Annotated in this window: 55 protein-coding genes (2 of these 55 cut by a window edge); 41 read left to right on the plus strand and 14 right to left on the minus strand. The window is 64.3% G+C overall.

Features of this window, described 5'->3' with window-relative positions; translation table 11 throughout:
• Positions 1–1,015, plus strand: partial view of a YdiU family protein gene (locus D3260_RS08515; RefSeq protein WP_120098165.1) — the 3' portion only. 521 nt of this gene lie to the left of the window's left edge; the window shows 1,015 of its 1,536 coding nt (coding positions 522–1,536); the start codon falls outside the window, past its left edge; the stop codon is at positions 1,013–1,015.
• 17 nt (positions 1,016–1,032) lie between these two features.
• On the opposite strand, the gene D3260_RS08520 is transcribed toward D3260_RS08515, so the two are convergent.
• Positions 1,033–2,169: an enoyl-CoA hydratase/isomerase family protein gene (locus tag D3260_RS08520; protein WP_120098166.1), complete on the minus strand. Its 1,137-nt coding sequence runs from the start codon at positions 2,167–2,169 to the stop codon at positions 1,033–1,035.
• A 137-nt stretch (positions 2,170–2,306) separates the two neighbouring features.
• On the opposite strand from D3260_RS08520, the gene D3260_RS08525 reads away from it, so the two are divergent.
• Positions 2,307–2,561 (plus strand): Lpp/OprI family alanine-zipper lipoprotein, encoded by a 255-nt coding sequence (locus D3260_RS08525; RefSeq protein WP_120098167.1) that lies wholly within the window; start codon positions 2,307–2,309, stop codon positions 2,559–2,561.
• A 118-nt stretch (positions 2,562–2,679) separates the two neighbouring features.
• On the opposite strand, the gene D3260_RS08530 is transcribed toward D3260_RS08525, so the two are convergent.
• The 3 genes from D3260_RS08530 to D3260_RS08540 are packed head-to-tail and all read right to left on the minus strand — an operon-like array spanning position 2,680 to position 4,660.
• Positions 2,680–3,741 (minus strand): L,D-transpeptidase family protein, encoded by a 1,062-nt coding sequence (locus D3260_RS08530; protein ID WP_120098168.1) that lies wholly within the window; start codon positions 3,739–3,741, stop codon positions 2,680–2,682.
• A 49-nt stretch (positions 3,742–3,790) separates the two neighbouring features.
• Positions 3,791–4,438, minus strand: a complete 648-nt coding sequence (pdxH, locus tag D3260_RS08535; RefSeq protein WP_120098169.1) for a pyridoxamine 5'-phosphate oxidase — start codon at positions 4,436–4,438, stop codon at positions 3,791–3,793.
• Between the two features lie 12 nt (positions 4,439–4,450).
• The gene (locus D3260_RS08540) at positions 4,451–4,660 is read right to left on the minus strand and encodes a dodecin (RefSeq protein WP_120098170.1); all 210 of its coding nucleotides are present in this window, start codon (positions 4,658–4,660) and stop codon (positions 4,451–4,453) included.
• 121 nt (positions 4,661–4,781) lie between these two features.
• Between D3260_RS08540 and D3260_RS08545 the strand changes: the two genes are divergently transcribed.
• The 23 genes from D3260_RS08545 to glmS all read left to right on the plus strand — a co-directional run bounded on the left by D3260_RS08545 (position 4,782) and on the right by glmS (position 31,308).
• Positions 4,782–5,768, plus strand: coding sequence for an acryloyl-CoA reductase (locus D3260_RS08545; RefSeq protein ID WP_120098171.1), 987 nt, complete (start codon positions 4,782–4,784; stop codon positions 5,766–5,768).
• Positions 5,769–5,815: 47 nt separating this feature from the next.
• Positions 5,816–6,958 (plus strand): 2-methylcitrate synthase, encoded by a 1,143-nt coding sequence (gene prpC, locus D3260_RS08550; RefSeq protein ID WP_120098172.1) that lies wholly within the window; start codon positions 5,816–5,818, stop codon positions 6,956–6,958.
• A 63-nt stretch (positions 6,959–7,021) separates the two neighbouring features.
• Positions 7,022–7,414, plus strand: coding sequence for an MAPEG family protein (locus tag D3260_RS08555; protein ID WP_120098173.1), 393 nt, complete (start codon positions 7,022–7,024; stop codon positions 7,412–7,414).
• 83 nt (positions 7,415–7,497) lie between these two features.
• On the plus strand, positions 7,498–9,036 hold the full coding sequence (locus D3260_RS08560; RefSeq protein ID WP_120098174.1) for a wax ester/triacylglycerol synthase family O-acyltransferase: 1,539 nt from the start codon (positions 7,498–7,500) through the stop codon (positions 9,034–9,036).
• 67 nt (positions 9,037–9,103) lie between these two features.
• On the plus strand, positions 9,104–10,549 hold the full coding sequence (locus D3260_RS08565) for a bifunctional 2-methylcitrate dehydratase/aconitate hydratase (RefSeq protein WP_120098175.1): 1,446 nt from the start codon (positions 9,104–9,106) through the stop codon (positions 10,547–10,549).
• A 189-nt stretch (positions 10,550–10,738) separates the two neighbouring features.
• Positions 10,739–12,442 (plus strand): glutamine--tRNA ligase/YqeY domain fusion protein, encoded by a 1,704-nt coding sequence (locus D3260_RS08570; protein WP_120098176.1) that lies wholly within the window; start codon positions 10,739–10,741, stop codon positions 12,440–12,442.
• Positions 12,439–13,113, plus strand: a complete 675-nt coding sequence (gene rsmG / locus D3260_RS08575; RefSeq protein WP_120098177.1) for a 16S rRNA (guanine(527)-N(7))-methyltransferase RsmG — start codon at positions 12,439–12,441, stop codon at positions 13,111–13,113. The genes D3260_RS08570 and rsmG overlap by 4 nt, the downstream gene beginning before the upstream one ends.
• 92 nt (positions 13,114–13,205) lie before the next feature.
• A complete protein-coding gene (locus D3260_RS08580) occupies positions 13,206–14,048 on the plus strand; it encodes a ParA family protein (RefSeq protein ID WP_120098178.1) in 843 nt (280 codons plus the stop codon).
• Between the two features lie 16 nt (positions 14,049–14,064).
• Positions 14,065–14,928: a ParB/RepB/Spo0J family partition protein gene (locus tag D3260_RS08585; RefSeq protein WP_120098179.1), complete on the plus strand. Its 864-nt coding sequence runs from the start codon at positions 14,065–14,067 to the stop codon at positions 14,926–14,928.
• 216 nt (positions 14,929–15,144) lie between these two features.
• Positions 15,145–15,531 carry an ATP synthase subunit I gene (locus D3260_RS08590; protein ID WP_120098180.1) on the plus strand — a complete coding sequence of 129 codons (387 nt, stop codon included), beginning with the start codon at positions 15,145–15,147 and terminating at the stop codon, positions 15,529–15,531.
• Complete coding sequence (atpB, locus tag D3260_RS08595; protein WP_120098181.1) at positions 15,521–16,384, plus strand: F0F1 ATP synthase subunit A; 864 nt, start codon at positions 15,521–15,523, stop codon at positions 16,382–16,384. The genes D3260_RS08590 and atpB overlap by 11 nt, the downstream gene beginning before the upstream one ends.
• A gap of 243 nt (positions 16,385–16,627) precedes the next feature.
• Positions 16,628–16,921, plus strand: a complete 294-nt coding sequence (atpE, locus tag D3260_RS08600) for a F0F1 ATP synthase subunit C (protein WP_037336558.1) — start codon at positions 16,628–16,630, stop codon at positions 16,919–16,921.
• A gap of 14 nt (positions 16,922–16,935) precedes the next feature.
• Positions 16,936–17,412 (plus strand): F0F1 ATP synthase subunit B, encoded by a 477-nt coding sequence (locus D3260_RS08605; protein ID WP_120098182.1) that lies wholly within the window; start codon positions 16,936–16,938, stop codon positions 17,410–17,412.
• Positions 17,413–17,414: 2 nt separating this feature from the next.
• Entirely contained in the window at positions 17,415–17,957 is a 543-nt protein-coding gene (locus D3260_RS08610) for a F0F1 ATP synthase subunit delta (RefSeq protein ID WP_120098183.1), read from the plus strand.
• A 62-nt stretch (positions 17,958–18,019) separates the two neighbouring features.
• A complete protein-coding gene (gene atpA, locus D3260_RS08615; RefSeq protein ID WP_120098184.1) occupies positions 18,020–19,561 on the plus strand; it encodes a F0F1 ATP synthase subunit alpha in 1,542 nt (513 codons plus the stop codon).
• A gap of 38 nt (positions 19,562–19,599) precedes the next feature.
• Complete coding sequence (gene atpG / locus D3260_RS08620) at positions 19,600–20,460, plus strand: F0F1 ATP synthase subunit gamma (protein WP_120098185.1); 861 nt, start codon at positions 19,600–19,602, stop codon at positions 20,458–20,460.
• A 66-nt stretch (positions 20,461–20,526) separates the two neighbouring features.
• Positions 20,527–21,945, plus strand: coding sequence for a F0F1 ATP synthase subunit beta (atpD, locus tag D3260_RS08625; RefSeq protein WP_120098186.1), 1,419 nt, complete (start codon positions 20,527–20,529; stop codon positions 21,943–21,945).
• Between the two features lie 74 nt (positions 21,946–22,019).
• Positions 22,020–22,433, plus strand: coding sequence for a F0F1 ATP synthase subunit epsilon (locus tag D3260_RS08630; protein ID WP_120098187.1), 414 nt, complete (start codon positions 22,020–22,022; stop codon positions 22,431–22,433).
• Between the two features lie 131 nt (positions 22,434–22,564).
• Positions 22,565–23,776 carry a hypothetical protein gene (locus D3260_RS08635; protein WP_120098188.1) on the plus strand — a complete coding sequence of 404 codons (1,212 nt, stop codon included), beginning with the start codon at positions 22,565–22,567 and terminating at the stop codon, positions 23,774–23,776.
• Positions 23,777–23,908: 132 nt separating this feature from the next.
• Positions 23,909–25,576: a glucan biosynthesis protein gene (locus D3260_RS08640; RefSeq protein ID WP_158583468.1), complete on the plus strand. Its 1,668-nt coding sequence runs from the start codon at positions 23,909–23,911 to the stop codon at positions 25,574–25,576.
• A gap of 2 nt (positions 25,577–25,578) precedes the next feature.
• Positions 25,579–28,017 carry a glucans biosynthesis glucosyltransferase MdoH gene (gene mdoH, locus D3260_RS08645; protein WP_120098190.1) on the plus strand — a complete coding sequence of 813 codons (2,439 nt, stop codon included), beginning with the start codon at positions 25,579–25,581 and terminating at the stop codon, positions 28,015–28,017.
• Between the two features lie 53 nt (positions 28,018–28,070).
• A complete protein-coding gene (gene glmU / locus D3260_RS08650; RefSeq protein ID WP_199671427.1) occupies positions 28,071–29,444 on the plus strand; it encodes a bifunctional UDP-N-acetylglucosamine diphosphorylase/glucosamine-1-phosphate N-acetyltransferase GlmU in 1,374 nt (457 codons plus the stop codon).
• Between the two features lie 37 nt (positions 29,445–29,481).
• On the plus strand, positions 29,482–31,308 hold the full coding sequence (gene glmS / locus D3260_RS08655; RefSeq protein ID WP_120098191.1) for a glutamine--fructose-6-phosphate transaminase (isomerizing): 1,827 nt from the start codon (positions 29,482–29,484) through the stop codon (positions 31,306–31,308).
• Positions 31,309–31,388: 80 nt separating this feature from the next.
• Here the strand turns inward: glmS and D3260_RS17825 are convergent, their stop codons facing one another.
• Both D3260_RS17825 and D3260_RS08665 read right to left on the minus strand, forming a co-directional pair.
• Positions 31,389–31,565 (minus strand): hypothetical protein, encoded by a 177-nt coding sequence (locus D3260_RS17825; protein WP_233544012.1) that lies wholly within the window; start codon positions 31,563–31,565, stop codon positions 31,389–31,391.
• Between the two features lie 145 nt (positions 31,566–31,710).
• Positions 31,711–32,883, minus strand: coding sequence for a YncE family protein (locus tag D3260_RS08665; RefSeq protein ID WP_147418146.1), 1,173 nt, complete (start codon positions 32,881–32,883; stop codon positions 31,711–31,713).
• 678 nt (positions 32,884–33,561) lie between these two features.
• Between D3260_RS08665 and D3260_RS08670 the strand changes: the two genes are divergently transcribed.
• A complete protein-coding gene (locus D3260_RS08670; protein WP_120098193.1) occupies positions 33,562–34,515 on the plus strand; it encodes a Gfo/Idh/MocA family protein in 954 nt (317 codons plus the stop codon).
• Positions 34,516–34,603: 88 nt separating this feature from the next.
• Here the strand turns inward: D3260_RS08670 and D3260_RS08675 are convergent, their stop codons facing one another.
• Positions 34,604–35,383 (minus strand): exodeoxyribonuclease III, encoded by a 780-nt coding sequence (locus tag D3260_RS08675; RefSeq protein ID WP_120098194.1) that lies wholly within the window; start codon positions 35,381–35,383, stop codon positions 34,604–34,606.
• Positions 35,384–35,535: 152 nt separating this feature from the next.
• Between D3260_RS08675 and D3260_RS08680 the strand changes: the two genes are divergently transcribed.
• Positions 35,536–35,910 (plus strand): DUF1499 domain-containing protein, encoded by a 375-nt coding sequence (locus D3260_RS08680; protein WP_158583469.1) that lies wholly within the window; start codon positions 35,536–35,538, stop codon positions 35,908–35,910.
• Positions 35,911–35,976: 66 nt separating this feature from the next.
• Here D3260_RS08680 and D3260_RS08685 read toward each other — a convergent pair whose 3' ends face one another.
• Positions 35,977–38,052 carry a M3 family metallopeptidase gene (locus tag D3260_RS08685; RefSeq protein WP_199671428.1) on the minus strand — a complete coding sequence of 692 codons (2,076 nt, stop codon included), beginning with the start codon at positions 38,050–38,052 and terminating at the stop codon, positions 35,977–35,979.
• A gap of 292 nt (positions 38,053–38,344) precedes the next feature.
• Between D3260_RS08685 and gorA the strand changes: the two genes are divergently transcribed.
• From gorA to gpmA, 4 genes are all read left to right on the plus strand, one after another.
• Positions 38,345–39,697 (plus strand): glutathione-disulfide reductase, encoded by a 1,353-nt coding sequence (gorA, locus tag D3260_RS08690; RefSeq protein WP_120098196.1) that lies wholly within the window; start codon positions 38,345–38,347, stop codon positions 39,695–39,697.
• Positions 39,694–40,587, plus strand: coding sequence for an alpha/beta hydrolase (locus D3260_RS08695; protein WP_233544013.1), 894 nt, complete (start codon positions 39,694–39,696; stop codon positions 40,585–40,587). Before gorA ends, D3260_RS08695 begins: the two co-directional genes overlap by 4 nt.
• A gap of 40 nt (positions 40,588–40,627) precedes the next feature.
• Positions 40,628–41,035, plus strand: a complete 408-nt coding sequence (locus D3260_RS08700; protein ID WP_120098198.1) for a 3D domain-containing protein — start codon at positions 40,628–40,630, stop codon at positions 41,033–41,035.
• Between the two features lie 116 nt (positions 41,036–41,151).
• Positions 41,152–41,901, plus strand: a complete 750-nt coding sequence (gene gpmA / locus D3260_RS08705; RefSeq protein WP_120098199.1) for a 2,3-diphosphoglycerate-dependent phosphoglycerate mutase — start codon at positions 41,152–41,154, stop codon at positions 41,899–41,901.
• Between the two features lie 87 nt (positions 41,902–41,988).
• Here the strand turns inward: gpmA and D3260_RS08710 are convergent, their stop codons facing one another.
• On the minus strand, positions 41,989–42,528 hold the full coding sequence (locus D3260_RS08710; protein WP_199671429.1) for a hypothetical protein: 540 nt from the start codon (positions 42,526–42,528) through the stop codon (positions 41,989–41,991).
• Between the two features lie 256 nt (positions 42,529–42,784).
• Between D3260_RS08710 and D3260_RS08715 the strand changes: the two genes are divergently transcribed.
• Together D3260_RS08715 and D3260_RS08720 are read left to right on the plus strand one after the other, a co-directional pair.
• On the plus strand, positions 42,785–43,198 hold the full coding sequence (locus D3260_RS08715; protein ID WP_233544014.1) for a CoA-binding protein: 414 nt from the start codon (positions 42,785–42,787) through the stop codon (positions 43,196–43,198).
• Between the two features lie 148 nt (positions 43,199–43,346).
• Positions 43,347–43,904, plus strand: coding sequence for a ZapG family protein (locus D3260_RS08720; RefSeq protein WP_120098200.1), 558 nt, complete (start codon positions 43,347–43,349; stop codon positions 43,902–43,904).
• Positions 43,905–44,030: 126 nt separating this feature from the next.
• On the opposite strand, the gene D3260_RS08725 is transcribed toward D3260_RS08720, so the two are convergent.
• Positions 44,031–44,447, minus strand: coding sequence for a SufE family protein (locus tag D3260_RS08725; protein WP_120098201.1), 417 nt, complete (start codon positions 44,445–44,447; stop codon positions 44,031–44,033).
• A 101-nt stretch (positions 44,448–44,548) separates the two neighbouring features.
• Between D3260_RS08725 and yidD the strand changes: the two genes are divergently transcribed.
• The 3 genes from yidD (at position 44,549) to D3260_RS08740 (ending at position 48,503) form a co-directional block, all read left to right on the plus strand.
• Positions 44,549–44,860, plus strand: coding sequence for a membrane protein insertion efficiency factor YidD (gene yidD, locus D3260_RS08730; protein WP_120098244.1), 312 nt, complete (start codon positions 44,549–44,551; stop codon positions 44,858–44,860).
• Positions 44,861–45,001: 141 nt separating this feature from the next.
• Complete coding sequence (gene ileS / locus D3260_RS08735) at positions 45,002–48,190, plus strand: isoleucine--tRNA ligase (protein WP_120098245.1); 3,189 nt, start codon at positions 45,002–45,004, stop codon at positions 48,188–48,190.
• Between the two features lie 58 nt (positions 48,191–48,248).
• Positions 48,249–48,503 carry a type B 50S ribosomal protein L31 gene (locus tag D3260_RS08740; protein ID WP_120098202.1) on the plus strand — a complete coding sequence of 85 codons (255 nt, stop codon included), beginning with the start codon at positions 48,249–48,251 and terminating at the stop codon, positions 48,501–48,503.
• A gap of 298 nt (positions 48,504–48,801) precedes the next feature.
• Here the strand turns inward: D3260_RS08740 and D3260_RS08745 are convergent, their stop codons facing one another.
• Positions 48,802–49,548 (minus strand): siderophore-interacting protein, encoded by a 747-nt coding sequence (locus D3260_RS08745; protein ID WP_120098203.1) that lies wholly within the window; start codon positions 49,546–49,548, stop codon positions 48,802–48,804.
• Positions 49,538–49,984, minus strand: a complete 447-nt coding sequence (locus tag D3260_RS08750; protein ID WP_158583470.1) for a MarR family winged helix-turn-helix transcriptional regulator — start codon at positions 49,982–49,984, stop codon at positions 49,538–49,540. Before D3260_RS08750 ends, D3260_RS08745 begins: the two co-directional genes overlap by 11 nt.
• Positions 49,985–50,207: 223 nt before the next feature.
• Here D3260_RS08750 and gltX point away from each other — a divergent pair, with 223 nt between their 5' ends.
• The 5 genes from gltX (at position 50,208) to D3260_RS08770 (ending at position 55,772) form a co-directional block, all read left to right on the plus strand.
• Positions 50,208–51,629, plus strand: coding sequence for a glutamate--tRNA ligase (gltX, locus tag D3260_RS08755; protein ID WP_120098205.1), 1,422 nt, complete (start codon positions 50,208–50,210; stop codon positions 51,627–51,629).
• Between the two features lie 134 nt (positions 51,630–51,763).
• Positions 51,764–52,075 (plus strand): helix-turn-helix transcriptional regulator, encoded by a 312-nt coding sequence (locus D3260_RS08760; protein WP_120098206.1) that lies wholly within the window; start codon positions 51,764–51,766, stop codon positions 52,073–52,075.
• A gap of 3 nt (positions 52,076–52,078) precedes the next feature.
• Positions 52,079–53,056: a cation diffusion facilitator family transporter gene (locus tag D3260_RS08765; protein ID WP_120098207.1), complete on the plus strand. Its 978-nt coding sequence runs from the start codon at positions 52,079–52,081 to the stop codon at positions 53,054–53,056.
• Positions 53,057–53,290: 234 nt separating this feature from the next.
• The gene (locus D3260_RS17255) at positions 53,291–53,692 is read left to right on the plus strand and encodes a hypothetical protein (protein WP_147418147.1); all 402 of its coding nucleotides are present in this window, start codon (positions 53,291–53,293) and stop codon (positions 53,690–53,692) included.
• Between the two features lie 31 nt (positions 53,693–53,723).
• The gene (locus D3260_RS08770) at positions 53,724–55,772 is read left to right on the plus strand and encodes a TonB-dependent receptor (RefSeq protein WP_158583471.1); all 2,049 of its coding nucleotides are present in this window, start codon (positions 53,724–53,726) and stop codon (positions 55,770–55,772) included.
• 479 nt (positions 55,773–56,251) lie between these two features.
• Here D3260_RS08770 and D3260_RS08780 read toward each other — a convergent pair whose 3' ends face one another.
• Both D3260_RS08780 and sat read right to left on the minus strand, forming a co-directional pair.
• A complete protein-coding gene (locus D3260_RS08780) occupies positions 56,252–57,016 on the minus strand; it encodes a sulfotransferase family 2 domain-containing protein (RefSeq protein ID WP_147418148.1) in 765 nt (254 codons plus the stop codon).
• Between the two features lie 74 nt (positions 57,017–57,090).
• Positions 57,091–57,152 carry the final stretch of a sulfate adenylyltransferase gene (gene sat / locus D3260_RS08785; RefSeq protein ID WP_120098211.1) on the minus strand. It continues 1,123 nt past the right edge of the window, so 62 of the gene's 1,185 nt are visible here — the last part of the coding sequence; its start codon lies beyond the right edge, outside the window; its stop codon occupies positions 57,091–57,093.

A 57,152-nucleotide genomic window follows, 5' to 3' on the forward strand; every position in this document is an offset into this window, starting at 1 on the left:
TATGCCGATCTATCGGGAAACCGCCGAGACGGCGGCCATCCTGACGCGCGTGGCCCCGAGCCATGTGCGATTCGGCAGTTTCGAGATGCTGTTCTACGACCGTCGTTTCGATGCGCTCGCTCCGCTGGCCGATGCGGTGATCAGCACGCATCATCCGGAAATCGCCGCGATCACCGATCCGGCGACCCGTTATCGCCACTGGGTCGCCCATGTCGTTGAATGCACGGCCACGCTGGTCGCCGACTGGCAGGCCGTGGGGTTCTGTCATGGCGTGCTCAACACCGACAATATGTCGATCCTGGGCCAGACGCTGGACTATGGGCCGTTCGGTTTCTTGGACCGCTTCAATCCCGAATGGATCTGCAACCATACCGATGCCGGCGGTCGCTATACCTATCGCCAGCAACCCCAGGTGGGGCTCTGGAATCTGGGGCGGTTCGTCCAGGCCGTGCTGCCGCTTCTGGACGACGATCCGGAAGAGGCCGTGGCCATCGGGCAATCGCTGCTCGATGCCTATCGAGAAACCTTCGATGCGGCCTGGCTTGCCCGCATGCGCGCCAAGCTCGGGCTCACCGATGCAAAGGACACGGATCGCGCGCTGATCGAGTCATTGCTGCAGTGCATGGCCACGGACGGAGCCGATTTCACACGCGTCTTCCGCGGATTGTGTGCGGTCTCCGGCGCATCGGGCGGCCACGAGGCCGCGTTCGTCGACGAGTTCGTCGACCGCGAGGCGGCACGCGGCTGGCTGGCCGAATGGCGCACTCGACTGGGCGATACGAACGCCGATGACGCGGCCCGAGCGGCGCGCATGAAAGGCGTGAATCCGAAGTATATCCTGCGCAACTATCTTGCCCAGCAGGCGATCGAGCAGGCACAGGCCGGCGATTACAGCGCGCTCGAGCGGCTGCACGACGTATTGCGTCGGCCCTTCGACGAGCAGCCGGAAAACGCCGACTACGCCCGCCTGCCGCCGGATTGGGCCCGGGGCCTGGTGCTGTCCTGCTCGGCCTGAAGCGTCATCGGCGCGGCTCAATTCGGCCGCACCGTCGGTGTGTCGGCCAGATTCGCCAGGGGATGGGCGCCGGTCCACGCCGCCTGGAAATGGGCATCGACATAGGCGGCCGGCACATCCGCGACGCTCGGGAAGCGCCATTGCGGCGTTTTGTCCTTGTCGACGAGCAGAGCCCGAACGCCTTCCGGGAAATCCACGTGGGCACAGCAGGCCAGCGCCATCGCAAGTTCGCGCTGGACCGCTTCGCGCAGGGACAGATAGCGCCCGTCGCGTAGCTGTCGATCGATCAGATGGGCGGTGACGGGGCAGCCCTGGACCAGGTTGTTCCCGCATTCGGCCAGCCACGCGTCGTCGACCCCGGCCAGAGCCGTCAGCCGTTCGACGATGGCCGCGATATCGCCGCCCGCGGTGGCGGCCCGAATGACCGCGGCGTGTTGCAACAGACGCGAGTCTCCCAGAACCGCGCCCGGGGCCCGCTTGTCGGCGGCGACCAGTGCTTCTGTAACCGTGGCATGAGCCTCGCCCTGCCAGTCGGCGGTGACGAGCGCTTCCAGCACGGCGGCCTTTTCGGCGTGTGCAATGGCGTGCTCGGCCAGCCCGGCGAACAGGCAGTCGGCAGCGTTCAGGCTCGCCCCGGTCAGGGCCACGAAGTAACCCAGATAAGACGGCAGCCGGTTGAAGAACCACGTGGCGGCACAGTCCGGGAACAACCCGATCTTGATTTCGGGCATGGCCAGCCGGGTGGTCTCGGTGACCACGCGATGCGAGGCGCCGGAGAACAGCCCGCAGCCGCCGCCCATGACGATGCCGTGGCCCCAGGCGATGCAGGGGGTGCGCATGCGATGCAGGTCATGACAGAGCCGGTATTCCTCGGTGAAGAAACGAGCCGGATAATCGGCCGCGATCTCGCCGGTGATCGCGCGGTGGAGATTGACGATATCCCCGCCGGCACAGAAGGCCTTGTCGCCGACTGCATCGATCAGCACGGCTTGTACGTCCGGGTCCCGTTCCCAGCGTGTCAGGGCATCGCGCAGAGCCTCGATCATGTCCAGTGAGGTGGCGTTGAGTGCGGCGGGATGATCTAGTGTCAGATGGCCCAGGCGACCGCCATTGTTCAGCGCAACTTCATTTTCATGGATTTCCGCAGCTGCCATCGCCTACCTCATTGTTTTGAAAGTGACTTGCCGTTCGTCGTCGACGCTATCAACAAAAATTCGAAGCTGTGCTAAATTCAGTGCCTGCGATCGGGGGTTACCGATCGACGCAAAGCAATAACTCAGGAGTTGCGATCATGATCAAGACGGTTTTCAAGACGGCGTTCGCTGCCGGTATCGTGGTGGCCGCCGCCGGCTGTGCCAGCCAAAATGGCCCGATGCAGTCGCAGATCGACCAGGCCATGCGCAAGGCCGAGTCGGCTCAGTCGACGGCCAACGAAGCACAGCAGACCGCCAACCAGGCGCTGCAGACCGCCAACGAAGCGAAGTCGATGGCGCAGGCCAACTCGCAGCGTATCGAGCGCATGTTCCAGACTTCGCAGCAGAAGTAAGAACATCGCTTGCGGCGGGCACGCGCTCGCCGACGATTGAAGAGCCCTGTCCCGACGGACAGGGCTTTTTTATGGGCGCGCCATCGGCATCCGCCGAGTCGCGGCACCTTGGTCGGTCTCACCCCTGGGCGTAGGGATCCGCGTTGCCGGTCTGGGCATCGCTGCCCTCGTCGGACTCGCTGTTCGACGTATCCGCTGCCGGATCATCGGCGGCGGGGTGCGCGTCTCGCACCGCCGCATCCGGTCCGCCGATCGGCTCCGGAATACCGTCGGCCTGTCGTGCGACGGACTCGGCCACGTGCCAGTCGACCGGTGTCTTCGGCCGGTCTTCGGTGGCCGCGATCAGCTCCTGAACCCAGGGCGTGTAGGACTTGACCGGTGCATCGCCGTCGGCATCCGGCGGATGGGCCTCCATGACCAGATGGTCGCTGTCCCAGCCGATCTTGTAGGGTTGGCTGACGATATCCACGGGCATACCGACGCTGGCCATCGAGAACAGCTTCTTGATGTCGTCGGGAAACAGCCGGATACAGCCGTGGGAGACCTTCATGCCGATCCCGGCGGGCTTGTTGGTGCCGTGGATCAGATAAGAAGGCAGGGCCAGGCGCAGCGCGTACTGGCCGAGCGGATTGTCGGGCCCGGCGGCCACGACATCCGGCAACGGATCGCCGTTCTTGGCGTGTTCGGCCTTGATGGAGGCCGGCGGTGTCCAGGTCGGGTTGGGGATCTTCTGCGAGATCTTGGTCTCGCCTAGCGGCGTCGACCAGCCTTCGCGACCGATGCCGATCGGGAACGTGAATACCTTGCCGGCGTACTCGCTGTTTGCCGGCGGGTAGAAATACAGCCGCATCTCCGGAAGATTGATCACCACGCCCTTGCGCGGCGCATCGGGCAGCACGTATCGCGTTGGCACGACCAGCGGTGTGCCGTCGCCGGGCAGCCACGGATCGACGTTGGGGTTGGCCAGCCGCAGTTCGCGATAGCCGACGTCGTATCGGCGCGCCAGCGCCACGAACGTATCCGACGCCTTGGTATGGATATGCTGGAGCTTGCCCACGACATCGGAGCCCTCGGGCGGCATGTCGTACATCTCGGCATACGCGCTCTGGGCGATGCCGAGTGCGAGGCACAGGGCGGTCAATACGCCGACTCGTCGCAGGGCCGCAGGCAGAACAGTCATGGTGTCTCCGGTGACGGGTGCGCTTTACAGGGCAGCGTACCCTGCCTCATCAAGGGGAAAGACGTTCGAGGGTCCAGCCGTTGTCGGCCGTGTCCCGTCGATAACGCAGTCGATCATGCAGGCGCGAGCGCCGTGCCTGCCAGAACTCGATCGCCTCGGGGCGCAGGACATAGCCGCCCCAGTGGGCTGGCCGGGATATCTCGGTGTCGGCATGGCGGGCCTGGGCATCGGCCAGCCGATGCTCGAGCGCGGCACGGCCGTCGATGACCTCGCTCTGTCGCGATGCGTGGGCGCCGAGCCGACTGCCGTGCGAGCGTCGTGCAAAGTAGGCATCGGAGGCTTCGGGCGACAGTTTCTCGACCGATCCGTTGACGCGGACCTGGCGTTCGAGCGGTTCCCACCAGAACACCAGAGCGGCCTGTGGATGAACAGCCAGGGCGCGACCCTTGCGGCTTTCGTAGTTCGTATAGAAACGAAAACCCTCGGCATCGTAGCCCTTGAGCAACACGATACGCGCAGACGGCGCGCCATCGGGATCGACCGTGGCCAGCGTCATGGCCGTGGGCTCGCGCAGGCCGCACTGCTGGGCGGCGTCGTACCAGCTCGCGAACAGGGCAAGCGGATCGGCGGGCACCGCTGTCTCGACCAGATCCGCGCGATCGAGCTCGCCCTGCCAAGTACTCGGTTGGTCGCTCATGAGCGGGTCGGCCTAGTCTTCCAGCGTGAAGCCGATCTTGACCGTGACCTGCCAGTGCGCGATCTCGTTGTCCTCGATGTGGCCACGCACGCCGGTCACCTGGAACCAGCGCATGTGATGGATACTCTTGGAGGCTTCCTTGATGGCCTTGCGAACGGCGTCTTCCTGGCTGGTTTCCGACGAGCCGGTCAATTCCACGGATTTGTAGACGTTATCGCTCATTGCGTTTTTCCTGGTCACGAGTTGATGCTTGAAAGACTACGCCCGGGCCGATAAGCGCTCAAGCATTGTATCGGCGCCTCTTTATGATAAAAATTCATGTTTTCGGAAACCGGGAGCCAGGGTGCGAGCACTGAGAATCGAAGACACCGATGCCGGCCCGCGTGCACGCCTGACGGAGGTCGCGCTGTCGGCACTCACCGCGGGCGATGTGGTGATCGCCGCACATTACTCGTCGCTCAATTACAAGGACGCGATGGCTGTCACCGGCGCCGGCAAGATCGCGCGCCAGCGGCCGCTCAATGCCGGTATCGACGTCGCGGGTGTGGTCGAGCACAGCGAGGATGCGCGGTTTTCCGCGGGTGATCCGGTGTCGGTGACCGGCTGGCTTCTGTCCGAGACGCGCGACGGCGGGCTGGCTGAATACGTACGCGTGCCGGGCGATTGTGTCACGCCATTGCCAGACGGGCTGAGTCTGTGGGAAGCCATGGCGCTCGGGACTGCCGGCTTCACTGCGGCCATGGCGATCAAGCGTCTGCGCGACAATTTCCAGTCGCCCGAGCACGGCCCGATGCTGGTGACCGGTGCCGGCGGCGGGGTGGGCATGTTCGCGATCGAGATGCTGGCCCAGGCCGGTTTCGAGCCGGTGGCGGTCACACGCCGCGTCGAAGCGCTCACGCCGCAGCTGCGCACGCTCGGCGCCGTCGATGTCATCGCGCCGGACAACCTGGACACCGGCGGCAAGCCGCTGGCCGGCGAGCGGTTCGGCGGGGCGATCGATGCGCTGGGCGGCGAAACGCTCGCAGCGGTGCTGGCGCATATCCGTCAGTTCGGCAACGTCGCCGCCATCGGCCTGGCTGCGAGCCCGAAACTGGAGGCCACCGTGCTGCCGTTCATCCTGCGCGGTGTCTCGTTGCTCGGCATCAATTCCGTGGAATGTCCGGTTGCCTGGCGCGAGGCGATCTGGCGCGATCTGGCTGGCCCGCTCAAGCCCGCCCATCTGGCCGATATCGCCCATGAGACCGTCGGGCTCGATGAGGTTGCCGATGTCTGCGACGCCATCATCGCGGGCGAGCACACCGGGCGCACGGTCGTCGCTATCCGGCGCTGAGCGGGCCCGCATTCAACAAAAACGGTTTGGACAGGAGGAGTGTTTCAATGAGCGGGAAGACCAATCAGCCCCCCAACACGGCCGGCCTGGCCGGTGTGACGGCCGGCCAGACCGCGATCTGTACAGTCGGCAAGCAGGGTGTCGGCCTGACCTATCGCGGCTATCTCATCCAGGATCTCGCCGGACAGGCCTCCTTCGAGGAGGTGGCGCATCTGCTGCTTTACGGCCATCTGCCCACGGCCGACGAGCTGGCCGCCTTTCAGGCCCGGTTGATCGCGCGCCGCGGGCTGCCGCAGGCGCTTCGCACCGCCCTGGAGGTCCTGCCGGCCGATACGCATCCGATGGATGTGATGCGCACCGGTGTCTCGGTGCTCGGCACGCTCGAGCAGGAAAACCATCCACAAACCGAGCAGCACGATGTCGCCGATCGCCTGCTCGCGGTTTTCCCGTCGATACTGCTGTACTGGTATCACTATGCCCATAGCGGCGAGCGCATCGACGTCGAGACCGACGATGCCACTGTGGGCGGGCATTTCCTGCACCTGCTGCATCGGCAGAAACCCGGTGATGATGCCGTGGCCTGCATGGCCACGTCGCTGACTCTCTATGCCGAGCACGAGTTCAATGCCTCGACGTTCACCGCGCGCGTGGTCACCGCCACATTGTCGGATTTCTACTCTGCCGTGGCCGGGGCCATCGGCGCGCTGCGTGGCCCGTTGCACGGCGGCGCGAACGAGAAGGCGATGGCACTGATCGATTCGTTCGCCGATCCGGATGCGGCCGAGGCCGGCCTGAAAGACATGCTCGCGAACAAGGAAAAGGTCATGGGCTTTGGCCATCGTGTCTACAAGAAGGCCGACCCGCGGAACGCGATCATCAAGGCCTGGTCGGATCGTCTGGCCGGCGGCGATGCCGCGCGGCGCAATCTCTATGCGATCTCCGAGCGGCTCGAGCAGGTCATGCTCGACGAGAAGGGCATGTTCCCCAACGCCGACTTCTATCACGCCACGGCCTATCGTTTTCTGGGCATTCCGACCGAGCTCTTCACGCCGATCTTCGTGATGTCGCGGCTGACGGGCTGGGGCGCGCATATCTTCGAGCAGCGCGCTGATAACCGGCTCATCCGACCGAGTGCCGACTATGTCGGCCCCGCGCCACGGGCGTTCGTGCCGATGGCCGACCGCGCGTGATCGCGCATGGCGTTGCGTGTCCCGCGACGTCGGTTTTATGACAGACCACAGGAGTATTCGCTCATGATCGCTGCTTACTGGTGCGTGCTCATCGCTGCCTTCATGCCGGTCGCCTTCGTCGGCGTGGCCAAGTTCTTCGGGCCCAACAAGATGGGCCTGCAGTCCAATCACAACCCGCGTGAGTGGCTGGAATCACAGACCGGGGCACAGAAGCGGGCCTACTGGGCCCAGCTCAATTCATTCGAGGCGTTCCCGCCGTTCGCCGCTGGCGTGATCATTGCCGCCATCGCCGGCGGTGCCACGGCAGCGATCAACACGCTGGCCATCGCCTTTGTCGTCCTGCGTATCGTCTACGGCGTGTGTTACATCACTGATCGGGCGAGCTTGCGTAGCCTGTTCTGGTTTGCCGCGACGCTGTGTACGGTCGCGCTTTTCTTCGTCGCGGCGCTGGGCTGAAGCGGCGCCCGGGAACGGCCTGGCGTATGCTCGAAAAAGATGCCCGGCAGGAATCGGGTGTCGCACCGGCAAGGAGATCGACGATGCAGACCAAACGACTGAATCTGGTGGATACGGCGTGGCTCAACGTCGATACGCCCAATGCGCCGATGCAGGTCGGCGGTCTGTTGACCTTTCAGATTCCCGAGGACGCCCCGGCCGATTTCTGCCAGCGTCTCGTGGATGCCTGGCGGGGCCATTCGGTGGCCGAACGGCCCTGGAACCAGCGGCTGCGCGGCGGTCGCTGGCGCAATGTCGCCCCCGAGTGGGAACTGCTCGATGCAATCGATATCGAGTATCACTTCCGCCATTCCGCGTTGCCGGCCCCCGGCGGCGAGCTGGAGCTGGGGGCGCTGACTTCGCGTCTGCACAGCCATCCACTCGATCTGACCCGACCGCCGTGGGAATGTCATATCATCGAGGGGTTGGCCGGCAATCGGTTCGCGCTCTATCTGAAAGTGCACCATTCGCTGATCGACGGGGTGGCCGGCATGCGGCTACTGGCACGGGCGTTGTCGACCAGCGTCGATGAGCACGATCGGCCGCCGTTCTGGGCGATTCCGCCGAAGAAGTCGTCGCGTCGGTCGTCGCCGGAAGCCCAGCGGCCCGGGCTCTATCGGGCCGTTTCACAGCTGGTCGGTGAGGCGACCGAGCAGGTCACTTCGCTATCGGGCTTCGCCCGCATCCTGCGCGACATGCTGCGTACCGCGCGCTCCGGCACCAACGGCATGGGCCTGCCGTTCGCGGCCCCGAGCTCGGTGCTCAACGGCCGGATCAATGCGCCGCGCCGCTATGCCACCCAGCTCTATTCGCTGTCGGAGTTCAAGGCACTGGCCGCGAGCGCCGGGGTGACGATCAACGATCTGCTGCTCACGGTCTGCGGCACTGCGCTGCGGCGCTATCTCGACGAGATCGGGGCGTTGCCGGACCGCGATCTGACGGCCGGCATTCCGGTCTCGGTGCGGCCGGCCGACGGCGAGGAAGAGGATGCGGCCGGTAACGCCATCACTTTCATCATCGCCAACCTGGCGACCACCGAGGGGGATACCGCGGTGCGCCTGAAGCGCATCGCCGAATCGACGCGGGCGGCAAAGCACAGTCTGGAAAAACTCTCGGGAGCGGCGATCACCCAGTACACCGTCGCGCTCATGGCGCCCTATATTCTGTCGCTGGTCTCGGGCATGGCCGGGCGGACCCGCCCGGTGTTCAACGTCACCGTGTCGAATCTGCCGGGCCCGCGAGAGGATCTGTATGTGGAGGGCGCCCGCATGGAAGCCTTCTTCCCGACCTCGCTGGTCACGCACGGCCAGGCGTTGAACATCACGATCCATGGCTATGCCGATACGCTCGGCTTCGGCTTCATCGGCTGTCGCGACAGCCTGCCGTCGTTGCAGCACATCGCGGTCTACGCCGGCGAGGCGGTCGAGGAGCTGCGCGCGCTGTACGGCAAAGGCGACACCGGCGGGCCTCGCCGGCGCAAGGCGCACGCCACGCCGGCGGGCAAGGACAACGGCCGAAAGACGGCAGCCAAACGACGTACGACGCCGGCTCGCTCCCGTGGCCAGAGTCGCACCGATACCTGATTCATGCACGAGGGCGAGCCTGTCGTGTCTCGTGCGCTTGCGTTTTCTTCGATCACCAGGGGTTTGAATGTCCGCCGATAACCGTTCCGCCGCGCGCGTCGATTTCGACGAAGTCATCCGGCGCATCGCCGACTATGTCTGTGATGGCGACATCGAGTCCGCCGAGGCACTGGAGACCGCGCGCTATTGCTTGATCGATACCATCGGCTGCGGCTTGCAGGCCCTGTCCTATCCGGCCTGCACCAAGCTCATGGGCCCGGTCGTGCCGGGTGCCGAGATAGCCGACGGGGCGCGTGTACCGGGGACGTCCTACCGCCTCGATCCGGTCACCGCGGCATTCAACATCGGCTGCATGATTCGCTGGCTGGATTTCAACGACACCTGGCTGGCCGCGGAATGGGGCCATCCCTCGGATAATCTGGGCGGGATTCTGGCAGTGGCCGACTATGTCTCGCGCACGCGGATTGCCCGCGGCGAGGCGCCGCTGACGCTGGCCGATGTGCTCGTGGCCATGGTCAAGGCCCACGAGATCCAGGGCGTGCTCGCACTGGAGAACAGTTTCAACCGGGTCGGGCTCGACCACGTACTGCTGGTGCGCATCGCGACCTGTGCGGTGGTCACGCACATGCTGGGTGGTACGCGGGCCGAGGTCACCAACGCCGTCTCTCACGCCTTCATCGACGGCGGCGCGCTCCGGACTTATCGTCATGCGCCCAATACCGGACCGCGCAAGTCCTGGGCGGCCGGGGATGCGACCTCGCGCGGCGTGCTGCTGGCCCTGCGGGTGCTGCGCGGCGAGATCGGCTATCCCTCGGCGCTCACCGCGCCGACCTGGGGGTTTCAGGATGCGCTGTTTCGCGGGGAGGCGATCACGCTGGGGCAGGATTTCGGCAGCTACGTCATGGAGCAGGTGCTGTTCAAGATCAGTTTCCCGGCGGAATTCCATGCCCAGACGGCGGTCGAGGCCGCGCTCACGTTGCACGCCGACGTGGTCGGGCGCATCGATGAGATCGAACGCATCCGCATCGAGACTCAGGAATCGGCCGTGCGCATCATCGACAAGACCGGGCCGCTGGACAATCCGGCCGATCGCGATCACTGCATCCAGTACATGGTGGCCGTACCGCTCATCTTCGGCCGCCTGACTGCCGCCGACTACGAGGACGATATCGCGGCCGACCCGCGGGTCGATACGCTGCGCGAGAAGATGGAAGTCGTCGAGAACGAACGCTTCACCCTTGAATATCTCGAGGCCGACAAGCGCGCCATCGGCAACGCGGTGCAGGTCTTTTTCAACGATGGCTCGGCGACCGAGAAGGTCTCGGTGGACTATCCGATCGGCCACCGCCGCCGCCGTGACGAGGGCATCCCCGAACTTCGAAAGAAATTCGCGGCCAATCTGGCGCTGAAGATCGCGCCCAAGAACGCCGGCCGGATTCAGGATATCGTGGCCGATCAGGCCCGCACCGAAGCGACGTCCGTGCCCGACTTCCTGGATCTGTTCGTCGTGTGAGCTCATCGGCACGCAATGACCGAGCCCGGCCGCGATCGTCGGCCGCGCCGGCGACTTGGCGGTGGCGCCGTCGTGGGTCCGGTCACTGGATCGCTGGCCGGCCCTCGTTATAATCCGCGCCTTGTTATCCTCGAACGCCCGGCGGCCCGTGTTGCCGGTTGCGTCGATGTTTCGTGCCAAGAGCAGTCTATGAGCCATGATGCCGCCGGTGAATCCGGCACCGCCCATGCCGGCAACAATTTCCTGAAGAATCTGATCGCCGAGCAGATTGCCTCCGGCGAGCAGCAGGGGGCGGTCGTCACCCGGTTTCCGCCCGAGCCCAACGGCTATCTGCATATCGGCCATGCGGCCTCGATCTGCCTGAACTTCGGGCTGGCCGAGCATTTCGACGGCGCCTGCCGGCTGCGCTTCGACGACACCAATCCGGATGCCGAGGATCAGGAATACATCGATTCCATTCAGGCCGACATCCAGTGGTTGGGCTTCGAATGGGACGGCGCGGTGCGCTACACCTCGAGCTATTTCGACACGCTCTACGGTTACGCACTGCATCTGATCGATGCCGGGCTGGCCTACGTGGACGAACTTTCGCCCGAGCAGATCCGCGAGTATCGCGGCACGCTGACCGAGCCGGGCCGCGACAGCCCGTATCGGGATCGCGACCCGGCCGAGTCGCGGGCGCTGTTCGAGGCCATGGCGCGCGGGGAATACGCCGAAGGCGCAGCAAGCCTGCGCGCGAAGATCGACATGGCCGCGGGCAACATCAATCTGCGCGACCCGGTGATCTATCGCATCCGCAACAAGGCTCATCACCAGACGGGCGACAAATGGTGCGTGTATCCGTCCTATGACTTCGCCCACGGCCAGTCCGATGCGATCGAGGGGGTCACCCATTCGATCTGTACGCTCGAGTTCGAGGACCATCGACCGCTCTACAACTGGCTGATCGCGCATCTGCCGGTGCCGGCACGGCCGGTGCAGTACGAATTCGCCCGCGTGAATCTCAACTACACCATCACCAGCAAGCGCAAGCTGCGTCGGCTGGTCGAGGAACACATCGTCGACGGCTGGGATGATCCGCGCATGCCGACGATCTCGGGTATCCGGCGACGCGGCTACACGCCCGGATCCATCCGGACGTTCTGCGAGATGGTCGGCGTGTCGCGCAGTGGCGGCACGGTCGATACCGCCATGCTCGAACATGCCATCCGCGACGATCTGAATACCCATGCCGCGAGGGCGATGTGTGTTCTCGACCCGCTCAAGATCGTGATCACCAACTGGGACGAAGACCGCGTCGAAACGCTGGAAGCGGCCGGGCACCCCAATCGGGATGATCTCGGCACGCGGCGTCTGCCGCTCACGCGCGAGATCTTCATCGAGGCCGAGGACTTCCGCGAGTCCGCCAACAAGAAATACAAGCGTCTGGTGCTCGGCAAGAAAGTGCGCCTGCGCAATGCCTATGTCATCGAGGCGCACGATGTGGTCAAGGACGAGAGCGGTCGCGTCGTCGAGGTTCACTGCACCTACGATCCGGACACGCTGGGCGACAACCCGGCCGACGGCGTCAAGCCCAAGGGCGTCATCCACTGGGTGTCGGCCACGCACGGCAAGCAGGCGCTGGTCCGTGTCTACGACCGGCTGTTCGCGGTCGAGAATCCGGCGCGCGAGGCCGAGCTGCTCGACGGTCTGAATCCGTTCTCGTTGACCGTGCACAAAGGGTGCTGGATCGAGCCGGGGGCCGCCGAAGTCGCTCCGGAGACTCGGCTGCAGTTCGAGCGCACCGGTTATTTCGTGGCCGACCGCTACGATCACGCGGTGGGGGCGCCGGTTTTCAACCGTGTTGTCGCCTTGCGGGATACCTGGGCGAAGATCGAGTCCCGCGGCGAATGAGCCGGGTGGGGGGTCGCAAGCGCACGCCGGTCTTCGACCGGGCCGACTGCGAGGCGCGGCTGGCGGCCGGCGTGGCCGCGCTCGGCGTCGCGCTGCCGGTCGGCGGCGCCGATCGGCTGCTCGATTATCTCGCGGTGCTGTCCAATTGGAACGCCACCCATAACCTGACCGCCGTGCGCGAGCCGGCGGCCATGGTCTCGCGTCATCTGCTGGATTGTCTGGCGATCGTCGATTTCATCGACGGCCCACGGGTGGCCGACGTCGGCAGCGGCGCCGGTCTGCCCGGTCTCGTGCTGGCGATCGCCCGCCCCGAGCTGCACGTCACGCTGTTCGAGGCGAACGGTAAGAAAGTCGCGTTTCTACGACAGGCGCGGCGCACGCTGGCTCTCGACAACGTCGATGTCATGGGCGGGCGCGTCGAGGCCGCCGAGGCGACGGCGACCTTCGATTGGGTGGTCACGCGTGCATTCGCCACCGCGGCCGATACACTGGCCCTGGCAGGCGAGCTCATCGGGCCGGTCGGCCGGCTGGGCTTGATGAAGGGTCGGGATCCGGCGGACGAGCTGGCCGATCTGCCGGCAGGCTTTGTGCATGAGGCAAGCCATCGGGTTCGCGTGCCCGGCCTGGATGCCGAGCGCCGTTTCACCATCGTCGCGCGCGATCCATCATGAATGCGCGGCTGGACGTCTCGCTTCGATGACTTAGACTCGGCGGGCCCGCGCTATCGCACGCGGCGGCCGGATCGAGTCAGGACTGATTTTTCATGAGCGAAATCATCGCCATCGCCAACCAGAAAGGCGGCGTCGGAAAGACGACGACCGCAATCAACCTGGCGGCCGCGCTGGCCGAGGCCGAGCAGCGCGTGCTGCTCGTGGACATGGATGCCCAGGGCAATGCCACGATGGGCGTGGGCGTCGACAAGAATGCGCTGGATGCGACAGTCTGCGACTTCCTGCTGGGCGAGAAGGGGGTGGCCGAGGCGCTCGAAGTGGTCGCCGAAGGTGATTTCTATCTGCTCGGCGCCAACGGCGACATGACCGCGGCCGAAGTCGGCCTGCGCGACATGAAGAACGGCCGGAGCGCGCTCAAGCGGGCACTCGACGACATCTCGGCCAGCTTTGATTACGTCATCATCGATTGCCCGCCGGCCTTGTCCATGCTCACCGTCAACGCGCTGGTCGCCGCGCGCGGCGTGATCATCCCGATGCAGTGCGAGTACTACGCGCTGGAAGGGCTCTCCGCGCTGCTCGAGACCATCGAGAGCGTGCGCCAGATGATCAACCGCGAGCTGTCGGTCGAGGGCGTCTTGCGCACCATGTACGACGGGCGTAACCGGCTGACCGGCGAGGTTTCCTCGCAGCTCATGAACTACTTCGGCGATTCGGTCTACAACACCGTCATCCCGCGTAACGTGCGCCTGGCCGAGGCACCCTCGCACGGTCAATCGATACTCGCCTATGACAGTTCGGCGACCGGGGCGGCCGCCTATCGCCAGCTCGCCGGTGAAATTCTGGGCCGCGACGACAACGAGATGGCCGATGGTCGCACGCAAGGGGCGAAGCGCGCGGTATCCTCGTTGTTCGGTCGGCGGCGAAAGAAAGCGTAAATCTCCAGGGGCTGTTATGGCACAGAAAAAACGCGGCCTCGGCCGCGGTCTCGAATCGCTGTTGTCCAACGACTTCGAGGAGGCCGGCGCGTCGGCCTCGCTGTCCGAGATCGCGCTCGATGATCTGGCGCCGGGGCGCTATCAGCCGCGCCGGGACATGGATGCCGATGCGCTCGAAGCGCTCGCCCAGTCGATCCGGGCTCAGGGCGTGGTTCAGCCATTGGTCGTACGCGCGGTCGACGACGCCGAGCACGACTACGAGATCATTGCCGGCGAGCGCCGCTGGCGCGCGGCCCGCATCGCGGGTCTGGCCACCGTGCCGGCCGTCGTGCGGGAATTCGCCGAAGAAGCGGCGATGGCCGTCGCGCTGATCGAGAACATCCAGCGAGAGGACCTCAATCCGCTGGAGATCTCGGCGGCACTCCGGCGACTCATCGATGAATGCGGTTTCACGCACGCCCAGTGTGCCGAGGCGGTCGGGCGTTCACGTGCGGCGGTGTCCAATCTGTTGCGACTGTCCGATCTGGTGCCGGCCGTGGCCGAGCACCTGCGCGCCGGGGCGCTGGAAATGGGACATGCGCGCGCGCTGCTCGCGCTGACCGGCGATGAGCAGATAGAGGTCGCCGAGCGCGTGATCGCACGCGGCCTGACGGTGCGCCAGACCGAGGCACTGGTGCGGGCCAAGCTGGAAGGCCCCGACCGGAATCAGCAGCGCCGGCCGGCAGCGCGCGATGCGCGCGTCACCGCGCTGGAGACCAATCTCTCCGAGCGGCTTTCGGCCGGTGTGAAGATCGAACCCGACCGCCGCGGCGGCGGCCGGGTGGTCATCCGGTACAAGTCGGCAGAAGAGCTCGATGCCCTGGTCGGGCGCATCGACTGAGCCTTGACGCGATGGAATCGGTCTCATCGGCGTATCGATTCTGCTGTTACATACACCGACATAGCGTCTAAAAACCGGCGACCTGCGGCGATCTTCGTAATCGTCATTTTCGGCGCTGAAATTTGTTGAAATAGACGACTAAAACAAGGTAGCCTCGCGGCTCGAACATAAGGGAAGAGCGCGCGTCCGGTACGCGGCCTCAGCGGGCAACTCGCCATGCGAAATGTAGTGACTCGATTGCTGATCATGCAGTCGACCGCCGCTGTCTGCGTGGCGATTCTGGTCAGCGTGATTTACGGGAGTGAGGCCGCCGTGGCCGCGATCTACGGTGGCGTCGTCGCACTGATCATGACGTCCATGCTGGCCTGGCGTATCAGCCAGGTATCACGGTCGGGTGCCGCGTTGCGCTGGCTCGTGATCGGCGCCGGTGAACGCATGATTATGGTGTGTGTGGCCTTCGCGGTCGGCATCGGTTTTCTGAACCTGGTGCCGATCCCGATGCTGATCGGATTCGGTGTGGCCGAACTGGCCTATTATCTGGCTGCGGGCCCGATGCGACGGTACATGCTCGAATTGATGGGAAGACGATACGATGGCCAATAGCGGCGGCGGTTCGGCTGAATACATTACACATCACCTCACCGACTGGTGTGCCGGCTGTACAGCCGACCACAAGCCAGGCGGGTTGGTCGATTTCAGCGTATTCACGCTTGATCTGATCATCGTCGGGCTGGTCTGTGCCGCGATCGTGGCGCTGTTCAGCCTGTTCGTGCGCAAGCGATTGACGGCGGAAGAGCCGGGCGCGTTGCAGGCCGTGGTCGAGGCCGGCGTCGAATACGTCAGCGACCAGGTCGGTCAGGTCTTCCACAAGCGCAACGACTTTGTCGGCGCGCTGGCGGTGGCGATATTCCTTTGGGTGTCGCTGATGAACCTGGCCGATATCATTCCGGTGGATCTTGTCCCCGGTGTGCTCGGCGGTATCGGCCATCTGTTCGGCGCCGATCACGTGTTCTTCCGCATCGTGCCGACCGCGGCACTGGACACGCCGTTCGCGATGGCGCTGGTTGTGTTCGTGGTCATGGTTTACTACCAGTTCCGGGCCAATGGCCCGGGCGGCTATGCCAAACGTTTCCTGACTCACCCCTACGGCAAGTGGGCGGCGCCGGCCAATATCCTGACCACGTTCATCGACGACGTCTCCAAGCCGGTGAGCCTGGCGTTGCGACTGTTCGGCAACATGTTCGCCGGCGAGCTGATCTTTGCGCTGCTGGCCATGTTGACGCTGTCCGCGCTGGCTCCGCCGAGCGGCATGGTCGCCGTCTGGGCGCCGCTGCATTTCCTGGGCGGCTTCATCTGGAGCGTGTTCCACCTGCTGATCGTCTTCCTGCAGGCCTTCATCTTCGCCGTGCTGTCCATCGTGTATCTCGGCATGGCCACGCAGACCGACGACCACTGACATGCATGCGGCCCGGGGCCGATCGCCCCGGGCGGAATATCGGAGACCGGCCCCGCGTTGCGGAGCCGGGTCTTGAAGTCGACGATACGCCTGTTGCGTTTCGTCGATTGGAAATGCCGGGCTCGTGCGGCATCGGTAAGAACGGGTCGCGAGATCCGAACATCGCTTAAGACGAGATCGACAGCCGGTTTCTATTTCGTCTTATTCGCCAAAGCTAGGAAAGTCGACTAAGGAGTAGCAATCGTGCATTCGGATCCACAACAAATCGCCGAGATCGTCGCCGCGACGGCCGTGGCCGTCGGCCTGATGCTCGCCGCCGCCGGCCTGGGCTCGGCCATCGGCTGGGGCCTGATCACTTCCAAGGCGCTCGAAGGCATCGCCCGTCAGCCGGAAATGCGTCCGCAGCTGATGGTCAACATGTTCATCTTCGCCGGCCTCATGGAATCCTTCCCGTTCATTCTGTTCGGTGTGGCCATGTGGTTCCTGTTCGCCAACCCGTTCGTCGGGACGCTGTCTAGTCTCGCCGGCGGCGGCTGAAGCCGGAGCGAATCATGGTCGCTATTACCGGAACGCTCTTCGTCCAGATTCTGGTCTTCCTTGCGCTCGTCTTCTTTATCAAGAAGGTGCTCTGGGGGCCGATCAACCAGACGATCGATGAGCGTCGAAAAAAGATAAGCGAAGGCCTGGCGGCCGCCGAGCGCGGTCGCATGGAGCTCGACGAGGCCGTCAAGAAGGCCGAAGCGCGCATGGCCGAAGCGCAGGAGGAGTCGCGCGAGCTGTTGGCCAACGCCCAGCGTCAGGCCAACGACACGCTCGACAAGGCGCGTGCCGATGCACGCGTCGAGGGCGAACGCATCGTCAACGCCGCGCGTGAAGAGATCGACCAGGCCGTGGCTTCGGCCAAGGAAGATCTGCGACGCGAGGTCGGCGAGCTGGCCGTGGCCGGCGCCGAGCGCATCCTCAAGCGCGAGATCGATGCCAAGGCGCACAACGACATCATTGATGACATCGTCGCGGAGATCCGCTGATCATGGCCGCCGATAACGTTTACACCCTCGCTCGACCCTATGCCGAAGCCGTATTCGAGCTCGCCGACGGCGCCGAGGCCCGCGAGAGCTGGTCCGACGCGCTCGCCGCGCTGTCTGCCATCGTCGAGAACGACGATGTGGCAGCGGTCATGGGCAGCCCGGCGATCAGCGATGAGGCGCTTGCCGAGGCAGTGATCGGTATCGGCGGCCAGGATTTCGACGCGCGTCAGGCAAACTTCGTGCGTCTGCTCATCGACAATGAACGGCTGGTCGTCGCACCGGCGATCGCCGAGCTCTACGAGGCTCGGCGCGCCGAGGCCGAGCAGCGCCTCGAAGTCGAGGTCGCCTCGGCCAAGAAGCTCACCAAGAAGCAGCAGGAAGCGCTGACCAAGGCGCTTGCCAAGCGTTTCGAACGTGATGTCTCGGTCAGCTACGTCGACGACGATTCGATCATCGGTGGCCTGGTCATCCGTGCCGGCGACACGGTGATCGACGGCTCGCTCACAGCCCAGCTGGCTCGCATGCGCCAGCGGCTCGCACACTAGAACAGTCGCGCACGCACCGCGGCCGAAGCTCGCGGCGAATTGGATTTAGAGGAAGACTTCCCATGCAACTCAATCCGGCGGAAATTTCGGAACTGATCAAGAAGCGGATCGAGAACTTCGAGACCGTCACCGAGTCCCGCAATGTGGGCACGCTGGTGAGCCTGGCCGATGGTATCGCTCGCATCCACGGCCTGGCCGATGCGATGCAGGGCGAGATGCTCGAATTCCCGGGCGGCACCTACGGTCTCGCGCTCAACCTCGAGCGCGACTCGGTCGGTGCGGTGTTGATGGGTGACTATCGACACATCTCGGAAGGCTGCGAAGTCAAGACCACGGGCAAGGTGCTCGAGGTGCCGGTCGGCGAGGCGCTGCTGGGCCGTGTCGTGGATCCGCTCGGCAATGCGATCGACGGCAAGGGCGAGATCGAGACCGACAAGATGGCGCCGATCGAGAAGGTCGCGCCGGGCGTGATTGCACGTCAATCGGTCGATCAGCCGGTCCAGACCGGCCTCAAGGCGATCGATGCCATGGTGCCTATCGGCCGTGGCCAGCGTGAGCTGATCATCGGCGATCGGCAGATCGGCAAGACCGCGATCGCCATCGACGCGATCATCAATCAGAAGGACACGGGCATCAAATGCATCTACGTGGCCATCGGGCAGAAGAACAGCTCGATCGCCAACGTGGTGCGCAAGCTCGAGGAACACGGCGCGATGGACCATACCATCGTGGTCTCCGCCGGGGCCGCGATGTCCCCGGCGCTGCAGTACATGGCGCCGTATGCCGGCTGTGCGATGGGCGAGTACTTCCGCGATCGCGGCGAGGATGCGCTGATCGTCTATGACGACCTGTCCAAGCAGGCCGTAGCCTATCGCCAGATCTCGCTGCTGCTGCGTCGTCCGCCGGGCCGTGAGGCTTTCCCGGGTGATGTGTTCTATCTCCACTCCCGGTTGCTCGAGCGTGCCGCGCGTATCAACGCCGATTACGTCGAGGAGCTGACCAACGGCGAGGTCAAGGGCCAGACCGGTTCGTTGACCGCGCTGCCCATCATCGAGACCCAGGCGGGTGACGTCTCGGCCTTCGTGCCCACCAACGTGATCTCGATCACCGACGGCCAGATCTATCTCGATACCGACAAGTTCAACTCGGGCAACCGTCCGGCCGTCGATGCCGGCCTGTCGGTGTCGCGTGTCGGTGGCTCGGCCCAGACCAAGATCATCAAGAAGCTGGGTGGCGGTATTCGTCTGGCGCTGGCGCAGTATCGGGAGCTGGCGGCGTTCGCGCAGTTTGCCTCCGACCTGGACGATGCGACCCGTCGTCAGCTCGAGCACGGCGAGCGTGTCACGCAGCTGATGGTCCAGAACCAGTATTCGCCGCTGTCCGTGGCACTGACCGCCGCGTCGCTGTTCGCCGCCGATCAGGGTTACCTCGACGACGTCGAGACCGGCAAGGTCCAGGCGTTCGAATCGGGCCTGCATCAGTACATGGAAGCCGAACAGTCCGAACTGGTCGCCAAGATCAACGAAACCGGCGATTACTCGGACGAGATCAAGCAAGGCCTGCACGCAGCGCTGAAGCAGTTCAAGGAATCGCACACGTGGTGACACGCCGCGGCGTGAAGCAGTTCAACGGAGTTTGCTAGATGGCCGGCGCGAAGGAAGTCAAGACCAAGATCAAGAGCGTTCAGAATACGCAGAAGATCACCAAGGCCATGGAGATGGTCGCGGCCTCCAAGATGCGCAAGGCACAGGAGCGCGTCGAGGCGGCCCGTCCCTATGCCGTGAAGATCCGTCGGACGGTCGGGCATATCGCTCGGGCCAACATCGGCGGCAAGCATCCGTTTCTGGTCGAGCGCGACGTCAAGCGCGTTGGCCTGATCGTGGTCTCCACCGATCGCGGGCTGTGCGGCGGGTTGAACATCAACCTGTTCCGTCGTGTGCTCGGCGAGATCCGGGACTGGAAGGCCGAAGGTGTCGAGGTCGAGCTCGTGGTCATCGGGCGCAAGGCGCTGTCGTTCTTCAAGCGTTTTGCCGGCGTGAAGGCCGACGTGGTCGATCTGGGCGATCGGCCGCATCTGTCGGAGCTGATCGGTCCAGTCAAGGTCATGCTCGACGACTATCGGGAAGGCCACGTCGATCGGGTCTTTCTGATGGGCAACGAGTTCGTCAACACGATGACGCAGAAGCCCTATCGACAGCAGCTGCTGCCGGTCGAGGCCAGCGAGGACGATGAACTGTCGGACCGTTGGGATTACATCTACGAGCCTGAAGACACCGGGCTCGTGGATGATGTGCTGGTGCGCTTCGTCGAGTCGCAGGTCTATCAGGGGGCGGTCGAGAACGTCGCCTGTGAAATGGCGGCACGCATGGTGGCGATGAAGTCGGCCTCGGACAACGCGGGCGAGATCATCGACGACCTTCAGCTCGAATACAACAAACAGAGACAGGCCGCGATCACCCAGGAACTGTCGGAAATCGTGGCCGGCGCGGCAGCGGTGTCGTAACCACGCATCGCGCTTGTCAGAACAGGATCAAGCGGCGGCCGCGCGCTGCCCAGTCGAGGAAACGCTATGAGTCTTGGAAAAGTCGTACAGATCATCGGGCCGGTCGTGGACGTCGAGTTCGACCGCGAATCGCTGCCGAATATCTTCGATGCGCTCAAGCACAAGGAAACCGGCCTGGTGCTCGAGGTCGAGCAACAGATCGGTGACGGCGTGGTGCGCTGCATCGCCATGGGTGTCACCGAGGGTCTGACCCGCGGTGGCGAGGTCGAGAATACCGGTGCGCCGATCTCGGTGCCGGTCGGGCAGAAGACGCTCGGGCGCATCATGGACGTGCTGGGGTCCCCGATCGACCAGAAGGGCGAGATCGGCGCCGACGACACGGCGCCCATCCACCGCGATCCGCCGTCCTTCGACGAGCAGGCCGGCAGTCAGGAGCTGCTGGAGACCGGCATCAAGGTCATCGACCTGCTGTGCCCCTTCGCCAAGGGCGGCAAGGTCGGTCTGTTCGGCGGTGCCGGCGTCGGCAAGACCGTCAACATGATGGAGCTGATCCGTAACATCGCGGCCGAGCACTCGGGTTACTCCGTGTTTGCCGGCGTCGGTGAGCGGACCCGTGAAGGCAACGACTTCTATTACGAAATGCAGGAGTCGCAGGTTCTCGACAAGGTCGCGCTGGTCTACGGCCAGATGAACGAGCCGCCGGGCAACCGGCTGCGTGTCGCGCTGACCGGCCTGACCATGGCCGAGTTCTTCCGTGATGAAGGCCGTGACGTGCTGATGTTCATCGACAACATTTATCGTTACACCCTGGCCGGTACCGAGGTCTCGGCGCTGCTGGGCCGCATGCCGTCGGCCGTGGGCTACCAGCCGACGCTGGCCGAGGAGATGGGCCTGCTGCAGGAGCGCATCACCTCCACCAAGACCGGCTCGATCACGTCCGTGCAGGCGGTCTACGTGCCGGCCGACGACCTGACTGACCCGTCGCCGGCCACGACCTTCGCGCACTTGGACGCGACGGTCGTGCTGGCCCGTTCGATCGCCGAGCGTGGCATCTATCCGGCGGTGGACCCGCTGGACTCGACTTCGCGTCAGCTCGATCCGAACATCATCGGCAACGAGCATTACAACTGTGCCCGTGGCGTCCAGCAGACGCTGCAGCGCTACCGCGAGCTCAAGGACATCATCGCGATCCTGGGTATGGATGAGCTGTCCGAAGACGACAAGCTGGCCGTGTCCCGGGCGCGCAAGATCGAGCGCTTCCTGTCGCAGCCGTTCTTCGTGGCTGAGGTGTTTACGGGGGCGCCGGGCAAGTACGTGCCGCTGTCCGAAACCATCCGTGGTTTCCAGGGCATCGTCGACGGCGAGTACGATCATCTGCCCGAGCAGGCCTTCTACATGGTCGGCTCCATCGACGAGGCGCTGGAAAAGGGTCAGCAGATGGCCGAGAAGGAAAAAGGCAACGAGAAGAAGGACGAGGCAGCCTGATCCGGCTGTCGAGCGTCTGATTCTGCAACGCAGCGCGGGCACCACGCCCGCGCTCTTCGCGACGGGCATTACTTATGAACATTCACGTCGATGTGGTCAGCGTCGAAGGCGAGATCTACTCCGGCACGGCCAATACTGTGTTCGCGCCCGCGGTGATGGGCGACATGGCCGTGCTGCCGCGTCATGCGCCCCTGCTGACGCGTCTGAAGCCCGGTAATCTGCGCATCCAGCATGAAAACGACGAAGAAGAGAACGTCTTCGTCTCGGGCGGTCTGCTCGAGGTGCAGCCCCATCTCGTGACCGTTCTGGCCGATACCGCCGAGCGCGCCGCCGATATCGACGAAGCGGAGGCGGAAAAGGCCAAGCAGCGGGCGGAGGAAACGCTTTCACAGGCCGAGGAGCCGGTCGATCTGGCACGCGCGCAGATGGAGCTGACCGAGGCGGCGGCGCGTCTGGAAATGGTGCGCCGGATCCGTAGCGGGCGCTGATCTCCGGTCGGCGCGAGCCGACAAACGCGTGTTATCAGGCAATTACGCGCGGCGTTCGACTTGAGAACCGACGGCGATCTGCCTAAATTGTAGGTCGTTCGTTGTTTAAACGTTGTCTTGCTCTTCGCTACATGCTGCGCTGTCTTCACCGGATTTTCGTTCCTGTTGCCCTGGGTGCCGTCGTGCTGGCGCCCGGTGCCGCGGTGCATGCAGCCGACGGCACCGAGACGTTCAAGGTCTTCAAGTCTTCGGACATGAACCGTGTCGTCCACGGTCAGGAGCGCCGGGTGAAGCTGTCCGAGGGCGCTGTCGGATTCGGCGATGCCTCGGCCTTCTTCGGGGTGGACGATCTCAGTGACGACACGAATCAATATCTGACCAGCGGCATCCAGTGGCGCAGCGGTGGGAATACCAACGACGCGCCGCTGGTGAGTATCGGTGCCATGCACACCGCGGCACGCGGCTCCGAAATCGGCAGCCAGACGCTGATGCGGGCCGAGAGTCAGCTGGATCTGGGTACGCGCTGGTACGTTCCCGATCTGTCGCTCGAGACCGATCAGCTCACCAGCGCCGGTAGCGTCGGTCCTGCCGTGCGCGGACGGGCGACCAATCTCGGATTGGCCCGGTCGGGCAGCCGCGGCGGCTATCGGGTCGGGTATTTCCGTGCCAGCGATGATTTCGATGCCTGGGGCAGCTCGTTGGCGCCGGGGGATCGCGGCCTCGAACTGGCCGGCCATTACGGCCTGGCAGATCGCTGGCAACTGTCCAACACGCTGCGTCTGCACGATGCCGATGTGCGGACGGGTACGGCGCACGGCCTGGTCGATGAATGGTCGCTGGCCGGCGCCGACTCGGCGCTGCAGATCGGTAGCCCGTGGCGGCTGTCCGGCCAGATCGGCAACGCCGGGGTCGCTGACGACACACGCCTACCGTTATCGGTGCGGATCGCGGCGCCCACCCATAGCTGGCGCGACTGGCGTGTCAATTCCTCGGTCGGTTGGTACGAAGGGGAGGTCAACACGCCGGACGGTCTGCCGATCGATGGCGGGCTATGGCGCCTGTCGGTCGACCGGCGTGTCAGTCTGGCCGGTCTGCAGGCCCGTATCGAGCCGCGGTTCGCCGTGGGCGGCAGTCGGTATGTCTCCGATGACTACGCCAGTCGTGCAGGCGTGGGCGTGATGTTCCCCGGCATGCTCGATCACGTCGCGTTCAACATGGATTACGCCACGCGGGGCTGGTCGACTGCGCCCGGCCAGGGCGACGTGCGCATGATGCTCAACTTCACCCAGAATGCCAGCGGCGTCCTGCCGCCCCTGCGATCGCTGACCCGGCGATTCCGCTGAACCGATCGCGCGTTCATGGGCCGGTCATCCGGTTTAGCGTGTCATACGCGCGGTCCGCTCGCTGATACTGTGGTATCGATTCCGGTCGAGGTCCGCGGGGGCGACCCAACGAAATCAAAAAGGATAGAGCGCATGCGCACTCGCAGCGGGAATACATCGTCTTACAAGCGCTCCGCGCTCGGCACGATCGTCGGCGCCGGATTGGTCTGCCTGGTCGGTTCGCAGGTCGCGCTGGCCGCGCCGACCGATGACAAGAACAAGTCGACGGATGCCAAGCCGGCGCAGTCCAAGCCGGCATCGTCGGGCAAGAAAAACGACGAGCAGGGCAAGGCCGATCCGAACAGTGCCTTCTCCTACGACAAACTTGTTGCCCGAGCCAAGTCGTTGGCCGGCAAGGACTACGAAGCGCCCAAGCAGGTGCCGCAGTTCCTGCGGGATCTCGGTGCGGATCAGCTGTCCAAGATCACCTATCAGCCGGACAAGGCGCTCTGGCACGGTAGCGATCAGCCGTTCGAGGCCACGTTCTATCATCCGGGGTCATTCTATGATCACGCGGTCAAGATTCACGTGGTCAAGGACGGCAAGGCCCAGACCTTCGCCTTCGACAAGAATCGATTCACATATCCCAACGCGGACCTGAAATCCAAGGTGCCGGACGATCTCGGTTATGCGGGTTTCAAGGTTCTGCATGCCCTGAACGATCCGCAAAAACGCGATGAGGTGATGTCGTTCCTCGGTGCCTCCTATTTCCGGGCGCTGGCCGCCGACCAGCATTACGGCCTGTCCGCACGAGGGCTGGCCATCGATACCGGCAATACGAGCAAGGGGGAGGAATTCCCGAATTTCACGGATTTCTGGCTGGTCGATCCCGGCAAGGAATCCAAGCAGATGACGATCTACGCGCTGCTGGATTCGCCGAGCGTGACCGGCGCCTACAAGTTCGTGCTGACCCCGGGCAAGACGACCAAGACCCAGGTCGAGGAAACCCTGTTCACCCGCAAGGCGATCACGAAGCTGGGCATCGCGCCGCTGACCAGCATGTTCACCTGGGGTGAAAACAGCCTGGCGCGACTCGATGATTATCGTCCGGAGGCCCACGATTCGGACGGCATGCTCATATCCTCGGCCAACGGCGAGTGGGTGTGGCGACCGCTGGTCAACCCGCAGAAGCTCTGGATGAACCAGTTCAATGCGAGCGACGTACGTGGGTTCGGACTCATGCAGCGTGATCGCGCCTTCGCCGATTACCAGGATCTCGACTATCAATACGAGAAGCGGCCGAGTGCCTGGATCAAGCCCAAGGGCGACTGGGGGAACGGCCATCTCGAACTGGTCGAGATCCCGTCGGACTCCGAAGTCAACGACAACATCGATCTGTACTGGGTGCCGTCGGATCCGATCAAGGCCGGCCAGCGCCTGCATTTCGCCTACGACATCGACTGGATGTCGCATGACGTGATCCCGGAATCGCTCGGCCACACCGTGGCGACGCGTGTCGGGATGGCTGCCGTGACCCCCGGTCAGCAGAAGAATCAGGTCAAGGTGGCGATCGATTTCGTCGGTGGTGAGCTATCCAAGCTCAAGGACGCCAAGTCCGTACAGCCGCGCGTCAATGCCGGGCGAGACGTGACGATCAACAATATCCAGGCGGTGCGCAACCCGCATACCGGGGGATGGCGGTTGTCGTTCCTCGTGCCGACGAGCGCACTGGATTCACCGCTCAACCTGCGCGCCTATCTGGCCGACGCCAACGGCGGCGGCCTGACTGAAACCTGGACCTATCTACTGTCGACGCCGTGAGCATGACACCGAACCAAGACAGTCCGATGGGGCGCGTCGAGATCTACCTCGACGCGCTGTCGGCCGACGAGACGCGTCGTCAGGCGCTGCGCGAGACGGTCGCGGCCACCGAGCCGGCCACCGTGGAGGCGGCAATGGCTGCCCTGCTCGACGCGCTGGAAGACGCAGGCCGGCAGGCCAGCCCACAGGAAGCCGAGCTGGCCGAGCGGATCGCGCTGGCCTATCCGGGGCTGGTCGATCGGGCTCATGCTGTTGGCGGCGGTGGCTATCGTGGTGCCTCGATGCCGCGGCTCAACCGATGGTCCATGTCGCCCGCGGCGATGGACCGGCGGCCGTGGCGCTTCCTTTCGCGTTTGATGCCGGGCGTGGAACGCCGGCTGCGCCTGCCGAAAGCGGTGCCCAGCCGGCTGCGCGGCATCGTGCGGTTGCGACAGATCATCCTGTTCTTTCTGGTAGCCCTGCCGGCAGCCGGTGCCACTTTCTATATGCTCACCGTGCTGCCGCATCAGGGTCGGGTGCCGATCGAAGTCGTCATTCTCGCGCTGGCGGGGTTGTTGTTCGCCTGGATTCTGACCGGGTTCTGGACCGCCATGGCCGGCTTCTTTGTCCTCTGGCGCGGCGACAAGCACCTTATATCGGCCGGTCCGGCGCGCACGGGGGACATCGAACCCAACGTGCGTACGGCAATCGTGATGCCGATCTATGAAGAGGATGTCACGCGCACCTTCGCTGGTCTGCAGGCCATCATCGAATCGCTCAAGGCCACCGGTCGCCTCGACGAGTTCGATGTGTTCGTGCTGAGCGACTCGGTCAAGCCGGACACTATTGCCGCCGAGCAGGCGACGTGGGCCGAGACCTGTCGTCGTCTCGGGGCCTTCGATCGTCTGTTCTATCGCCGGCGCCGGGCTCGTGTGAAGCGCAAGAGCGGCAATCTGGCGGATTTCTGTCGTCGCTGGGGCGGGCATTATCGCTACATGATCGTGCTCGATGCGGATTCGATCATGGTCGGCTCGACGCTGACGGCCATGGTCGACCGGATGCAGGCCAATCCCAATGTCGGGCTGATCCAGACGCCGCCGACGGCGGTCAATCGATCCAGTTTCCTGGCCCGCGTGCAGCAGTTCGCCACACGCGTCTACGGCCGCATGTTCGCAGCCGGTCTGCATTACTGGCATCTGGACAACGCGCACTACTGGGGTCACAACGCGATCATTCGCATCGCCCCGTTCATGGCGCATTGCGGGCTGCCGCGCCTGCCGGGGCGGGGCGCGCTGTCCGGTGAGATCCTGTCGCACGATTTTGTCGAAGCCGCGCTCATGCGACGCGCCGGCTGGGGCGTGTTCATCGCCTACGATCTGCCGGGCAGTTACGAAGAAGTCCCGCCGAGTCTGATCGACGAGCTCGGCCGTGATCGGCGCTGGTGTCAGGGCAATATCCAGCATCTGCGGCTGTTGTTCTCGGACAATCTGGCGCCGGCGCATCGTGCGCTGTTCGCCAACGGCGTGATGGCCTATACCTCGGCCGCCATCTGGTTCGTCTTCCTTGTGCTGTCGTCGACCGAGGCCGTGTTCGAGGCAATCCGGACGCCGGATTATTTCCCCTCGCCCGGGGCCTTGTTCCCCTCGTGGCCGGTCTGGCAGCCGATATGGGCGGTCAGCCTGTTCTGTGCCACCCTCGTGGTCCTGTTCCTGCCGAAGATCGTCGGCGTGGCGATGATCATCGCCCGCGGTCGTCAGAAAGAGTTCGGCGGCGTGGGCAATCTGATCGGCTCGACGCTGATCGAGATCATTCTGACCTCGCTGCTGGCGCCGATTCGCATGTTGGCGCATACCGTTTTTGTTGCCACCACGCTGATCGGCAAACAGGTCAAGTGGAACAATCAGCAACGCGCGGATGCGACCGTGCCATGGCTTGCAGCACTGCGTTTCCATCTGCCGGGCATGGTGCTGGCCGTGGCCTGGGGCGCCGTACTCTATATCTATACGCCCGGGTTCTTTCCCTGGCTGCTCCCGATTCTGGTGCCGTTGTTCTTTGCACCGATCGTGACCGTGATCACGTCACGAACGGATATCGGTGTCTGGATGCGCCGCAAGGGTTTGCAGCTGATTCCCGAGGAATCCGTGGCGCCACGCGAGCTGACACGCGTGATCGAGCTGGAGGACGGCGCGCAACGCGAAGCCGGACTGATCGATATCATCGTCGACCCGCGTCTCAATGCCCTGCATCTGGGCCTGCAGGGCAGCCCGCGACACCTGTCCGAGGATCTGAGCGCACAGCGGGCGGCGCTGGCCGAAAAAGCATTGGCCGAAGGCCCGACGGCTCTGGCCGAGCGCGAACAGCGAGAGCTGCTGGCGGATCCGGAGCGTCTGGCCTGGCTGCATCGCCAGATATGGCAGGCAGATACGATGCCGGACTGGGCACGGTCGGCGCTCGCGGATTAACTTATGACGGTGTGGGCCGTATAGTGCGCGCATAGTCCGACCAGGCACGATTCATGGCCCTGCATATCGTCATTCTGGCCGCCGGCCAAGGCAAGCGGATGCGCTCGGCGTTGCCCAAGGTGCTTCAGCCCCTGGGCGACCGTCCCCTGCTGCGTCACGTCGTCGAGACGGCCCAGGCTCTGGCGCCTGAACGAATCCACGTGGTGTACGGCCACGGCGGAGATATCGTTCAGGAGCGGTTGTCCGATCTCGACGTCGCCTGGGTGCGTCAGGCCGAGCAGCTCGGCACCGGCCATGCGGTGGCCCAGGCGATGGCCGGGATACCGGCCGAGGCCCAGGTTCTCGTGCTCTACGGCGACGTGCCGCTGGTGCGTCCGAACACGTTGTCGCATCTGGTGGCCGCGGCCGGCCACGACGCGCTGGCGTTGTTGACCGTGGTGCTCGCGAATCCGACCGGCTACGGGCGTATCGTGCGCGACGACGACAATCGCGTCACTCGCATTGTCGAGGAACGCGACGCCACGCGCGAAGAGCGTCATATCGCTGAGACCAACACCGGGCTGCTCTGTGCCCAGGCGCATCATCTGCACGACTGGTTGGCGCGCCTGACCAATGCCAACGTTCAGGGTGAATACTATCTGACCGACTGCATCGGCCTGGCCGCATACGATGGTGTGGCGATCGCGGCCGGCCAGGCCGCCAGCGAATCCGAGACGCAGGGCATCAACAACAAGCTTGATCTGTCCCGGGCCGAACGTCTTTTTCAACGCCGTCAGGCCGAGGCGCTCATGGCCTCCGGGCTGACCCTGCGTGACCCGGCGCGCTTCGATCTGCGGGGCACGCTGGCCGTGGGCCAGGATGTCGAGATCGACGTCGACGTGGTCATCGAAGGCCGTGTGGTCATCGGTGACAACGTGCGGGTCGGGTCTTGCTGTGTGCTGCGGGACTGCGAGATCGACAGCGACACCCGTATCGAGTCGCATACCGTCATCGACAGCGCGCACATCGGCGAACACTGCGCCATTGGGCCATTCGCCCGGCTGCGGCCGGGCACGCGATTGGCCGATCGGGCCAAAGTCGGCAATTTCGTCGAGACCAAGAATGTCGAAGTTGGGGCGGGCAGCAAGATCAATCACTTGAGCTACGTCGGCGACACCCGCATGGGCCAGGACGTCAATATCGGCGCCGGCGTGATCACCTGCAATTACGACGGGGCGGCCAAGCATCGCACCACGATCGGCGATCAGGCCTTCATCGGGTCGGACGTCCAGCTCGTCGCGCCGGTGACGGTCGGTGCCAATGCGACCGTCGGCGCCGGGACCACGGTTACCCGCGATGCGCCGGCCGACACGCTGACGGTCGGTCGTGCACGGCAGACCACGGTCGAGGGTTGGCGCCGGCCGACCAAGAACGCGCGCGCCGAGTGAGCCCGACCCGGGCGATACGTTTACAGGGAGAACTGTCATGTGCGGCATCGTAGGGGCGAGCGCGCAGCGCGATGTTTCGGCCATCCTGCTGGAAGGCCTGAGACGACTCGAGTATCGGGGTTATGACTCGGCGGGCATGGCGCTCATCGATGACGGTGTGCTGACGCGTCGGCGCGCCGTTGGCAAGGTCGCTGCCCTGGCCGAGGCGCTGGGCGATGGATTGCCCGGACGTTTCGGCATCGCCCACACCCGCTGGGCAACCCACGGCGGCGTGACCGAGGCCAACGCCCATCCCCATGTTTCCAACGGCCGTATCGCCGTCGTCCACAACGGCATCGTCGAGAACCACGAGCCGCTGCGCGATCGGCTGATCGCGGCCGGCTATCGCTTCGAATCGGAAACCGACACGGAAGTCGTCGCCCATCTGATCGATGCCTATCGCCAGGAAGACACTGATCTGACGACCGCGGTTCGTCGCGCGTCGTCGGCCTTGCACGGCGCCTATGCCCTGGCGGTGGTGAGCGTCGACGATCCGGATACGGTGGTGGCTACCCGGCGGGGTTCACCACTCGTGCTTGGCGTGGGTATAGGCGAGCATTTCGTGGCCTCCGATGTTGCGGCTCTGTTGCCGGTCACGCGACGCTTCGTCTATCTGGAAGAAGGCGATATCGTCACGCTGACGCCGGCTGCGTTCGAGATCATCGACGGGGAGGGACGCATACAGGATCGCCCGATCAAGGAATCGGCCCTGTCGATCAGCGCGACGGAGAAGGGCGGCTACCGTCATTTCATGCTCAAGGAAATCCATGAGCAGCCCGCCGTGCTGGCCGAAACCTGGCAAGGCCGACTGGCCGAGAGTGGGCCGCTGGCCTCGGCGATCGGCCCCGAGGCCGAGGCCCTGCTGGCTGGCGTCGAGGCCGTGCATATCGTGGCCTGTGGCACCAGTTATCACGCCGGGCTGGTCGCCCGATACTGGATCGAATCGCGCGCGCGCCTTCCCTGTAGCGTCGAACTGGCCAGCGAATATCGGTACCGAGACCCGGTGGTGCCGCCGAATTGTCTGTTCGTCACCCTATCGCAGTCCGGTGAAACCGCCGATACGCTGGCCGCCTTGCGTTATGCCAAGGGCCGCGAGGCGGGCACGGGCTATCTCGCCACACTGGCCATCTGCAACAAGCCCGAGACCTCGCTCACACGTGAATCCGATCTCGTGTTGATGACGCGCGCCGGCCCGGAGATCGGCGTCGCCTCCACGAAGGCCTTCACGACGCAACTGGCCTGTCTGCTCATGCTCGCCGGTATGCTCTCGGTGCCGGGCGAGGCGCGGGCGCGTCTGGCCGCCGAGCTGCGCGAGATCGAATCCGTCGTGTCCAGCGTGCTCGAACTCGATCGCGTTGTTGCCGAGCTGGCGGAGGCCTTCGTCGACAAGCGTCATGCCCTGTTCCTCGGCCGGGGGCCGATGTATCCGATCGCCATGGAAGGGGCGCTCAAGCTCAAGGAGATTTCCTATCTCCATGCCGAGGCCTATGCCGCTGGCGAACTCAAGCACGGCCCGCTGGCACTGGTCGACGACGACATGCCGGTGGTCGCCGTGGCCCCGACCGACGAATGGCTGGAAAAGGTCAAATCCAACCTGCAGGAAGTACGCGCTCGGGGCGGTCAGCTCTATGTCTTCGCCGACGAGACCGCAGGCCTGAAATCCGGGCCTGGCTTTACCGTGCTGCGCATGCCGCACGTCGTCGAGAGCCTGGCGCCGATCGCCTACACCGTCCCGCTCCAGCTGCTTGCCTACCACGTCGCCGTGGCCAAGGGCACCGACGTGGACCAACCACGCAATCTGGCCAAATCGGTAACGGTGGAATGAATTTATTCAGGCGATTGATTTGAAAATGAATTGTTGAATCCTGGATGACGGTAGGGCGGTTGATTCGAAGATTTCATCTGTCATGCAGGGTTCGGCGCTTGAAGGGAGACGCCCGGCGCCGACATGAGGCGGGGTTGAAGCCGGATATCATTCGCCGCTTCCTGCCGTGTGTGATCGGCGATCGACCGGATTTTCACCCGTGTCCCGATCTGTGCGCCGCGCTGCGCCAGGAAGTTTCGGCCATCGATCGTCGGCATCGACCTTCTTGAAGAAAGTCGACGAACGATCACCGGTTATCTGGCGCGCGCGAGGCCGATCATCAGCTTCGGCATGGCAAGGCCGGCCCAGTGCCGGGCGATTCATCGCCCGGCTTCGGATCATGCCGCCATGGCAACCGCCGTTTCAGCGTGCCTGTTTCTCCTCGGTAACCGACATCGTCTTGAACGGCGTGCAGAAACGCGGCGCCGTGGATCGGCGATCATCTTCCAGGGCCTGGGTGGTCGCCGTGTCGAAGAACGACACGGTGTCGTCGCCGTTGAGCGCATACAACGTCGCGTCGTTTGGTGAGAACAGCAGACCCATGACGAAGTCTTTGGCCGGGTATCGACGTACCGCCTCGCCGCTTTGCGTATCGATGACCCAGGTGTTCGCGCTGCGACTGGTATGGAACGCCAGGTAGCGGCCTCCACGACTCAATGCCATGGTGGGATAGTCCCGGGGCCCGTACCCACAGTAGCTCAGACGTTTCTGCAGTTCGAGCGTGTTGCCGTCGACGATCGAGACGCCGTTCTTGTCGGCAATCGCAACACGGCTGCGCGAAGGGCTTGCCACGAGGGTCTGGAATCGGTATCTGACTTCATCGGCCTGGTCCTGCTCGAGCGTTTTCGTGTCGAAACGATCGATCGTGTCGCGTTTGGCGTTGTAGACGAAGAGTTTGCGGTCATTCGGGCTCAGCCACATGCCGATATAGCGGCCGAATGGCAGGTAACGCGCATCGCCGCCGATCAATGCGATCGGCTCGCCGACCGGTGTCATGGTTTTCACGTCCAGGGCGGAAACAGAGTTGGCGACGCTGTTCATGATGTAAGCGCGCTGGCCGTCACTCGAGATGGCGATATCCCGCGGAAAACGTGCCACATCCGCATTGGCCGTGATCTGGCCGGTAGCCAGATCGATGCGCGATACGGCATCCGGTCGCATCGAGCTGACCAGCGCGGTGTGCCCGCCGGGCGTGATCGCTACGCCGGCCGCGCCGCGGCCCTTGCAGAAATTATCCGGGCAACCGCCCAGGCCGGTTTCGAAGGTCCCGCCGTCAATCGTGCGCTCGACCTGATGCGTCTGGGTGTTGATGACCGTGAGCGTGTTGTCGGCGTTGCCGGTGACGTAGAGGCGTGTGCCGTTGTCTCCGAGCGTCATCTGAGCCACGTGTTCGCCGGCGCCGACCTGGGTGGCTTCGAGTGTGCCCGCATCGACCGTCCGGGCGGCCGGCCATGCGGTTGATGACATGTTCTGGGACGCGCAACCGCCCAACACAAGCGCGATCAGACAGGCACCCGCCACTTTTACAGGATTCACGATATATCTCCCTTTTCGAATCGATCCCGGAACGCCGGGGTTTTATTTTATCAGGGCTTGGGTTTTTTTATAAAAAACCTGTATTAATAGGATATAAGTGGTTGCGTGGGCGGAAATATGCTTTCGATCACTTTGAGAGGCTAATTAATAGTGGGCTATCTATTTGCGCCATCAACTTAATCAAAAGTAGGTAGCCGAGCAAAAAAGTAAATGATTTGTCCTGCGAAAGGACAAATCATCGGATGCCGAATAAGTCGGTAATATTGAATATCGCGGTGTTGGCGGCTCGTGTTCTTGATCGAGATCCCCGGTGATGGCACATCGGCATACGCTTTATTGTCGGCATCACACGGCCTTGGGGCCATTGGCAGCGCCTGGGGCGAAAAGCGGGCCAATCGGGCGTTGTGGATGGAATCGAGACGAGGCATGCCGCCGTCTGCAGGGGCCGGAGGCGCCGGCGCTGTAGCGCTGATCGTCGGGATATCGGCGCGATTGATCAGGCAAGCGCGTCGACCGCCCGGCGGGCTTCGGCGAGCGGACCGTGGGTCGCGGGGTGCCGAGTATCACGCCGAGGTATCCAGGACGCCTGCGGTTCTGGGTGCCGGGCTGGCCGCGAATGTACTCTTTCGCCCGCGGATGCGGTCGTTACACTAGGCCCTCGCGTTCCTGAGGGCATGTATGAAAATCGTAGCGATCGGCGCTGGCGCCTGGGGCAAGAACATCATTCGGAATCTGGAGGCGCTGGGTGCGCTGTCCGGCATTGTCGAAGGCAATAACGAACGGCTCAACGCCTATGCCGAAGGGCATCCGGCGTTGGCGCTCCACGCCGACTGGCGTGCTGCACTGGACTCGGATTGCGATGCGGTGGCGATCGCCACACCCACGGCGAGCCATTATGAAATCGCCAGTGCCGCGCTGGCCGCGGGCAAGGACGTGTTCGTCGAGAAACCGATCACGCACTGCTCGCGCGAGGCGCGTGCGCTGGCGGACATGGCCCGCGAACGTGGTCGTATCCTCATGGTCGGCCATCTGTTGCTGTATCAGCCGGCCATCGCCTGGATGAAGGATTATGTGGAGGCCGGCCACCTCGGCGAGCTGTTCTCGGTGCGCCACGAACGACTCAATCTGGGCCGGGCGCGTAGTGCCGAGAATGTGATCTGGGACATCGGCGTGCACGATATGGCGATCATGCTGTATCTGATCGGTAGCGCGCCGGCCCGGGTGCGTGGCACCGGGCATCGGATGCTCGGCTTGAGCGTGGAGGACGAGGTGCATGTGCACCTGGAGTTCGCCGGCGGCATTCGCGGCAATCTACACACGTCGTGGCTGTGGCCGGAGACCAATCGTCGGACGATCCTGCGCGGCTCCGGGGGCATGCTGGTCTATGACGAGGTGGCCCAGGTCGTCACCCTGCATCGCAAATGGATCGATGCCGAGCTGCAGAATCACGACGAGGGCAGTGAAGTCGTGCACCGCGGCGACGGCCAGCCGCTGCGCCTGGAGCTTGCGCATTTCATCGACTGTGTCACCCATCGTCGACGCCCGCGCTCCGATGGCGAGAGCGCGGTGACAGTCATCGAAACGCTCGAGCGAATCAATGAGGCGGTCGCGGAGTCCAGCCGCTATCCGTGATGCCGTGGCGTCGCGCCGGGCAGGCGTCTGCCCGGCGCGCTACCGGTGATCGCGGTGCCGTGTCTCGGTCCGCGGTGCCCCTTCTCTTTCAACCGAGGTCGAAGTCGGCGACCACGGGCACATGGTCGGACGGCCGCTTGCGCCCGCGTTCGCCCACATGGGCCCGGCAATCGGTGCAGGCCGTGGCCAGGGCACGCGAGGCCAGCACATGGTCGATCCGCAGGCCGGCGTTGCGTGCCCAGCCGCCGTTGCGATAATCCCACCAGGTGAAGCAGTGCCGTCCTTCCTTTTCGGACTCGTGGTCCAGCCACAGGTCCGACAGACCGGCATCGAGCAGGCGCTGGAACGCGGCGCGTTCATCCGGCGAGCACAGGATGCGGCCTTCCCATTTCTCGGCGTCCCAGGTGTCTTCGGGGCGCGGGGCGACGTTGAAATCCCCGGTGAGCACAAGCCGCTCGTGGCGAGTGAGTTCATCGGCGACCCAGTCAGCCAGGGCGGCGAACCAGTCGAGCTTGTAGGTATAGCTGGGGTTGTCCAGGTCCTTGCCGTTCGGACAATAGACGCCGATGACGCGTGTGCCATCGACGGTGCCGGCAATGACACGCTTGTGATCGTCTTCGAAGCCGGGCAGGGCCGTGACCACATCCTCGGCGGGCTGTTTCGACAGCAGTGCCACGCCGTTATAGGTCTTCTGACCGGTGAACGCGCTGTGGTAGCCCGCCTCGGCCAGCGCATCGGCCGGAAAACGATCGTCGGTGAGCTTGGTCTCCTGCAGGGCGAGCACATCGACCGGCTGGTCGGCCAGCCAGTTGGTGACGTGCGGCAGGCGGACGTTGAGGGAATTGACGTTCCAGGTTGCAATCTGCATGAACAATCCTTTCACACGCACAGTGTTAATCTTGCGGATCAGAGTCTTGAATGCCCTGCGCGATGCAGCACACGACGAGACGGACCTTTGGGCCGGCCATTGTAATGGCCCTGCTGCTCGTCGGGTGTTCAGGCCAGCCGCCGGAGTCGCCGATGCCTCGCCCCGATCATTTCTCGCCCTGCCCGTCCGCGCCGCACTGCGTGTCGTCGCAAGCGCCTGCGGACAGTGATCGACACATCGCGCCGTTCGTGTTCGACGAGGACGGGGCCAGCGCCCATCGTGCGCTGCTCGACGTACTCGCCGAAGCCGATCGAGTCGAGATCCTGTCCGACAAGCCGCAGTTCGTGCACGCGACGTTTCGCACCCGGATGGGGTTTGTCGACGACGTCTATTTCATCATTCACGCGGATCGCCGCATCGTGGATGTCAAGTCGGCATCACGCGTTGGCTACTATGATTTCGGCGTCAATCGACGCCGCGTCGAGCGGCTGCGCGCCGCGTTCGAGGCCCGTATGGGCCGCCACTGAGCCGGACGACGGTCGGCTCGGTGGCCGATCGTCGTCGGTTGGCCCGCGTTCGTCTGCCGGCGCCGGTCAGGCGGCCCGCGATTCGACCAGCCCGCTGTGGCGCAGCAGCGCATCGATGGCCGGCTCGCGGCCCCGGAAGGCCACGAAATTATCCATCGCCGAGCGCGTAGCGCCGCGTTCTAGCACCTCGGTCTTGAAGCGCTGGCCGGTGGCGGCATCGAATAGCCCGGTCTCCTCAAAGGCGGCGAACGCGTCGGCGGACAGGACTTCGGCCCACTTGTAGCTGTAGTAACCGGCCGCGTAGCCGCCCGCAAAGATATGCATGAACGCGTGCGGAAAGCGGTTGTAGGCCGGCTGGGCCAGCGGGGCGACTTCGGCACGCACCGCGGCAAGGGTCGCCATGACGGCCGCACCACGTGCCGGGTCGAAACCGCGGTGCAGGCGCAGATCGAACAACGAGATCTCGACCTGGCGCAGCATCTGCCAGCCCGCCATGTGGTTGCGCGCGGCAACGAGTTTGTCGAACAGCGTATCCGGCAGCGCCGCGTGTGTCTCGTAGTGGGCGGCGAACAGGTCCAGTGATTCGCGATGCCAGCACCAGTTCTCCATGAACTGGCTGGGCAGCTCGACGGCATCCCACTCGACGCCGGAAATGCCGGACACGCTGGCTTCGTCGACGGCCGTGAGCATGTGGTGCAGCCCGTGGCCGAACTCGTGGAACAGCGTGGTGACTTCACCATGGGTCAGCAGCGCCGGCTTGTCGCCGACCGGCGGGGCGAAGTTGCAGGTCAGAAAGGCCAGCGGCGTCTGTACGCCGGTGCCGGTCAGGCGACGGTTCTGAAACGGGTGCATCCAGGCGCCGTCGCGCTTGCCGCGCCGCGCATACGGGTCGAGATAGAACACGCCGCGCACCGTGTCGGCGGCATCGCGAATCTCGTAGACGGTGACGTCTTCATGCCAGGTCGCGACGTCCGGCCGAGGGTTGATGGCAACGTTGTAGAGCCGCGAGACCACCTGGAACAGCCCGTCGATGACCGCGTGGGCAGGAAAGTAGGGCCGCAGGTCCTCGTCGGAGAAGTCGTAGCGGGCCTGCTTGAGTTTCTCGGCGTAATAGCCGACGTCCCAGGCCGCGAGCGCATCGACACCGTCGGCGGCGGCCAGCTCGCGCAGCGCATCGAGCTCGGCATGGGCCGGGGCGGCGCTGCGCTCGGCCAGATCGAGCAGAAAGGATTCGATCTGCTCCGGCGTGTCGGCCATCTTGGTGGCCAGCGACTGTTCGGCGTAGTCGGCAAAGCCGAGCAGTTGGGCCGCCTCGTGGCGCAGGGCCAGTAGTTCGTCCATGACAGCGGAATTGTCGAATTCGCCGCCGCTGGGTCCGGCATCGGAGGCGCGTGTGGCAAAGGCTTCGTGCACTTCGGCGCGCAGGCCGCGGTCATCGGCATGCGTGAGCACGGCGAGCATGCTCGGCGCATCGAGGGTGATCAGCCAGCCGTCGAGCTCTTTCTGGGCTGCGTTCTGGGCCAGCAGATCGCGCGCCGAGTCGGGCAGGCCCGCGAGCGCCGATTCGTCGGTGAGGTGCTTGCTCCAGGCCTGCGTGGCGTCCAACAGGTTCTGCTGGAAAAGCGTCGATAGCGTCGAGCGTCGCTGGGCGATCTCGGCGTAGCGTTTCTTGTCGTCGTCGGCGAGCGCAACGCCGGCGAGCTCGAAATCGCGCAGCATATGGGTGATCACGCGCTGGCGCCCGGCGGTCAGCGTCTCGTAATGAGCCGAATCGGCCAGACGCGCGATGGCGTCGTAGAGCGCGCTGTTCTGGCCGACCTCGGAAGAGAATGCCGTGAGCTTCGGCAGGCAGGCCTGATATGCCGCCCGCCATTCGGGGGAGTCCATCACCGCATGCATGTGTGCGACCGGAGAGAACGCCCGCTCGAGTGCATCCTCGGCCGCCTCGATCGGGGCGACGAGATTATCCCAGGTCGGTGCCGCGTCAGTGGCCAGGCAGTCGTCGATCGTCCGGCGCGCATCAGCGATCAGCGTGTCGATTGCCGGTTCGGCGTGTGCCGGCGCGATCGCCTCGAAATCGGGCAGCTGCAGATCGCTGTCCAGCATCGAAAGCAGGGGGTTGGCTGCGTTGTCGTCGGTCATGGCACGCACGGGAAAGAGTCAAAACACCAGACTGAGATCATGCGGCGTGCAACGCGCCAATCAAGAGAGCGATCCCGTTCGGTATCACGTGACAATTGGCCGGGCGTGAGATCATGACGATAGGCAAGCGTTGCCCGATTGATCTCGTTCTGAGTCGGGTTGGCCGCACGGCACGCCACGATCGGCGACTCGCGCCTTGCCGGACACACTGCGGTCTCTCGACGAAAAGGCGCTCGAACGAAACATCAACAGACCCTAGAATGCGGCCATTGCTTTGATAATCGAGAATGTCATGGCCGAGCATTATGATCTCGTGGTCATCGGTGGGGGGTCCGGTGGCGTGGCGACAGCCCGCCGGGCCGCGGCCTATGGCAAGCGAGTCGTGCTGATCGAACGCGGCCGGCTGGGCGGCACCTGCGTCAACGTCGGCTGCGTGCCGAAGAAGGTGATGTGGCATGCCGCGGAGTTCGCCGAGGCCGCACGGCACGCGCACGACTACGGTTTTCCGGTGGCCTCCGATCGTTTCGACTGGACACGTCTGACCGAGAACCGCCGGACCTACATCGAGCGGCTGAACCGGATCTATGCCGGCAATCTCGACAAGGCCGACGTCGACGTCGTGGCCGGCGAGGCTCGCTTTGTCGATGAGCGCACGGTTGCCGCGGCCGGGCGCGAGTTCACCGGCGAGCACGTGCTCATCGCCACCGGTGGCAAAGCACGCTGGCCGGCGATTCCGGGCGCCGCACTGGGTACCGATTCCGATGGTTTCTTCGCCTGGGACACACAGCCGGCGAAAGTGGCGGTGGTCGGCAGCGGCTACATCGCCTGCGAGCTGGCCGGCGTGCTCAACAGTCTGGGCAGCGATGTGAGCCTTTTGTTGCGCAAGGAACACGTGCTCAAGGACTTTGATGCCATGCTCGGCGATACCCTGATCGAGCGCATGCGTGAAGCCGGCATCGATGTACGCATGAATCGACAGGCCCGGGAACTGCACGAGGACACCGACGGCCGGATTACCGTCGAGTTCGACGATGACACACGAATCGCGGGCTACGACCGGCTTGTCTGGGCCATTGGCCGGGTTCCCAATACCGACACGCTCGGGCTTGCGGGTATCGGCCTCGAACTGGCCGCCGACGGCACGATTCCGGTCGACGAATGGCAGGACACACGGGTCCCGGGCCTGCATGCACTCGGCGATGTCACCGGCGGGCCGGAGTTGACGCCGGTCGCGATCGCGGCCGGTCGGCGCATGGCCGATCGCCTGTTTGGCGGCATGCCGGAGCGGCGTCTGGACTATCACAACATCCCGACCGTGGTCTTTTCGCATCCGCCGATCGGCACCGTGGGTCTGTCCGAGGCCGATGCGCGTACACAGTACGGTGATGAGGCGGTGACGATCTATACCAGTCACTACGTGGCGCTCTATCACGGGGTGTTGTCCGACAAGACACCTTCGGACATGAAGCTGGTCTGTGTCGGGCCCGAGGAAAAAGTCGTGGGGGCGCACGTCATTGGCGACGGGGCCGATGAGATGACGCAGGGCTTTGCCGTGGCCGTGAGGATGGGCGCGACCAAGCACGACTTCGACGATACGGTCGCCATCCATCCGACCAGTGCCGAAGAATTCGTGACCATGACGTGAGTGTGGGCTATGGCGGAGTCTTTCGACGTGCGGCGATCGCGAGCGTATTGAGTGGGCTGTTGACGGCCTGTTCCGGCCAGTTCTGGGTCAACGCGCTCACGCCACCGTGGGGCCATACGCGCCATGCGGATATCGCCTACGGCGAGGGCCCGCGGCAGCAGCTCGATATCTATGCGCCCGCGCGGCCGGCGACCGGCCGGCCGGTGGTCGTATTCTTCTATGGCGGCAGCTGGCAAACCGGTGACAAGGACGGCTATCGCTTCGTCGGCCAGGCGCTGGCCTCGCGCGGCATCACGGCCGTGATACCGGATTACCGACTGTATCCGCAGGTGCGTTTTCCGGCCTTCGTCGAGGATTCGGCTGCCGCGGTGGCCTGGACCAAGCGCCATATCGCCGACTACGGCGGGGCCTCATGTCATTTATTCGTGGCCGGGCATTCGGCCGGTGCCTACAACGCCGCCATGCTGGCGCTCGACGCTGCCTGGCTGGCGCCATACGGCATCTCGTCGACGGATCTGTCCGGGTTCATCGGATTGGCCGGGCCATACGATTTTCTGCCGATCACCGACCCGACCCTGCAGCGCATCTTCGCGCCCGAGTCGCGCTGGCCGCAGACCCAGCCGATCCATTACGCGGACCGTGCCGAAGCGCCGCCGATGTTGCTCATGCACGGCAGTGCGGATACTACCGTGCGTCCGGAAAATTCGAGGAATCTGGCCGCTCGTGTGAATGCAAGTGGCGGAAATGCCAAACTAAAAATGTACCCGGGCGTGACGCATGTCATGCAGGTCGCCCCCCTTGCTGCGGTCTTGCGATTCAAGGGCGACGAGCTGGATCGCATCGCAGGGTTCGTCAACAAACAGACCGCGGACAGTCTGTGTTCAGGTTGAATTCGTATCTTCGCGCGCTCGCAAGGCACGAGGGACCATCATGGCTCGGAAATTTCTGCTGGCCATCTGCGCGAGCGTGTGTTTACTGGGCGCCGCATCGACCGCGGACGCAGAATCCGTGGAATGGCAGACACTGAGTGTGGCGGCTTCCGCGTACAACTCGGTGCCGGCTCAGACCACATCGACCAACCCCGCGCTGGCGGCCTGGGGCGATCGCCTCAAGCCGGGCATGAATGCGATTGCAGTCTCTCGCGATCTTGTCCGCAAGGGACTGACCCGCGGCACGCGCGTCAAGATCGAGGGCCTGCCGGGCGTTTATGTCGTGCGCGACAAGATGGCTGCCCGGTGGCGCAACAAGATCGATATCTACATGGGGCACGACGAAGCGGCCGCGCGCGACTGGGGCGTGCATCACGATATCGAGATCCAGTACGCCGAGAACGGCTGAATCGTCGGCCATCGCGGTGTCTTATACAACCGCGAGGCGCGGCTCGAACGGCTGACCGATGCCGGTGTCTGCGGTAACCTCCGGGTTTGCGATCAACGAACCGACAAGGAAACGCGATGGCGGGTCAGCTCATTCTTCTGCGCCACGGGCAGAGCCAGTGGAATCTCGAGAATCGTTTCACCGGCTGGGTGGATGTCGATCTGAGCGATACCGGTCGCGACGAGGCCCGTCGGGCCGGGCGTCTGCTGGCGGCCGACGGTATCCGCTTCGATGTCGCCTTCACCTCGGTGCTCCAGCGTGCGATCAAGACGCTCTGGCTTGCGCTCGAGGAAATGGAGCAGCCCTGGGTGAACGTCGAGCGCCACTGGCGGCTCAACGAGCGCCACTACGGTGGTCTGCAGGGCCTGGACAAGGCCGAGACGGCCGAAAAGCACGGCGACGAGCAGGTGCACGTCTGGCGCCGTAGCTACGATACGCCGCCGCCGGCCATGGACGCCGACGATCCGGGGCATCCGCGGCACGACCCGCGCTATGCGGATCTGGATGCGCGTGTGTTGCCGGGGACCGAATCCCTGAAGCTCACGCTCGAGCGCGTGCTGCCGTACTGGCACGATGCCATCGCGCCGCGTCTCAAGGCCGGCGACAATGTCCTGGTCGCCGCGCACGGCAACAGCCTGCGAGCGCTGGTGAAATATCTCGACGGCGTGTCCGATGACGAGATCACCGGCTTGAACATCCCGACCGGTATCCCGCTGCGTTATAAGCTCGACGACGAGCTCAACGCCGTCGAATCGGGATATCTGGGTGATGCGGAGGCCGCCGAGGCAGCGGCCAACGCGGTTGCCGATCAGGCCAAGAGCAAGTAAGACGAAAAGCGCCGGCGCGGCCCGCAACGACGGGCCGTTGTCCGGCGCCTGGCCCGCTCGTGGGACGGCCAGGCTCGCCTCGTAAGCTCAGCGGCGGCGCACGCCGTCGATCAAGGCATCGGCCGTGTCGTCGAGCAGCCCGGCCAGGATCAGCCACGCCCGTGCATCCTCGGCATCCTCGGCGAACCAGGCGGCCGCACTGCCCAGCCGGAACGTATACCCCCAGGCGTCCATGTCGGCACACATCGTCTGTCGATCCATGCCGGCCAACCGGTCGCAGACCATGATCTGCCAGTAGCAGACCGCGTTTTCCTCGTCATAGTCGCCGCCGGCGTCGGTATCCAGAACAGCCCGTCGTGTCGGATCCATGCAGACATAGTGGCCGGCCTCGTGCAGCGCCGAATGAACCGGTGTGTCTTCGCGCACGATCAGCGTATCGCCCTTGAGGCCGGCTTCGGCCTCGCCCCAGAAACTGCCCGGAATCGGCTGATCGAGGCCGATGGCCCGGACGTGCAAGCCGAACGCCGCCAGCGCATCACCGAGATGCGCGATCCCGATTCGGGCGAGCGGAGTGACGTCGGGCAGAGCCTCGGGGCTGGGCGGCGTTGTCGGGCGCGCGTCGGGCATGGGCGTGGTCCTGAGAGCGGGGCGGTTGGGCGTGTCGTTTTCGTGCCGGCCGCCGACGGACGGCAGGGCCGATGCCGTCGGCGATCGGTGGCGTTGTCGGCCGGCGGGCCCGATCCTAACCCGGGCCCGCGGTCGATGACATGCGTGCGTCCGGTTCGCCGTCAATTCGATTGCGCGTATCCTGTCGGCCTACCGGGACAAGTCGTGCCGTTCGTCCCGCATTGCATACATAGTCCGTTTCGAAGGAAGAACGCCCGTGACCCTCATCAACGACGACGCAACGATTCGAGAAATTCTGGCCCAGGTGCGCCGCATCGCGGTCGTGGGTCTTTCGCCGGACCCGGAGCGCCCCTCGCACCGTGTGGCACAGGGGATGCTCGATGCCGGTTACGAGATCATTCCGATCAACCCGAACGCCGATCGCATTCTCGGTCTGAAGGCCTTTTCGGATCTGAAATTCGCCAGCAGTTCCATCAATATGGCGACCGTGTTCCGTGACCCGAAGCATGTCCCGGATATCGTCGAGATGTGCATCGAAAAACAGGTGCGCAATCTCTGGCTCCAGGAAGGCGTGGTGCATCACGAGGCTGCCGAATACGCCGCACAGCACGGTATCCATGTCGTCATGGACCGCTGCATGCTCAAGGAATATCAACGCCTTCTCGGGTGAGTGCGGCGCGGCTCGCAGGGCGCGTCGGCATTCGTGATTAGCAATACGGCCGTGATTCGATAGACTCGGGTGCGACGGGTCGTCATGCGGGCGGCCGTGTTTTTTGCCGATCATTGCCCGAATCGCCTACTGCGAGGAGACATCCAATATGCCCCATCTGAGTCCTGTCGCCTGGATCATCATCATCGCCCTGGCTGCGGTGGTGGCCTTGATCGTCGGTTACTTCATCGGCAGTCGCGCCGGCGGCGGCGTCGATCGCAGCGAAGAGCTGGCCGAAGAGAAGAAGAAGCACGAGGATTTCCGCTCTGATGTGCGCGAGCACTTCCAGCAGACCTCGGCGATCATGTCGCGACTGGCCGAGGATTATCGCGAGATGCACCAGCACATGTCGGTCGGCGCCGAGCGCCTCGCCGATATGGACCGCGAAAAACTGGCCGGTTCGGGCAATACCGAATCGTTGACCGCCGACCGAAGTGCGGCGGCCCGGCCGTCTTCCGGATCGGATCACAAGTCGGATCAATTGACCAATACGGGAAGCGCCAAGGCCGAAGCCAAGCCGGCCGAAACGCAGTCCAGTGCGAACAAGCCGGCGAGTGCCGCCGATGCCAAGGTCAACGGCGGCAAGCCGGCCCAGGCGCCGACCAAGCAGCCCTCGGAAGCGGCAGACAAGCCGGCCGCGCAGCCGCAGCAGGGCCCGAAGAAGTAAGGACTCGCCGACACCGCGTGTGTCTCATGAAACAGGCCGGCTCTGCCGGCCTGTTTCTTGTCTTGAGCCGGTTGCCCCGCGCCGACGTCCGGCCAGCGTTCGACAGGACCGGCGTTTCAGTCTTGTTCAGGAGGCCAGACGCTCCGCGGCGTGGCGTTGAATGGTCTCGACCATCGAGTACAGGCCGTTGCGCCGATTCATGGTGATGTGCTGCTCGAGATTGAGATCCGTGAATATCTGCTGGATATCGGTATCGGCGATCTCGCGCGGCGTCTTGTCCGAATAGATCATCAACAGCACACCGATCAGGCCGCGCACGATGTGGGCGTCCGAGTCGCCCCGGAAATGCAGCTGGTCGCCGCTGGTTTCATCGGCCACCAGCCAGACCTGGCTCATGCAGCCCCGCACGCGGGTGGCTTCATTGCGCTCGGCCTCGTCGAGCGGCTCGAGCTTGCGCCCCAGATCGATGATGTAGCGATACCGTTCTTCCCAATCGGGCAACAGTTCGAACGTGGTCTTGAGTTTTTCGACGCTTTGATCCATGACACGGGCTTGTGATGTCGGGTTCAGCACAAGTTTGGGTCAATGGCGCGGCCAGTCAACCGCGGCGGGCCACGCCCGCTGCCAGCGGTTACACTGACATGATGTCCGCCCCAAAGCGCGATTCATCGTTGGCACGGCGCGTACGCGCACTGATCGTGTGTGCGCTGCAGGCCCCGATACGGCTTTATCGGTGGCTTGTGTCACCGTTGCTCGGTCCGCGCTGTCGTTTCGCGCCGAGTTGTTCGGCCTATGCCATCGAGGCGTTGGCTGTGCATGGGCCGATTCGAGGCCTGTGGCTTGCCCTGCGGCGCATCACGCGCTGTCATCCGCTCAATCCCGGTGGTTTCGATCCGGTGCCACCAAGGCGTCACGACTGTGTCGATCATGACAGGCACGGCGATCGTCGGGGTTGAATCGGCAACGTCGATAGTGCAAGGGGCCGGGTGCACGGTTTATAGTGTCGCGCCCTGTTGTGGCAGGCGTCGATCGACGATCGCGCTGCCGGCAACGCGCCGATCCACGCCTATGCGGCAATTAAAAGACGTGTTGAGTCCATGAGCGGTTTCACCGAGCACAAGCCCCTGAACATGCCCGCGGTCGCCGCCGATATCGGCCGCTGGTGGGCCGAGGCCGGCGTTTTCGAGGCCAGTACGGCCGCACGCGCCGATGGCCCCACGTTCACCTTCTATGAAGGCCCGCCGACCGCCAACGGCCGGCCGGGTATTCATCACGTGCTCGGGCGCACAATCAAGGATGCCTTCTGTCGTTACAAGACCATGCAGGGCTATCGCGTGGACCGCAAGGCCGGCTGGGACACCCACGGTCTGCCGGTCGAGATCGAGGTCGAGAAAGAGCTGGGCCTGAAATCCCGCGAGGATATCGAGGCTTACGGCATCGACAAGTACAACGCGGCCTGCCGTGAATCGGTGCTGCGCTACAAGCATCAATGGGATGATCTGACTCGGCGAATCGGCTATTGGGTGGATCTCGATGCGCCCTATGTCACGTTCTCCAACGAGTACATCGAATCCGTCTGGTGGCTGCTGGCCCAGCTCCACAAGCAGGGCCTGCTCTACAAGGGCCAGAAGGTGCACTGGTACTCGCCGGGCTCGGGTACGGTACTGTCCTCGCACGAGGTGAGCCTTGGCTACAAGGAGGTCCAGGATCCGTCGATCACGGTCAAGTTCTTCCTCGAGGACGAGCCGGCGGTCGCGATCCTGGCCTGGACGACCACGCCCTGGACCATGCCGTCGAATGTGGCGCTGGCCGTCGGCCCGGGCATCACCTATGCCAAGGCGCGCAGCGCGGACGGGGCGGTCTATATCCTGGCCCGCGACTGCGTGGCGGCCACGCTCGGTGATGACGCCGAGATTCTCGAGACCTTCGGCGCCGATGCGCTGATCGGCAAGCGTTATACGCCGCCGTTCGATACGTTTGCCGATCATCCCGACGCCGATCAGGCCTGGCGCGTGATCGCGGCGGATTTCATCACGACCGATGACGGCACCGGCATCGCCCACGAGGCGCCAGCCTTCGGTGCCGACGACCATCGCGTGACTTCGGCGGCGGGCATGCCGGTGTTCAATCCGATCGACTCGGACGGCCATTTCGCCGCGGATTTCCCGCTGGTGGGCGGGCTGTGGTTCAAGGCGGCCGACAAGCCGGTCGCCCGCGATCTCAAGCAGCGCGGCCTGTTGTTCAGCCAGGACGTGACCGTTCACAACTACCCCCACGACTGGCGCAAGGGCACGCCCTTGATGAACTACCCGGTCGATTCCTGGTTCGTGGCCACCCAGCAGCATAAGGACAAGCTGGTCGCCTACAACGACCAGATCAACTGGCATCCGCCGCATGTCGGTACGGGCCGCTTCGGCGACTGGCTGGCCAACAACGTCGACTGGGCGCTCTCTCGGCATCGCTACTGGGGCACGCCGCTGCCGATCTGGGTCAACGACCGCAACCCGGACGACGTCGTGGTCATCGGCTCGATCGCCGAGCTGCGCGAACACGCCGGCGATGCCGTGCCGGCCGACGAGGCGCTTGATCTGCACAAGCCCTATATCGACGACATCACCTGGCCGGCCGCCGACGGGGGCACGATGCGGCGTGTGCCCGAGATCATCGACGTCTGGTTCGACTCCGGCGCCATGCCGTTCGCCCAGTGGCACTACCCGTTCGAGAACAAGGCCATCTTCGAGGCGAATTTCCCGGCGGACTTCATCTGTGAAGGCGTGGATCAGACACGCGGCTGGTTCTACTCGCTGCATGCCATCGGCACGCTGATCCAGGATTCGCCGGCCTATCGCAACGTCATCGTCAACGGTCTGCTCTTGGACGCCAACGGCGAGAAGATGTCCAAATCCAAGGGCAATACGGTCGACCCGTTCGCGGCTCTCGACGAACACGGCGCCGATGTCATCCGTTGGTACATGATGGCCAACAGCCCGCCCTGGGATAACACCAAGTACGCGGATCGGGCGCTGCGCGAGACGCGAACCAAGGTCTTCGGCACCCTCGAGAACGTGTATTCGTTCTTTGCCACCTACGCGAACATCGACGGTTTCTCGGTCGAGACTCCGGCGCCGGCCGTCGTCGACCGTCCGGAGCTGGATCGCTGGATCCTGTCCCGCCTGCAGTCGACGGCTGCCGAAGCGGCTGCGGCGCTGGACGAGTATAATCCGACGCGCGCCGCGCGGGCAGTCGAGCGGTTCATCGATGCCTTGTCCAACTGGTATATCCGGCGCTCACGCTCGCGTTTCTGGGCCGGCGCGCGCGCCGATGCCGGTGGTAATGCCTCGGATGCAGAAGTGGCCGACAAGCGGGCCGCCTATCACACCACCTGGGCCTGCCTGACCGAGATCGCGGCCATGATGGCGCCGATCGCGCCGTTCTTCGCCGACTGGCTCTACGGCCAGCTTGCCACGAATGCCGGCGCTCGGGCCTCGGTGCATCTCGCGGATTTCCCGCGCCCGGATGCGGCCATCACCGACGCCGACCTGGAGCGGCGCATGCGCCTGGCTCGCGCGATCGTCGCGAATACGCTGGCCCTGCGCAACGAGGCAGGCCTGAACGTGCGCCAGCCCGTGGCGCGGATTCTGGTGGTCGAAGAGCCGGGCGTGGCCCGGGCCGACGTCGAGGCCGTGGCCGCCATCGTCCGGGACGAGGTCAACGTCGACGCCATCGAATTCGTGGCCGGGGAGGGCGAGCTCGTCACCCGCAGCGTCAAACCGAACTTCAAGACACTCGGCAAGCGTCTCGGCAAGCGCATGAAGGCCGCGGCCGCGACGATCGGCCTGCTCGACGAGCAGGCCATCGCCCGCTATCAGGCCGACGGCGCGCTGACATTGGACGTCGAGGGCGAGGCGATCGAGCTCGGCCCGGACGATCTGCTGGTCTCCGCCGAAGGCGTGGCCGGCTGGCTGGTCGGCCGCGAGGATGGCGTGACGGTGGCACTTGATAGTACACTAGACGATTCGCTGATCCAGCGCGGTCTGGCGCGTGAAGTCGTCAACCGCATTCAGCGGCTGCGCAAGCAGGCCGCGTTCCATGTCGCCGATCGCATCGAAGTCGCCTATCGGGCCGATGCAGACGTGGCACGGGCCATCGAGACGCACGCCGAGCTGATCGCACGCGAGACGCTCTCGGTAGCGCTGACGGCCAGCGATGCCCCTGCGGGGGACGTCGAATCCGACTTTGCGGTCGGCGACGGCGCGCTGACACTGGCGTTGTCCCGAAACGGGTAGCGGCGCCGGATCGGCACGGTTTTTTTACAAGATTGCCAACGCGTAACGGTCTTCGAGCATGAAACAGGATATCCACCCGAACTATCGTCCCGTCGTCTTCAAGGACATGGGCAGTGACTTTGCGTTTCTGACGCGCTCGACCATCGAGTCGCAGGAAACCATCGAGTGGGAAGACGGCAACGAATACCCGCTCATCAAGCTGGAAGTCACCAGTGATACGCACCCGTTCTACACGGGCAAGCAGAACATCATGGACACCACCGGCAAGGTCGAGCGCTTCCGCAAGCGTTTCGGCATGATGGGCAAGAAGTAAGAAGATGCCCGGGCCGGCGCTCGCGCCGGCCCATCCCGACCGTCACGCTGAAGGCTTCGGCCGCTGGTGCGGCCGAAGCCTTCGTGCGTCTGTAATCTGCGTGTCGTGACCTGTGTAACCCGGTGATCGCGGGGCTGTCGGCTGAATTGCTTGTTTGTAGGCGTGCTGGCAGCGGCTTCCGACAGCTTCCAGTAGAAATCTGGACACGGCGCACAGGATCACGCGGCCCGCGGATCAGTCGTCTGGCGTGTGTCGTCGAAAGCGGCGGGCCGTGGCTCGTTCGCGGATATGAGATCGATCAGGCGGTTTCCTGCGCGTCGGCGCGTTTGGCGGCCTTGTGGTCCGTTTCGTCGGCGCCGAGCTGCCAGTAGCTCGAAATGTACAGGGCCTCACGCGGCAGGCCGCGCTCCTCGCGGAAATGCGTGCGCAGGCGGCGCATGCCCGAGAATTCGCAGGCCGCCCAGACCGCGGGCCGCCCTGGACGCCAGGCCAGCTCGCGCACGGCGTCGACAAGCAGGTCGGGGCGCCGGCCGGGCGACGGGTTGATGCGCCAGTCGATCGTCAGCCCCGCCGGTGCGTCCAGGGGCTGAATATCCGCTTCGTCATGTACTTCGATGACGGCATGGCCGCAGGCCTCACGTGGCAGGGTCTCGATGTTGGCGCCGATCGCAGGCAGCGCTGTCATGTCCCCGACCAGCAGGAACCAGTCGGCCGTGGCATCGACGCGCTTGGCCGGGCCGGGGCCGCCGATGTCGATGGTGGCGCCCGGCTCGACCGCTTCCGCCCAGCGCGATGCCGGCCCGCCGTGGGTGTGGCGGACGAAATCGATATCCACGGCATCGGCGCGCTGATGACGGATGGTGTAGGTGCGCAGCAGCGGGCGCTCGCTGTGCGCCTGCGCGAAATGCAGTTTCACGTAGGCGCTTTCCTGCTCGGCGGGAAAGTCGGCCATGCCGTCGCCGCCGAGCGTGATGCGTCGCATGCCGGGGGTGAGGAGGCGGTTGTCGAGCACGGTGAAACGACGGGGGGCGGGTCTATTGGGCATCGGCGGGTCCGGGTTCAAGGTTGGCGATCATGGCGTCAGCGGCCTGGGTGAAGATCGCGAGCGTCTCCGAGCTCAGGCCGGCGGCCATGCGGTCACCGGCTGCTTCTTCGATGCCGGCGATGCGTTGTCGGAGCGCGCGGCCTTCGGCGGTCAGTCGGAGATGGCGGCTGCGACTGTCTTTTGGGTTCGGGGCGTCTGTCACGAGCCCCTCGGCGCGCAGGCTCTGCAAGAGCCGGGTGATGCGGCCCTTGTCCTGACGCATGCGTGTACCGACTGCGCCGGCGGTGGCTTGCTCGAGTCCGGCGATACTTTTCAGCACCCGAATCTGGGACACCGTCAGCGCGATACCGGCTTCGGCATAACCGTCACGCAATGCGCGTTTATAGGCGTGCATCAGATGGTGCAGGGTCTCGCCGGTCGGCGAATGGCGGCTCATGGCACGGCATGCTGTCATCGATATGGTTGATATTGTCAACTATATCGCGAGGCGTGGCAATCCTCGGATGATGGGGTGGTCATGTTGGTTGTCGCGGTGCCGGGCGCCACCACGGGCGCTGACGGTGATGCCCATGTCTTGCCGGTCGCGGTGGGTATGACAGCAGAGGCGCGTCGCGCGTTGTTAAAATAGGCGCCTTTCGCGCTGCCCGAGGCTTTCTGCCATGTCCGTCGTCACTCGTTTCGCCCCCAGCCCCACCGGTTATCTGCATGTCGGCGGCGCTCGTACGGCGTTGTATTCCTGGCTGTATGCGAAACGCCGCGGTGGACGTTTCGTTCTGCGCATCGAGGACACCGATCGCGAACGCTCCACCGACGACGCCGTGCAGGTGATTCTCGATGCCATGAACTGGCTGGGCCTGGATCACGACGGCGAGATCGCTTATCAGACCCAGCGTTTCGATCGATATGCCGAGGTCATCGAGCAGCTGCTGGCCGAGGGCAAGGCCTATCGTTGTTATGCCAGCGCTGAAGATGTCGAAGCGATGCGCGAGTCGGCCCGGGCGCGGGGCGAAAAGCCGAAATACGACGGCACGTGGCGTCCCATGCCGGGCAAGACCCTGCCCGAGCCGCCGGCGGGTGTGGAGCCGGTGATCCGGTTCGCCACGCCGCTATCGGGCACGACGGTGATCCCCGATCTGGTCAAGGGCGACATCACCATCAGCAACACCGAGCTGGACGATCTCGTCATCGCCCGGGCCGACGGTACGCCGACCTATAATTTCTGTGTGGTCGTCGACGATATGGACATGGGCATCACGCATGTCATCCGCGGCGATGATCACGTCAACAATACGCCGCGTCAGATCAATATCCTGAAGGCTCTGATCGGCGACGAGGCCGACCTGCCGGCCTATGCCCATGTGCCGATGATTCTCGGCCCCGATGGCAAGCGCCTGTCCAAACGACACGGCGCCGTTGGCGTGATGACGTTTCGCGACATGGGCATCCTGCCGGGGGCGCTGCTCAATTATCTGGTGCGCCTGGGCTGGGCGCATGGGGATCAGGAAATCTTCACGCGTGACGAAATGATCGCGCATTTCGATATCGCCAATGTTCAGGGCGGCGCCTCGACGTTCGATCCGGAAAAGCTGACCTGGGTGAACCAGGAGCACATCAAGGCGGCAGAACCGGCCGATCTGGTCGATGAGCTGGCCTTTCATCTGGCGCGCCACGACATTCAGGATCTGTCGGCCGCGCGTCTGGCCGAGATTGCGGCGGTCCAGCAGGCCCGATGCAAGACCATGGCCGAGATGGCCGAGGCGAGCCTGTTCCTGTTCTCGGCACCCGCCGAGTACGATGCCAAGGCAGTGAAAAAGCACATCAAGACCGCGACACCGGCCCTGCTTGCAGATGTGCACGGGGCGCTTTCAGACCTGGCCGAGTGGCAGGGGGCCGCGATCACGGAAGCGGTGCGCGGTGTGGCCGAGGCCAACGAAGTCGGCATGGGCAAGGTCGCCCAGCCGATTCGCATCGCCCTGACGGGCGGCCCTGTATCGCCGTCGATCGACGACACGCTGGTTCTGCTGGGGCGCGATGCCACCCTGGCGCGCCTGCAGACCGCCGTGGACGTGTTCGACCAGTAGCGTTCGGCGGGGCAGTCGCCTCGACGGGCGCGTGTGTCGGCGTAGCGCTCGTCTATCGACTCGGTAATGCCGATAGCGCAATACCATAACGCGCGTGCTATCGTTACAATGCTTGTTCAATTGTAGAGGTCTGCATGGCCACGACAGTGCACATCACGCTCGAGACCGGGCGTGCCGATCGCCTGGCCGAGATGTTCCGGCTGTTGGGCGAGCCGAACCGCCTGTCGCTGGTCTATGCCTGTCTCGAGGCGCCGCAGAGTGTGGCCACGCTGGCCGAGCAGATCGATATCTCCATGTCGCTGGCCAGCCATCATCTGCGATTGCTGCGGGCCGCGCGCCTCCTGCGAGCCGAACGACGCGGCAAGCAGGTGTTCTATGTCGCGGCCGACGACCATGTGCAGCGGGTGTTGCGCGACATGATCGAGCATCATGACGAAGAGGACTAGACCATGAGTCGGCTTCACGCACAGGCGCATGATCATCACGACCACGACCATGGCGATGGTTGCGCGCACGCCCACGCTCTCGGCGGTCATCACCACCACGGCAGCGGCCGCGTGCTCGTTTTCTCGTTGTGCTTCACCCTGGTCTTTGCCGTCGTCGAACTGGTCGGTGGCTGGGTGTCGGGGTCCCTGGCCCTGATGTCGGACGCCGGGCATATGTTCACCGATAGCTCGTCATTGGCGATCGGTGCCGTGGCGGCCTGGCTGGCGCGGCGACCGGCTTCGCGCGTGCATTCCTTCGGGCTGCAGCGTGCCGAGGTGCTCGGCGCGCTGGTCAATGCCGTATTGATGATCGGGGTGGTGGTGGCGATTGCGGTCTCGGCCATCGACCGGCTGTTCTCGCCTGCGCCCGTGACCGGGGGCATGGTCCTCGTGATCGCGGGCCTGGGCCTGCTGGTCAATCTGATCATCGGTTTCATCCTGCTGCGCGGCGAGCAGACGATGAACGTGCGAGGCGCGCTGTTGCACGTCATGGGGGATCTGGCCGGCTCGGTGGCGGCCATGGTTGCCGGTATCGTCATCATGGCCACGGGCTGGACCCCGATCGATCCGATTCTCTCGCTGTTCGTCAGCCTGTTGATCGCGATTTCGGCCTTTCCCCTATTGCGCGACGTGCTGCGGGTGCTCATGGAGGGCGTGCCGCGGGATGTCGATACCGGACACGTCAGCCGGGCGCTGATCGATGTCGAGGGCGTGCGCTCGGTCCACGATCTGCACGTCTGGACGTTGTCCTCCAGTCAGCGCGCGCTCGCTGCACATGTGGAAATCGCGCGACTGGCCGAGTGGGAGACGATCCTGCCGCGGCTTCAGACCATGCTCGCCGAGCGTTTCGCGATCACGCATACCACGTTGCAGCCGGAAGGCCGGGATACGGCGGACAGCTGCGGTCGTGGCCAGCATTGCGGAGTGGCAAGCGCCGGCTAGGGCTTTCGTGCGAGTCCGCGCCAGGCGCGCGTCCTGAAATCGACGATGGGGCAAGACGAGGCCGTCGCACGCATCGCGTGCGGTTCTGCGTCAGTGTGCCGGAACGCTGGATTGCCGTATCGAAGTGTCACCTGACCACAGGATGAGGCCGGACGCCGTGCATGTTCGGTCCCCTGATCGTTGGTAGCGGCAGATCGGTGTGACGCTGGCTCAGGCTGTATCCGCACAGCCCGGATGTCGGAAAAAGTATCGTGCCGGGGCATGGCGGTGTCGCTCGATCGCAGCGTATTCCGGTGTCGTTTTGACAAGGCGGGGATGTCGCGCTCGGCGCGTTGGTTCGCCCCTCGAAGCGATGCGAAATCCGTGCGTCTTTCTCGTCAGCAGCAGGGCATGGCCGGGCACGCTACGGACCGAAAACACCGGATCGCGTCCATGACGATCGGATTGTGCTTCTTTAACTTATCGTTATGTTATAGAGTTTCTTTAAGCGAAAAGTCACATCCGCCGCTGGGTGCCGGTCTGGCACGCGCTGTCGCATCGGGCGCGGTCAGCCGGGACGATTGTCCAGCGACGACGGTTTATACAGGCGATCGGAAGCGCGAGCGCAATGCGATGCGCGTATCGAAAGGCGTCTAGCCGGGCGTCAAATTCACAGGAAACAATCAGCATGCGTCGTTTTTCGTTGTGGTTGTCGGCCAGCGTGGCCGGCATTCTGATCAATCCGGCCATGGCCACGGCGCAGTCGGCCGCGGTGCCGGTAGCGCCGGCCGACCCGGATACGCCGGTGACAAAACTGTCGCCGATCAGCGTTCAGGCGCTGGCTTTTCCGGTGCCGCCGGAACAGGCGATCGCCCCGGTCGCGGTCGTCGACGGTACGGCACTGATACGAAGACGCAGCGAAACATTGGGCGAGACATTGTCGGGCGTGCCGGGTATCTCGACGGCCGATTTCGGGGCCGGTGTCGGCCGTCCGGTCATTCGCGGCTTGTCCGGCGCGCGGGTCCGCGTACAGGAGAACGGGCTGTCCTCGGCGGATGTCTCGACGCTCAGCCAGGATCATGCGGTGACGATCGACCCCTATTCGGCCAAACGCATCGAAGTGCTCAAGGGCCCGTCGACATTGCTATACGGTTCCGGGGCGATCGGCGGTGTGGTCAATGTCGTCAGCGATCGCATTCCCGATGCCGTCCCGGATGCTGGCATCAGCGGCTCGGCAGCGCTCGAGCGCGGCGATTCCACGCTGGGCACGCGTCTCGAACATCTGGACGTGACGGCCGGGCACGGGCCGATGGCCGTCAACCTGCAGGGGCTGCGTCGCCTGACCGACGATTACCGTGCGAACGACAATCGCCCGATCGACAACAGCGCTACCGATACCACCAACTACAGCGGCGGCGCATCCTACGTCGGGGACTGGGGCTATGTCGGTGGCGCCGCCGGGCATTTCGGTCGGACCTACGGTGTGCCTGGCGAAGAGTCGCATATCCACATGACCGAAAACCGCTACGATCTGCGCGGTGAGTTCAATGACCTCGTGCCCGGTTTCTCGACCATCGAATTCGCGGGTGCCTATACCGACTATCGCCATACCGAAGGCGAAGCCGTGCCGGACGAGATCTTCGACAACAACGAAACAGAATTCCGTCTGGCCGGTACCCATGTACCCTGGCACGGTTTCACCGGCACCGTCGGGCTGCAGGGCTTCACCCGCGACTACCAGGCCTTCGGTGAGGCACGGACCTTCGTGCCGCCCACCACGACGGACTCGATCGCTGCCTTCTGGGTCGAGGAGCGACCGATCGGCGAGCGCTGGACCGTGCAGGGTGGGGCGCGCGTGGAATACAACAGGCAGAACACGAGCCAAGGCCGAACCGATACGGATGCGGTGCCCTATAGCCTTTCACTCGGCGCCAAGCGCACGATCGGCCAGGCCTATGTCGTGACAGCCAGCCTGGGCCACTACGAACGGGCGCCGTCGACCGAAGAGCTCTACAGCTTCGGCCCGCACGAGGCCACGCTGACCTACGAGCGCGGCAACCCGGACTTTTCGACCGAGAAATCCGAAAACGTCGAGCTGGGCTTTCGCAAGATCAACGGACGCGCGCGCTTCGATACATCGCTCTATTACACGCACTTCCATGATTTCATCTATCTCGCGTCGGTGGATCGAGGCCTCAACGCCGACGGCACGGGCGCATCGAGTCGTGACGGCCGGCCGGACTATGTCGATGATGAGGGCATGTTCGACCCGACCGGCGAATTCCAGCTGGTCGACTTCGCGGGCGGCAATGCCAATTTCTACGGCGGTGAAGCCAAGGTCTCGTACGACTTGCTCACCGGTGTACGCCGGCTGACGGCGTCACTGCAGGGAGATTACGTGCGTGCTGAACTGGAAAGCGGGGAGAACCTGCCGCGAATCACGCCGGGCCGCTACGGCGCCGCACTGGATTACGAGGATACGCGCTGGACCGGGCATTTCTCGGTGCTGCAGAACAGCGCCACCGATCATGCCGCACCGCTCGAGGCCGTCAGCGCGTCGTTCACGGAAATGGACGCCTTCGTCGGATTCAAGATTCCGAGTTTCGACAAGACGAAAGCGCTCGTCTATGTCCGTGGCGATAACCTGCTCGACGAGCGCATCGTGCGCCAGACTTCGTTCCTGCGGGTCCCGTTGGCCGGACGAGCGCTCTCGACCGGGATCAACGTGACGTTCTAGTTGAGATCAGTATTTGCCCGCGCCCGGAGTGAGCCGCCAATGCGATGCAAGCCCTGCCAGGGGATGTTGATGCGTCGTTCGAGTTCGCGCCGAGCGCTTCTGAAAATTCAGGATAAGCGTGTGGCGAGGCGTGCCTCGCATGGCCTTTGATGCTGTGCGGGCAGGGGGGGCGTCATGTCGCCCATGGCTGTGCGCTGGTTGCGAAAGGCTGCGCTGCCCAAAGGTTGATCGAAGGCGTTCCGTGATGCCGCCTGTCTTGGCAGTGATGCGTCCAGAGTCTTGACGTGTGTTATCTGATACGACTTGCGTCTGATTACCAAGGCAGCACGCCGGTGAAGATCATCGGGCCATGGAAAGCACGTACCGGCACAGACGCCGATCGCCCGCGGCAGATACGCGAGGCATTCGCCTGAAAGACATCCTCGATACAGTCGGGATAAACCCGGCCGCCATTGCGTCGCCCGGTATCGGTCCGGGCGTCAGTTGACGTCGCCACGCGCCGTGCTGTTATCAATCTGGTCGATCAAAGCATAGTCATCGGCATAGAAGGCCGCGATGCGTTCGCGTGTGGCGGGTGCGATGGTGGTGCCGCTTGTGCTCGCAGCCGTTGTGTTCTCGCGCCCAATGTGTTGTTTCAGGCCCAGTTTGGAGAAGACGTAACGGGCATCCCGATCAAATGTTTCCATCCGGCCGAGAAAATCCACCTTGATGTGTCCGCGATTGTCACAAACGAAATATGTCTGCGGGTAGAGCAGCAGCTTGTCTCGGTAGAGACGGCGAGGCAGGCCTTCGGCAACAAAGGTGTCGAAGTCGGGATATTGTGCGATGTCTTCGGCGACCTCGAGATCCCAGTCCGCGCCGTTGCCGCCGGCGCATAGATAGTGATAGGCGCTGTGCAAGCGCGATGTCGGATCGCGCAGGAATGCGAACTTGAAGTAGCGGCTGAATTTCTTCGGATTGGCTTCTTCGTAGACGGACCAGGGCAGATGGGTGCGTCCCTTGGCCGAAGCACCCAGAGCTCGGCGTATCGAAGTGCCGCCGTTCTTGGGGATATGAACAAAAACACACCGGTTTCTGTTCATGTACGAATAGTAGGGAAAACGGCTCTCCCAGATCGGTCGATACAACCGACGTCGAAGCCGTTTGGCGAGCGCTAGGGCCGGCGTGTTTTCCAAGCTCGTCATCGCGATATCAGATCGAATACCCTTCGACCGTAGATCGGAATGCAGCGCATGGCAATCCAACGATGGGTTAACGCCCTGCCCGGAAGATGCGGACAGGGCGTGGTGTCGCCGGGCGGATGGTCAGCGCGGCGGCACTATTTTTCCTGGTAGTACGCCATCAGGATCTCGGCGACTTCCGGACGCGAGAATTCCGGCG

The sequence above is a fragment of the Salinisphaera sp. Q1T1-3 genome, from assembly GCF_003602005.1.
Taxonomy (GTDB): domain Bacteria; phylum Pseudomonadota; class Gammaproteobacteria; order Nevskiales; family Salinisphaeraceae; genus Salinisphaera.

Coding starts and splice junctions, on each gene's coding strand:
- D3260_RS08520 (WP_120098166.1), bottom strand. CDS start 2,169: ATGGCAGCTGCGGAAATCCATGAAAATGAAGTTGCGCTGAACAATGGC.
- D3260_RS08525 (WP_120098167.1), top strand. CDS start 2,307: ATGATCAAGACGGTTTTCAAGACGGCGTTCGCTGCCGGTATCGTGGTG.
- D3260_RS08530 (WP_120098168.1), bottom strand. CDS start 3,741: ATGACTGTTCTGCCTGCGGCCCTGCGACGAGTCGGCGTATTGACCGCC.
- pdxH (WP_120098169.1), bottom strand. CDS start 4,438: ATGAGCGACCAACCGAGTACTTGGCAGGGCGAGCTCGATCGCGCGGAT.
- D3260_RS08540 (WP_120098170.1), bottom strand. CDS start 4,660: ATGAGCGATAACGTCTACAAATCCGTGGAATTGACCGGCTCGTCGGAA.
- prpC (WP_120098172.1), top strand. CDS start 5,816: ATGAGCGGGAAGACCAATCAGCCCCCCAACACGGCCGGCCTGGCCGGT.
- D3260_RS08555 (WP_120098173.1), top strand. CDS start 7,022: ATGATCGCTGCTTACTGGTGCGTGCTCATCGCTGCCTTCATGCCGGTC.
- D3260_RS08560 (WP_120098174.1), top strand. CDS start 7,498: ATGCAGACCAAACGACTGAATCTGGTGGATACGGCGTGGCTCAACGTC.
- D3260_RS08565 (WP_120098175.1), top strand. CDS start 9,104: ATGTCCGCCGATAACCGTTCCGCCGCGCGCGTCGATTTCGACGAAGTC.
- D3260_RS08570 (WP_120098176.1), top strand. CDS start 10,739: ATGAGCCATGATGCCGCCGGTGAATCCGGCACCGCCCATGCCGGCAAC.
- rsmG (WP_120098177.1), top strand. CDS start 12,439: ATGAGCCGGGTGGGGGGTCGCAAGCGCACGCCGGTCTTCGACCGGGCC.
- D3260_RS08580 (WP_120098178.1), top strand. CDS start 13,206: ATGAGCGAAATCATCGCCATCGCCAACCAGAAAGGCGGCGTCGGAAAG.
- D3260_RS08585 (WP_120098179.1), top strand. CDS start 14,065: ATGGCACAGAAAAAACGCGGCCTCGGCCGCGGTCTCGAATCGCTGTTG.
- D3260_RS08590 (WP_120098180.1), top strand. CDS start 15,145: ATGCGAAATGTAGTGACTCGATTGCTGATCATGCAGTCGACCGCCGCT.
- atpB (WP_120098181.1), top strand. CDS start 15,521: ATGGCCAATAGCGGCGGCGGTTCGGCTGAATACATTACACATCACCTC.
- D3260_RS08605 (WP_120098182.1), top strand. CDS start 16,936: ATGGTCGCTATTACCGGAACGCTCTTCGTCCAGATTCTGGTCTTCCTT.
- D3260_RS08610 (WP_120098183.1), top strand. CDS start 17,415: ATGGCCGCCGATAACGTTTACACCCTCGCTCGACCCTATGCCGAAGCC.
- atpA (WP_120098184.1), top strand. CDS start 18,020: ATGCAACTCAATCCGGCGGAAATTTCGGAACTGATCAAGAAGCGGATC.
- atpG (WP_120098185.1), top strand. CDS start 19,600: ATGGCCGGCGCGAAGGAAGTCAAGACCAAGATCAAGAGCGTTCAGAAT.
- atpD (WP_120098186.1), top strand. CDS start 20,527: ATGAGTCTTGGAAAAGTCGTACAGATCATCGGGCCGGTCGTGGACGTC.
- D3260_RS08630 (WP_120098187.1), top strand. CDS start 22,020: ATGAACATTCACGTCGATGTGGTCAGCGTCGAAGGCGAGATCTACTCC.
- D3260_RS08635 (WP_120098188.1), top strand. CDS start 22,565: ATGCTGCGCTGTCTTCACCGGATTTTCGTTCCTGTTGCCCTGGGTGCC.
- D3260_RS08640 (WP_158583468.1), top strand. CDS start 23,909: ATGCGCACTCGCAGCGGGAATACATCGTCTTACAAGCGCTCCGCGCTC.
- mdoH (WP_120098190.1), top strand. CDS start 25,579: ATGACACCGAACCAAGACAGTCCGATGGGGCGCGTCGAGATCTACCTC.
- glmU (WP_199671427.1), top strand. CDS start 28,071: ATGGCCCTGCATATCGTCATTCTGGCCGCCGGCCAAGGCAAGCGGATG.
- glmS (WP_120098191.1), top strand. CDS start 29,482: ATGTGCGGCATCGTAGGGGCGAGCGCGCAGCGCGATGTTTCGGCCATC.
- D3260_RS17825 (WP_233544012.1), bottom strand. CDS start 31,565: ATGCCGACGATCGATGGCCGAAACTTCCTGGCGCAGCGCGGCGCACAG.
- D3260_RS08670 (WP_120098193.1), top strand. CDS start 33,562: ATGAAAATCGTAGCGATCGGCGCTGGCGCCTGGGGCAAGAACATCATT.
- D3260_RS08675 (WP_120098194.1), bottom strand. CDS start 35,383: ATGCAGATTGCAACCTGGAACGTCAATTCCCTCAACGTCCGCCTGCCG.
- D3260_RS08680 (WP_158583469.1), top strand. CDS start 35,536: ATGCCTCGCCCCGATCATTTCTCGCCCTGCCCGTCCGCGCCGCACTGC.
- D3260_RS08685 (WP_199671428.1), bottom strand. CDS start 38,052: ATGACCGACGACAACGCAGCCAACCCCCTGCTTTCGATGCTGGACAGC.
- gorA (WP_120098196.1), top strand. CDS start 38,345: ATGGCCGAGCATTATGATCTCGTGGTCATCGGTGGGGGGTCCGGTGGC.
- D3260_RS08700 (WP_120098198.1), top strand. CDS start 40,628: ATGGCTCGGAAATTTCTGCTGGCCATCTGCGCGAGCGTGTGTTTACTG.
- gpmA (WP_120098199.1), top strand. CDS start 41,152: ATGGCGGGTCAGCTCATTCTTCTGCGCCACGGGCAGAGCCAGTGGAAT.
- D3260_RS08710 (WP_199671429.1), bottom strand. CDS start 42,528: ATGCCCGACGCGCGCCCGACAACGCCGCCCAGCCCCGAGGCTCTGCCC.
- D3260_RS08720 (WP_120098200.1), top strand. CDS start 43,347: ATGCCCCATCTGAGTCCTGTCGCCTGGATCATCATCATCGCCCTGGCT.
- D3260_RS08725 (WP_120098201.1), bottom strand. CDS start 44,447: ATGGATCAAAGCGTCGAAAAACTCAAGACCACGTTCGAACTGTTGCCC.
- yidD (WP_120098244.1), top strand. CDS start 44,549: ATGTCCGCCCCAAAGCGCGATTCATCGTTGGCACGGCGCGTACGCGCA.
- ileS (WP_120098245.1), top strand. CDS start 45,002: ATGAGCGGTTTCACCGAGCACAAGCCCCTGAACATGCCCGCGGTCGCC.
- D3260_RS08740 (WP_120098202.1), top strand. CDS start 48,249: ATGAAACAGGATATCCACCCGAACTATCGTCCCGTCGTCTTCAAGGAC.
- D3260_RS08745 (WP_120098203.1), bottom strand. CDS start 49,548: ATGCCCAATAGACCCGCCCCCCGTCGTTTCACCGTGCTCGACAACCGC.
- D3260_RS08750 (WP_158583470.1), bottom strand. CDS start 49,984: ATGAGCCGCCATTCGCCGACCGGCGAGACCCTGCACCATCTGATGCAC.
- gltX (WP_120098205.1), top strand. CDS start 50,208: ATGTCCGTCGTCACTCGTTTCGCCCCCAGCCCCACCGGTTATCTGCAT.
- D3260_RS08760 (WP_120098206.1), top strand. CDS start 51,764: ATGGCCACGACAGTGCACATCACGCTCGAGACCGGGCGTGCCGATCGC.
- D3260_RS08765 (WP_120098207.1), top strand. CDS start 52,079: ATGAGTCGGCTTCACGCACAGGCGCATGATCATCACGACCACGACCAT.
- D3260_RS17255 (WP_147418147.1), top strand. CDS start 53,291: ATGTCGGAAAAAGTATCGTGCCGGGGCATGGCGGTGTCGCTCGATCGC.
- D3260_RS08770 (WP_158583471.1), top strand. CDS start 53,724: ATGCGTCGTTTTTCGTTGTGGTTGTCGGCCAGCGTGGCCGGCATTCTG.